The organism is Deltaproteobacteria bacterium, from assembly GCA_016875395.1.
GTDB lineage: Bacteria > Myxococcota_A > UBA9160 > UBA9160 > UBA6930 > VGRF01.
Genome location: VGRF01000028.1, coordinates 1 through 56,631, shown reverse-complemented (window position 1 = coordinate 56,631; position 56,631 = coordinate 1). Strand labels below are relative to the sequence as shown.

The window sequence follows — 56,631 nt, the reverse complement described above, 5'->3', positions numbered from 1 at the left end:
GGCGACTAGCGCAAGAAGCACTCCGACTCGATGCGCCCCCGCTGGAGGAACTCGGCAATTGCATCGGCCCCCCGCTGCGCCGCGCTGCGCTCGCGGTCGAAGGAGAACGTGTATTCGAACGCCTCGCGCTGTTCGACCGCGTATCCCGCAAACCCGTCGCGGGCGGCGCGCAGTGCCGGGCCCAGCTCACTCGCGCGCGTGATCACCGGACCGAAGTGCCAGTGGCGATAGCGGGCTGGACTGCGGCTGCGCGCGTTCTGCGCGTCGATGAAGACGCAGGGTCTCGGCTCCGCGATGAACTCGTAGACCTGACTGCTCGCGTCGCCGAGGTAGATGTCAGCGCCCCGCGTGTAGGTCATGTCGTTGCTCGCTTCGCTCCCGAGGTCGATCCGAATGTGCTCGATCTCGCGGAAACGGCGAGGAAGCCGAGCGCCGTGCCGCACCGAGCGCTCGAAGAGAAGAGTGTGAGGCGCGAGGATCAAGTTGTACTCGGTCTGCGCCGCGAACCAATCGAGCGCCGCACGGCCCTGCTTTTGCCATGACGACTCCGTCGCGTCGAAGTGTGGGTTGTAGAGCACCACCGGTTTGCGGTTCGGAAACCAAGCTTGCCGTGAGCTCGGTCCGTAAACCTCGAACTTCGGGTAGCCGACGATCGCGTAGGCGCCCTTGCGAAGCAGACCGCGCTCCTCGAAGAGGTCGACATACTTCCGCCCGGCGAAGAGGGTCAAGTCGACCTCGAGGGCGAGCTCGTCGAAGCTCCCGAGGCGATCCCCCTGGCCGTGGCGCGTGTTGATGATGATCAGGCGATCGAGGCCGAAGCGCGTCCGCAGCTGCAACACGGTGCGTTCCGGCGACACCACGGCGTCGAAAGCGCGAAAGAACTCGCGGTTGCGCGAGAGGATCCGCCGTTTCCCGAAGAACGTCAGACGCCCGACGGCGGACGCGACGTACCGCTCGAACCACGGAATCTCGAGACGCACGAACTCGACGCGGTGGCCCGCATATAGCGTCGCGATCCGCGCCGCAGCCTCGCACTGCGCATCACTCGTACACGCGACCGTGACTTCCGCGTTTTCGTGGCGCCGCGACAGTTCAAACGCAAAGGGTGCGGCGTGGGCCACTTGGTGAGTTGCGTAGTGATTGAAGAGGAAGCACACCCGCATGCAAGGTCACGATACCGGCGCAACGCGTTCGCGGGTCGATCCGTCGCGTTCTCCGGCTCCGATGGCCGGCGAATGCAGGGCAACAGGCTGTGCGATCCCATCCACCTCCAGCAACTCCCGGAGGCCGACGAGGCGCTCGGGCGCATTCGCAACCACCCACGAGAGCAACGCGTCGGCATCCTCCATCTCGCTGCCCATATACGCGCTCGACACGAATCGGACGTACTCCGAGCCGCGGCCTGCGAAGAGCGCTCGTAGCGGCCACGTGTTGTCGTGCGGAACCAACTCGCGGTAGTGATGGACGATGTACTGACTCGGCTGGAGTTCGCGGGCGCCCGCGATCCAGAGCAGAGCAATGCGGTGACAGCCTCCTCCCGCGAAGAGCTGCGCCTCTGCTCGCTTCCCGGTCTGCGTGCCGAGCACGCGGTCGGCGCTCTTCAGATTGATCGGGAAACGCTCGTCGAAGCCACGCCTGGCAAAAGACCTGCAAAGCGCAGCAGCCGCCGCCACACGCGCTTCGAACGCAGCGTCGATCCCAACATGCAATGCGTGAAGCCTTCGCGAGGAGCGGACCCAGCGAACGTCGCGGAACCAATTCCAGTACGGAGTGGTCTTTGCCCAAGCAGCCAGCTCGGGCAACGGCGCGCCGAGTCGCTCCTTTAGGCCGGAAAGGAAGTCGCGGCGCACGACGATGTCGTACCGCAACGGGCTGATGAGCGGCGCAATCCGCACGTTTCCGCTGCCGGCGAGTACGCGGTAACGACGGCGGCGAATCCGTGCGACCGCGCGCAGCCGCTGGACGCGAAGCCAGTGCCTCATCGCCGAGAGCGTCGTCGAACAGCGGCTTACCGACAACTCCCGGGTCCCCAGAGCAGTGCATGGCGTGACCGGCTACCCAAATGTGCGCCACTCGGAGACGCTGTTCCTCGAGATGGACCGAACGCGGCGGGAGAATCCCTGTGACGACCGTACCTGCTTGGACCAGAGGCGAGATCGAGCGCTTCCTCGAACGCGAACGGCTCGCGTACCAGCGGATCGAGCTGCCTCACGGATTGGCGACACCTGGCGAGAGTCGGGCGGGCATGTGCGACGTGATCTTCCGAGATGTCGCGGGGAAGTCGGTGCTCGATGTCGGCAGCTACCTCGGATACTTCTGCCAAGAGGCGCTCAGGCGTGGGGCTGTGTCGGCGCACGGCATCGAGGTCGACGCAAACAAAGTGCGCCAAGCACGCGCTCTCGCCGAGATGAACGGCCTCGCGGTGAGCTTCCAGCACGCCGACATCGAATCGTGCGCGCTCCCGGGCACCTACGACGTCGTGTTGTGCCTCAACGTCGTCCACCATCTGTTCGATCCGATCGGCGTCATCCGGCGCCTCGCGCGGGCTGCGCGCGAGAAGCTGGTGCTCGAAGTCGCGTCCCTCGATCCCCGGGACGCGCGCAAGCTCGGCCTGGGATTCTTTGCGCGGCGAGTCGTGACTCGTTTACCGATCCTCTACCTCGCATCGGGCGTTGGCAGCACCGCTGTCCGCACCAACGCGCAGAAGTTCTTCTTCACGCCCCACGCGGTGCTGCACTTGCTGCGCGATCACACGAAGTTGTTTTCGGCGGTCGAAGTGATGCCGTCGGGCTTCAAAGGCCGCTTCATCGCAATTGCGAAGCGACGCGAGATCTCACGCCTGCTGGTCGTCAGCGGTCCCACGGCCGCCGGAAAGACGACGTTCCTCGAACAGCTGAGCGCGGGAACGCTTCCTGCGGCGATTCGATCCCAGCTCCCCCCCGACTGCGAGCGCTGGCCGCTGCTTCGGGCAGCGAGTATCGGTAGCGAGGCACTGCATGCGATCGACGGCACACGTCTCGACGTGCCTCGGCTCGACGGGCTCGTGCTCGAGTACGACACGATGCGCCCGATCGAGACGGCGACCCACACGTTCGAGCGCGATTCTGCCCTGGACTTCATGGAGTGCGCACACGAGACGACCGTCGTCTCCCTGCAGCCATCCCCCGAACGGCTCTTGCGCCAACACCGAGCCAGCGAGGAGGCCGCGGCACGTTCTGGCGCGAAGCGGAGGCCCGCGCTGCGCCGGCATCGCGAGCAGCTCCTGGAGGACTACGCGAACACCGCGTTCGTTGAGGCAGAACAGGCGAAGTGGGCGAGCTACCTCTCCGCACGACATCCGGGCGCACGCGTCATCGCGCCTCGCTGGCCGGCGTAGTCTTTTCGGTCGTCGGCGCCGACGAAGCGGATCCGAGCGCCCGCGCAACCGCTTCCGCCGCTACGGCGTGACCGGTCGGAGTGAAGTGGACGTTGATGGGGAAGTAGAGCAGCCGCGCAGCGCGCTCGCGCCGGGCCGCCTCGTGAAACGCTGGTGTGAGATCGACGAACTCGACGCCGAGCGCCTCCGCACGCTGACGGATGTGCGTGCGCTGCGCTTGCGAAAACTGCGGCATTAGACGTGCCAGCGTTGGATCCTCGAACTCCACGAACTCCGCGTAAGCCGTGTGCGCGGAGGGCGCGTATGAGATCACGGCGCGGAACCCGCGGCGCCGCCCCGCGGCGGCGAAGGCCTCGAGGGCACCATCCAGCGCGTCTAGCGAGACCCGGCCGGCGGCGAGCTCACGCGCGCTTCGCACCTCGTCTTGGTCCGTGTTACGCACGTTCATCGCGACGACCGCGTCCGGAAAGCGCAGCCGGTACCGGAAGTTCACGCGCTCGCGCGCGTCCCCGATCGCAGCCTCTGCCAGCGAAGAGGACCCGCGCGCGATCGCGACGACCGCGAGGTTATAGGCGTAGCTGCGGCGGCCCAGTGCGTTCCCGAGAAACGGAGCAGGCTCGAAGCGATAACGCCGAAAGCTCGCGCGCTCCGAGTATCGCTCCCGCTCCTCGATGTCGGCACGCAGGTAGCGGTGATGGCGCACCGCATCCCGCAGGTCGTTTCCCTCGTAGATCTGCATGATCACCAGCGACGGCTCGAGCGCGACGCCGAAGGTCTCGAGCAGCTGGACATACTCGTACGGGCCGTACCCGCCCCGCCCGAGGTTGTGTGCCCGCGTTCCGAGGCGGCGCGCGAGGACGGAGGGCCACGTCGCGGCGGGCTCGGGTGGATGGCACGCGGTGAACGAGTCACCGATCGCAACGAGCGCAGGGGATCGCGCGCGGGCGTTGTCGCCCGAGGCGTTACAGAAGCCGCTGGCGTCCATGACCAGCTCACAGCGCTCGCCGGTGTCCTCGAACTCAAAGCGGATGCGGGAGTTCGGCTTGAACACCCGCAGTGGCGGACCGCCGTCGCTCCGCTCCACGAGATAAGTCTGACCCTCGTGAGGCAATCCCCGACGCTGGGCGATGCCGCTGCGGATCCCAGGCTCGAAGCGCTTGAGCAGGCTCGTGGGGATCGCCGCGGGGACGATTCGCAGCGCGGCTTCGAGGAAGGCGAGCGTGATCAGGGTGAAGACTGCGCCCGCACCAAGAGAACGGACCCATCCCATTGCAACGCGACGGATTCTGCTAGCCAAGCGCTCCTCTTGCACACCAAGAACGTCACGATGCCGCGACGACCTTGTTCACGTCAGCTTGTAGTGCCAACCCGCGGGCCGTGCGGATCGGCGTCGCGAGCCCGCGGCCGCACCGACAGACGCGAAGTCCCCGCTCGCTCCTGAGCCACCACGTCGCCTGCAGACAGGCTAGGCGCGTACTCAGGAACGGCCTTCGAGAGCAGCTCGAGTGCGCGGCGCACGTTAGACACTCGCAACGCCTCGTCGATTTCCAAGAGAATTCGGCGTAGCTGGTCCCAAGGTGTAAAGGCTTCGACGGCCCGCATGATCATCGGATGCTGCGTGCGCACGGAGTTCGGCGAGACGAGGAGCTCCTCCTTGAGTTTCTCCGCGGGCCGGAGCCCCGTGTACTGGATCTCGATGTCGCCATCCGGATTGTCCGCGTCGCGGACACTGAGCCCGGAGAGGTGAATCATCCGGCGAGCGAGGCCGCGGATTCGAACGGGTTCTCCCATGTCGAGCAAAAACACCTCTCCGCCCGTCGCGAGCGCACTCGCCTGAATCACGACCGAGGCCGCTTCCTCGATCGTCATGAAGTAACGGATGATGTCCGGATGCGTGACCGTAACGGGCCCGCCTGCGGCGATCTGCTCGCGGAACAACGGCACGACGGACCCCGAGGACTCCAGCACATTCCCGAATCGCACGATGCAGCACCGCATCGCGCATTTCTCGGCGTGGAGCGCTTGAACGATCAGCTCCGCGAGGCGCTTCGTCGCGCCCATCACGCTCGTCGGGTTCACGGCCTTGTCGGTCGATATCAAGACGAACGTCTCCACCTCAGCCTCACGCGCGGCGTCCGCGATACGCCAAGTCGCCATCGCGTTGTTTGCGATCCCCGCGATTGCATTCTCCTCGACGATCGGCACGTGCTTGTACGCCGCTGCGTGGTAGACGGTCTGCACAGCGAAGGTCTCGAACACCTCGCGCATCCGGAATCTGTCCGCGGCGTTTCCTAGAAGTGCCGTGATCTCGAGCGGGGACCCGGATTCCTGGGCGCCCTTCTGGAGCTCCCGCTCGACCTGATACAGCGCTGGCTCCGACTGATCAACGAGCACTAGTCGCCGCGGTTGCAGCTTGACGACCTGTCGACACAGCTCGGAACCAATGGAGCCGCCGGCGCCCGTCACGAGAACGGCTTTTCCATCCACACGCGCGCGGAGGAGCCCCTCGTGGGGCACCACGGCGTCTCGCCCCAATAAATCACTCGCCTCTACTTCGCGCAGCTCACCGACCTGCGCTCGGCCCGCAGCGATCTCCGAGAGGTCTGGGATCGTGCGAACACGCAGTCCGAGGCCCTCGAGGCCGGCGAGGATCTCGCGTCGACGCTGGCGGGATGCGGACGGAATCGCGAGCAGCACCTCGGAGACGCCGAGTTGCTCCGCCAAGCGCGGAAGCTCCGTCACCGCGGAGACCTCGAGACCGCCGATAAAGCTGCCGACGAGCCCCTCATCGTCATCGACGAATGCCACCGGGGTGAACTCAGGCGCGTTGCGAAGCGCCGACGCAAGCAATGCCCCCGCCTTGCCCGCGCCATACACGGCAACGCGCGCGCCGTTGCGCTGCTCGCGATTCAGCGCGACTCGCGCGATGAAGCGGCTGCCTGCCACGTAGATCAACGCGAAGGACCAGTACATCGCGAACACCGCGACAGGCAGGCGAATCGCATCGCTTAATGCGTCGATCACGCCCAACAGCACGACAGAGATCGAGACGCCAGCGACGACGGCCGCCAGCGCCTTCGTTCCGATGTACCGAATCACCGCCCGATACAATCCGAACTTCACGAATGCGGGGATCGCGGTGAGTGGCGCGATCGCCAAGTAGGCGAGCGGAAGCTGGTCGCGTGCTCGATCGCCCAACACGAGGGCACCCGAGAGAGCCAGTGCCAGGGCAGTCGCAGCGAGGTCTGCGCCCAACGCAATCGCCCGCTTCGTGGTTCTGGGCAGTTGGGTTAAGCGCGCCTGAAGCGGAACGAGGTTGATTCTCACCACGCGAAATCCCCTTGTCGGCACCGCGGAGAAGTTAACCGGGCGATCTTCAAGTTGATTGAGTGTTCAACACGTTTCGTGTCCAACGGTTGCACATGAGACACGTACGATCCACGCAAGGTCGATTGCGGTTGAGGCGGGTCGCGGACTTCCCGACGCTCTGAGGTGCCTCGCGCCCTGGGCTTTGAGTTCGCTCCGCGGCGATCGCGCTCTGCCCGTTCTCAAACCCCGATCGGCCGCGTGCCGATCACTCGTTCCGCTTCGAGCTCCGCCACCTGCGCGTCGCCGTAGCCGAGCTCCCCCAACAACTCGTGGTTGTGCTGCCCGAGCGTCGGCTCCGCGCGCTGAAGCCAGCGCGAAACAGATGCGTAGCGGAACGGCACAGTCATGATCGGCAGGTCGCCCACGACGGGATGCGGTACGCGCTCACAGAAGCCGCGCGACGCGATCTGCGGGTGCTCGCTGAGGAAGCGCGCGTCCTGCACCTCCGCCGCGGGCACACCCGCCGCGAGGAGCTGCGCGACGCTCGCGCCCAGCTCGCGCGCCGCGAAGTGCGCACGCAGGGCCTCGTCGAGCTTGGCGTGCGCCGCGCGTCGCTCGGCGAGCGAGGCGTCATGGAAGCCGGTCGCCCACGCGGGCGCAGCGAGCGCGCCCAACAACGCGCGCCACTGCGCGTCGGTCTCGATCGAGAGCGCGAGATGCTCGAGCACGGTCTCGCCGCTGCACACGGGCGAGACGGGAATCCGTAACAACGCGGCCTGCTCGATGATCTCCGCCGTCGTGTGCCGCCGCGTGAAGGCGTGCACGATCGCTTCCCACTCGGCGAGGCGCGTGAGGCGCTGCACGACCGTGTCGAACTCGTGCGACTCGCGCAGGTCGGGCCGCTCGATCATGAGCAGGATGTCGCTGAACTGCTGCGCCGTGTTCGTGTTGAAGCCGACGAAGCCGTCCGCCGTCGGCTCGATCGATGGCGTCTCGATGCTATGCCCCGCGAACGGCGGCTTCGCGCGCCCCATCAGCCACGACGAGAGATCGGCGTACGTGGTCGTCGCGAGCGCCATCGCTTCCTGCAGCGAGACATCGACGTGCTCGCCGTGTCCCGTCGTGCGGGCGCGATGCACCGCGCCCGCCGCAGCGACCGCCGCCATCACGCCGCCGAACCAGTACGTGACGCGCCCGCCCGCCTGATACGGCTCCAGCCCCGGCCGCCCGCGCACCGCGATCGATCCGCACTCGGCCTGAATCGTGAACTCGGTCGCGGGCCGCGAGGCGTACGGACCTGTCAGGCCGTACGGCGAGATCGAGCAGAGCACGAGGCTCGGGTGGCGCGCGAGCAGCGCGGCGCGATCGAGCGGCGCGCTCGCGGCGAAGTCTTCGACGACGAGATCGGCGCTCGCGACGAGATCGGCGACGTGCGCGCCGCCCGGCGCGCCGGTGACGGCGCGCTTGCTCGCGTGGAGGAAGCGAAACAGCGGCGTGCGCTCGCTCGCCGCGCCGCGCGGCTCCACCAGCACGACCTCGGCGCCGGCGTCGGCGAAGAGCTTCGTGCAGTACGGGCCTGCGATGCCCGTGGTGAAGTCGACGACGCGAACCCCGCGCAGACCGTGCATGCTCGACTCCGCGCGGAGTTGCTAGTGAAGCCCGTACAACTTCTGCGCCGTCGTCTGCAGCACCTTCGCGAGCGAGCTCTCCGGCACTCCCGCGAGCGCCTTCTCGGCATAGATGCGCGGATGCGTGCCCGCGCTCGCCGGGCCGGGCGCCTGACAGGTCGGATGCGGGTAGTCCGTCTCGAACATGATGTTGTCGGGGTACAGCTCGATCGCCTTCTCGAGGCCCGCCTCTTCGAACCAGAAGCTCGTGTAGATCTGGCGGCGGAAGTAATCGCTCGGCAGCAGGTCGTACTCGGGGTGCTCGCCGCGGACGCCGTTGTTCTGCCACTGCCAGTCGAGCGACTCGAGCAGGTACGGCACCCAGCCGACGCCGCTCTCGACCGACACGAGCGGAAGGCGCGGGAAGCGGTGCGGAATGCCGGAGAGAATGAGGTCCGAGATGCACCTCGCGTTGTCGAGCGTCGCCATCGTCGAGACGCGAGCGAAGTTCGCCTTCTGGCCGATGTTCGCCGGGTCGTTGAACTGCTCGGCGAGGCTGCCGCCGCCGATGTGGAAGCTGATCGAGAGACCGGCTTCTTGCGCAGTCGCCCAGATCGGATCCCAGTGCTTGTCGCGCAGGACGGGCTGGCCGTGGTCCTTCGGGTCGTTGCAGAAGATCACGGCCTTGTAGCCCTTGCCGGCGCAGCGCTGGATCTCGCGCACCGACTCGGCGACGTCCCAGAACGGCGTCGCCATCACCGGCACGAGGCGGCGCGGGTCCGCGCTGCACCACTCGAGCAAGAAGTCGTTGTAGGCCTGCACGCACTCGAGCATGAGCGCGCGGTCGCCGAGCCGCAGGAAGCCGCCCGCGCCGAAGCCGCCGACGTTGGGATAGATCACGTTCGCCCAGAGCTTCTCTTCGTCGAGCCACGCGAGGCGGGCCTTCGCGTCGTACATCGCGGCCGGAATGTCCTGATAACTCTTGCGCATGTCCGGAAACGTCCCGGTGTGGCCCGCCGCCGAGTACGCGCCCGGCATGCCCACGGTCTGATCGCCGATGAACCAGAGATCGACGCCGCCGACGTTCTTGATGTGCGGCACGCGATCGCCCCACTTCTTGGAGACGCGATCGGTCCACACGCCGGCCGGCTCGGTGATGTGCGTGTCGATGTCGATGACGCGATAACGGTCAAAGAGCATGGAGGGACTCCTCAGTGCGTGACGCCGTGTTGGCTCGCTCGTGCGCGCAGCTGAGGGGATCGATCCCGATGATCGCGCGCGTGTTGCAGTGCGGATGCAGCCGACGGCGCTTCGCGCCGCAGCTGATCCTTCGGCGTGTGGCTTGGGTCAAGCTGAGCTGTGGCGATCGAGGTCATCGACACGCGACGCCGTGAAGGTAGATGCGGGCGAGCTGCGCCGCTTCGGCCGAGGCGTCGGCGGGGCCCGGCGCGATCGTGCGGCGCATCAGCGCGCCGTAGAGCAGCAGCGCGAGCGCTTCGAACGCGCTCGGCACCGACTCGGGAGCGAGCTCGCCGGCGGCGATCGCGTCGGCGAACACGCGCTCGAGCAGCGCGGTGAACTCGGCGCGCAGCGCCTCGAGCTCGGGTGTGGGCACGTCTCCGCTGCCGACGCCGAAGAACGGGTCGACGCCGCGCACGCCCATCAGCGCGCGGAAGAACTCACTCACGTTGCCGACGTAGCCGAGCACGGCGGTGAAGAACGCCGCGAGCCGCGCCTCGAAGCCCGTCGCGGCCTCGACCGCCGTGCGAACGCGCTCGCCGAGAACGACGCGGTGCCGCGCGAGGCACTGGTTCAGCAGCAGGTCCTTGTTCGGGAAGTAGACGTAGACCGTGCTGCGCGCGACGCCGGCCTCTTCCGCGATGCGCTCGATCGAGGCTTCCGCGTAGCCGAGCTTTCCGAACACGACGGTCGCGGCTTCGAGGATCTGGTCGGCGCGGAAGTCGCGCAGCACGTCTGCTCGCGACTTCGCGCGTGGGCCCTTGGGCTGGCCTTTGGCATCGGACATGGTGTCTTATACCTTGAACATGCTGTCCCCCCGGCTCAACTCGGGGTCCTTGCGACCCGATCACACCGAGGGCACGCGCCCAATCTAGGAGAAACCCATGCCACTCCGCCCCGGCGATCTCGACCTCGCGGATCCCGACCTGTTCGTGGCGCACGGCGGCCCGCCGCACGAGTACCTGCGCGTGCTGCGGCGCGAGGCGCCCGTCCACTGGAGCCCGGTGCCTGCGGTGCAGAAGACGATCTCGCACGTCACGCAGGGCTTCTGGGTGCTCTCCAAGCACGCGGACGTGATTCACGTCTCGCGCAATCCGAAGCTGTTCTCTTCCGCGGAGCGCGGCCCCTACGTCTGGGAGATGAACGACGAGGATCTCGCGGGCCAGCGCATGACGATGCTCGTGATGGATCCGCCGCAGCACGTGAAGTACCGCCGCCTCGTGCAGCGCGGCTTCACGCCGCGCATGGTGGAGAAGCTCGAGCCGACGATTCGCAGTCACGCCCGCGCGGCCGTCGACGCGATCGCGGAGAAGGGCGAGTGCGAGTTCGTGGAGCACCTCGCGTGCGAGCTGCCGCTCACGCTGATCTGCGAGCTGGTCGGGATCCCCCTCGAGATGCGCAAACAGATCTTCGAATGGTCGAACCAGATGATCGGCGCCGACGACGCCGACATGCGCGCCGTCGACCCGAAGACGACCGCGATGCAGATGTGGCTCTACTGCAACCAGCTCGTGGCGCAGAAGAAGGCGAAGCCCGACGACACGCTGCTGAGCGCGCTCGCGAACGGCTCGGTCGAAGGCGAGGCGCTGACGGAGCTCGAGCTCAACAACTTCTTCGTGTTGCTTTGCGTCGCGGGCAACGAGACGACTCGCAACGCGACTTCGCAGTTCATGCGCCTCATGTTCGAGCACCCGGAGCAGTGGAAGCTGCTCACGAGCGACGTCGACCGCTACCTCGAAGGCGCGATCGAGGAGGTGCTGCGCTTCTCGCCGCCCGTGATGATGTTCCGGCGCACCGCGATGGCAGACACCGAGATTCGCGGCCAGCGCATCGCGAAGGGCGACAAGCTCTACCTCTCCTACCCCTCCGCGAATCGCGACGAGGAGGTGTTCGGCGAGAGCGCGATGCGCTTCGACATCACGCGCAAGGACAACGACCACATCGCGTTCGGCATCGGCGAGCACTACTGCCTCGGCGCGAACCTCGCCCGCATGCAGCTGCGCTCCATCCTGCGAGAGATCGCAACGCGCCTGCCGGACATGCGGCCGATCGGTCGCCCCGAGTTCCAGCGCAGCAACTTCATCGCGGGCATCAAGCGCATGCCGGTGAAGTACACACCCGAGGCGTGAAGCAGAAACCCGAGCTACGGCAGCGAGTTACGTGGCTTCTCCGGCCTGCGAGCGACTCTGCGAACGCGCCTTCGAAATTCGCGCCAGGCCGTTGACAGGAGTCCGAGGACCTCGATAGCGTGCCATTGAAATTGAAATCGGTTTTCAATTTCAATCAATCGCACCGGAGGTCCCCGCTCTATGACGCTCGCTCGTTTCGTTCCTTGCCTCGCTCTGACCGCGTTCGTCGCGACCGCAGCGTTCGCCCAGGACGCCGCCCGCGACGACCGCATCGCTGCACTCGAGCGCCAAGTCCAGGTGCTCACCGAGGAGATCGCGAAGCTCCGCACCGAGAGCGCGGTTCCCGACGAGCAGCCGCTCGCGAGCGAGCACGGCCTCGGCCCCGCGGCCTCGAAGGTGTACGCGCGCAATCGCGGCGCCTCGATCGGCGGCTACGGCGAGCTGAACTACACGAACCCGATCGACGACGAGGGCACGAACTTCGCGCGCGCGGACGCGCTGCGGCTCATCACTTACCTCGGATACAAGTTCAACGACCGCATCGTGTTCAACTCCGAGATCGAGTTCGAGCACGGGCGCACCGGGCCGGGCTCCATCTCCGCGGGCACCGGTGAAGTCTCGGTCGAGTTCGCGAACCTCGACTTCCACTGGAAGCCCGAGCTGAACTTCCGCGCGGGGATGCTGCTGATGCCGATGGGCTTCGTGAACGAGATCCACGAGCCGCCCTATTTCTACGGTGTGCTCCGCCCCGAGACCGAGGTGCGGCTGCTGCCGTCGACTTGGCGCGAGCTCGGCGCGGGCATCTACGGGCAGCTCGGCGAGACGTTCGAGTACCGCGCGTACGTGACGACCGGCTTCAACGCCGCGGGCTTCGGCTCCGATGGCTTTCGCAGCGGTCGGCAGAACGGAAATCGCGCGTTCGCGGAAGACGCTGCGTTCGTGGCGCGCGCGGACTGGTCGCCCGATCGGCTGCCCGGTCTCGAGCTCGGCGGCGCGTTCTACTACGGAGGCGCGGATCAGGAGCAAGCCGGCCGGCCCGACGCAAACCTGTGGATCGGCGAGTTCCACGCGCAGTACCGGCGCGGCGGCTTCAGCTCGCGCGCGCTCTTCGCCTACACCGGCCTCTCGAACGCGGGCGCGCTCTCGACCGCGCTCGGCAAGGCGCCGACCGCGGGCATCGCGCAGAACATGCTCGGCGGTTACTTCGAGCTCGGTTACGACGTGTGGCCGCTGCTGTTCGGCGAGAGCGAGGAGCAGGCGCTCGAGCCGTACGCACGCATCGAGTTCATCGACACGCAGCACGACGTTCCGAACGGCTTCGTGCGCAACCTGAACCAGGACTATTGGGTGCTCTCGACCGGGCTCTCGTACTTCCCGCACCCGAACGTGGTGCTGAAGGCCGAGTACCGGAACGAGCACGCGGAGTCCGGCCTGCGCCCGGATCAGATCGCGCTGGGGGTCGGCTTTGCTTATTAGGCTCGCGCTGCTCGTCACCGTGCTGCTCCTCGCGACCAGCGCGCTCGGCGAGGTGTTCGCATCGCAGGCCGAGGCGCTCGCGGCCGCCTTCCCCGGCGCGCGCATCGAGAAGCGCTCGGTGCTGCTCGACGACCGGGAGAAGCGCGCGGTCGAGGAGCGCTCGCGCGCGCCACTCGAGAGCCGCATCGTCACGCTGCACACCGCGTGGCGCGGCGGGCGCGTCGTCGGCTACGCGTTCGTCGATGTGCACAACGTGCGGTCGATGCCGGAGGCGCTGCTGGTGGTGATCTCGCCCGACGGCGCCGTCGCGCAGACGCGCATGCTCGCGTTCCACGAGCCGCAGGACTACCTGCCGCCGCAGCGCTGGCTGGAGCAGTTCGATCAGCGAACGCTCACGCCCGACCTGAGAGTGGGCGGCAGCGTGCACGGCATCGCGGGCGCGACGCTCTCGACGCGCGCCGTGACCAACAGCGTGCGCCGCTCGCTCGCGCTGTTCTCCCTGCTCGTGCCCGCGCCGGCGGCGAGCGTGGCGCACGCGGAAGGCGGCTGATTGCGCTTCGTCATCACGGGCGAGTGGAGCCGCAATCGTCTCCTGCAGACGATCATCGCGTGCTACGCGCTCTACGTGGCGGTGCTCTGGCTGACGAACGCGCTGCTCTACTTCGACAAGATGTCGCTCACGCCCGACTCGGTGGTCTCCTACTACCTCGGCGACGAGCGCGAGTTCCGTCCGCCGCGCACTTATCAGGGAATGCTCGAGATCGCGCACTTCCACATGTTCGCGATGGGCATGCTGCTGCTCGTGCTCACGCACCTCGTGCTGTTCGTGCCCGTGAGCGTGCGCACGAAGGTCGCGATGATCGCCTTCCCGTTCCTCAGCGCGGCGCTCGACGAAGGCGGCGGGTGGCTCGTGCGCTTCGTCCATCCTGCGTTCGCCTGGCTGAAGATCGCGGGCTTCCTCGCGCTGCAGACGAGCCTCGCCGCGCTGATTCTGCTCTCGCTGTGGGCCGTGTTCCGCGGCTCCGGGCGCAACTACACGCAGGGCGCGCAGCTCGAATGAGGTGCGCCGCGCTGCTCCTCGGCGCAGCGCTGGCGGCGTGTGCGACGCCAGAATCGCAGCGACTCGAGCCCGCGCACGTGAGCGCTGGGCGTCCCGCGATGGGCACCGTCCTCGAAATCACGCTCGTGGCGGACGATCGCGAGCGCGCGCACGCCACCATCGAGCGCTGCTTCGCAGAAGTCGAGCGCCTCGAATCGATCTTCACGACCTGGCGCGCTGACGGAGAGCTCGCGCGCCTGAATGCGAGAGCAGGCACGGGGCCGCAAGCGGCGTCGCCGGAGCTCGTGCGAATCTTGATCGACGCGCGCGGCTTCGCGCGGGAAACCGAGGGCGCCTTCGACATCACGGTGGGTCCGGTGATGCGGCTCTGGCGCTGGGCGGAGGAGCACGGCGCTGCGCCGAGCCCTGCGGAGATCGCGTCGGCGCGCGCGTCGGTCGGCATCGAGCGCGTCGAGCTCGATGCGCTGCGCGGGACGATCGCGCTGCCAGCGGGCGCCGCGCTCGATCTCGGCGGCATCGCCAAGGGCTGGGCTCTCGACCGACTCGGCGAGCTGCTCCGCGCGGAAGGCTTTGGCCGCGCACTCCTCAACTTCGGTGGCAGCAGCCTGCTCGCGCTCGGCGCACCCCTCGATGCGCCGAATTGGCGGATTCGTCTCGGTGACGGATCGGTGCTGAGCCTGCGCGATGCGAACGTCTCGATCTCGGAGAGCCTCGGCCAAACGTTCGAGATCGCGGGCGTGCGCTACGGCCACATCGTCGATCCGCGCACGTCGGAGAACATCTCGCGCGAGCAGCGCGCGATCGTGTTCGCCGAGAGCGGCGCGATCGCGGAAGCCTGGAGCACCGCGCTCATCGTGCTCGAGCCCGAAGCCGGCATCACCGCCGCTCACGCGCGCGGCGGCATCGAAGCGCGCGTCGACGCGGGCGCGCGCGTGCTCGCAGAGACTCCCGGCTTCCAGCTCGACGCCGACGGCGGCTGAGCGTGCGCGCCCTGCATCTCCTCCCGCAGCCGCTCGCACGCGTCGTCGTGCGCGCCGGCGCGAGAGCAATCGCGCTCTACAACCGCGCGTTCCATCCGCACGTGCGCGGCGTCGGCGTCTTCGTCCGCCACGCGGACCACTTGTTGTTGGTGCGCTCCACGTATCAGAGCTGGTGGGGACTTCCCGGCGGCCGCATCGATCGCGGCGAGACACCGCGCGTCGCCGCCGCGCGCGAGCTGCGCGAGGAGACGGCGCTCGCGGTCGATCCGGGTGCGCTGACGGATCTCGGCGATCTGCATCTCGAGCACAACCACATCCGCGATCACGTGACGTTCTTCGAGCTGCGCTGCGAGCTCGAGCCCATCGTGCGCTGCGACGGCGCGGAGATCGCGGAGCTGAGGTGGGTGCGTGAAGGCGAGATCGCTTCGCTGAAACTGTGGCCGCCGCTCGCTGCGTGGCGCGCGCGAAGCGGCCGCTAGGCCACCGGCACGAACCTGCCCTTCGCGAGCTCGCGCAGCCGCGCAACGTCCTCCGCGCGCGTGCGCGAGAGCGGCACGGTGCTCGCGAGCTCGTCGGCGAGCAGCGCGGTGTCGAGCGCGCGCTTCTCGTGCAGCGCGCGCAGCAGCGCCGAGATCACGGCCTGCTCGATCTCGGCGCCGCTCATGCCGTCGCTCGCCGCGACGAGCTGGGCGAGATCGAAGCGCGCTGGGTCTTGCTTCTTGCGGCGCAGATGAATCTCGAAGATGGACTTGCGCTCGGCGGGCGCGGGCAAGTCGACGAAGAACAGCTCGTCGAAGCGGCCCTTGCGCATCAGCTCGGGTGGGAGGCGGAACACGTCGTTCGCGGTCGCCACCACGAACACGGGCTTCTTCTTCTCCTGCAGCCACGTCAGCAGCGTCGCGAAGATGCGCTGCGACACGCCGCCGTCCATGCCGCCCTCGCTGAACGAGGCGAAGCTCTTCTCGAGCTCGTCGATCCACAGCACGCACGGCGACATCGCCTCCGCGAGCTGAATCGCGCGCCGGAGGTTCTTCTCGCTCTCGCCGATGTACTTGTCGTAGAGACGCCCGGCGTCGAGCTTCAGCAGCGGCATCGTCCACTCGCGAGCGATCGCCTTCGCCGCGAGCGACTTCCCGCAGCCCTGCACACCCGCCAGCAAAATGCCGCGCGGCGCGGGCAGCCCGAGCTCCGCGGCCTCGGGGCTGAAGGCGATGCGCGCACGACCGAGCCACTGCTTGAGGCGCGCGAAGCCGCCGAGCTCGTACGTGTTGTCTTCGGCCGGGTAGTACTCGAGCAGCCCGTCCTGCCCTAACAGCTTCGCCTTGCGATCGACGATGCGGCGCACGTCCTCGGCGTGCAGCTTCCCGTCTTCCATGATCACCGCGGCGACCGCCTGCTTCGCTTGGTGCGAGGTGAGGCCGCTGAGTGCGTCGAGGAGGCGTTCGAGGTCGGGCTTCGCGAGCTCGATCCTCGCGCCCGTGCGCTCCTTCAGCCCCCGCGCCACCGCGGTCACGATCTCGGCGAGCTCGCGCTTGGTCGGGAGATCGAGCGGAAAGTGCAGGACGTGGTGCTTCACGTCGCTCGGAAACTCGAGCTGGGTGCCCACGATCCACATCGTCGAGCGCGTGCCCGAGAACTGCTGGGCCGCCTCGCGGAACGAGCGGCACACCGCAGGATCGGCGAGGTGCTTCGCCACGTCCTTGAGCAGAAAGACCGCTTCGAGCGAGAGGGTCTGCATGTGCGCGAACAGCTCGTTCGGGACCGTGGTGTTGATCGTCCCGTTTGCGCCGGGCTTGCGGAACAAGCCGCTCGTCAGCGTCCACACGAACACGGGCATGCCGAGCTCGGCAGCGACCGTGTCCGCGAGCTTCTCGACGCGCTCTTCCTCCTCCGTGTCGAACGCGATCACGGGATGGAAAGACTGCACGAGCGCCTTTAGGTCGTGAACGGTGGTGGACGGCTTCACGCGGTGAGCATCGGCCGATTCGACGCCTCCCTTGACTCGCCGATTGCCGTCGAGGTGCGCGCGCAATCAAAGTGCGCGCGCTTCCGAGGCGTGAACACACGTTCGCGTTGACTCGCTCGCCGTCGCCGCGCACGCTCTCGCTTCTCGTCCCGCGGTCCCGCCCGGGATTCCCATGCGGCTCACGCCCGTGCAGTTCTTTCTGTCCCTCTTCCTGCTCGAAGTGGTTGGCGCAAAGCGAGCCTTCACTCTCTCCCTCGATGGCGACCTGCGCGTCTTGCATGACCAAGGCGAAACGATCTTCCCGCTCTGGTCGTCGAGGTCCACCGCACGGCGCGCGCGGCGGAAGTCATGGCCTCACTTGCGGCTGACCGAGATTCCGCTCGACGACTTGATGCTGCTGATGCAGCGAGCGATCGCGGAGGACGTCGTCATCGGAATCGGCGACGCGATGGAGGACCTTGGCTTGTTCTGGATTCCCGCCGACTGGCTCGAACGCGCGCTTCGCGCGGGCATCGAGAGGCGCTGGCGGCCGGAACAGCTTCACTGAGCGCCGCGCTCACTCCTCCACCCGCGCCCCTAACACCTTCGCGAGGCGCGCCGGATCTCGGCGCAGCTGGATCGTCTTGCCGCGCGTGACGTAGACGAGGCCCGGCTTCGCGCCGCTCGGCTTGCTCACGTGCTTGATGGGCGCGACGTGCACCGAGGCGCGCGTCGCGCCCTTCGCCTTCGAGAAATGCACGGACAGCTCGGCCGCTTCGAGCACCGACTCGGGCGGCGCGTCCTCGCCCTTGCCCTCGGTGCACAGGACGACGTGGCTGCCGTGGTTGCCCTCGAGGTGAAAGAAGAGATCGGTGCCGCGCGCAAGGCGTGTCGTCAGGACGTCGTTGCCCTCGTCGTTCTTGCCCACCCAGATCTCGAGGCCGTCGCCCGTCTTGTAGACCTTGGGCGCGAGGCGCGTCGGGAGCACCGTCTTCCCCACGCGCCACTCGCGCGCCTTCTTCTCAGGCTTCGTCGCGGGCGCGGGCTGCGGCGCGAAGCGCTCCAGCAAGCGCGCGAGCTCGGGCTCCTGCGCAAACGTCGCCAACGCAGCGGCGTCGTCCGCGCACCCCGTTGCGCGCGCTTCGAGCGCGCCGTGGCTTGTTAGGCGGTCCTGCGCTTCCGCCACTTCCTGCGCAGCCTTCAGTGCAGTGCGTTCCGCCTTCTTCGCGCGGCGGAAGTACTCGTCCTTGTTCTGGGCGGGCGTGAGCTTGGGATCGAGCGGAACCTCTACGGGCGCGCCGCTCGCGAAGTCGTTCGCGCGCAGCGTGACGTCCCCGAGCTTCAGCGCGGTGATGTGCGCCGCGACGAGCTCGCCCCAGCGCTTCAGCTGCTCCGCGTTGCCCGCGCGCTCCGCATCCTCCTGCGCGAGGCGCAGCTTCTTCTCGATCGCGGCGCGCTGCTTGCGAAGCGCCTGCGCGACGCGGCGAGCGAGCGAGGCCTCATCCGCGCTCGCTTCCTTTTCCGCGTAGTGCGCCTCGATCGCCCCGAGCAAGTCTTCGTCGCTTGCGCTCGCGAAGCGGTCCTCGCCCTCGCTGCGCGGGCCGCCCTCGGGCGAGCGCCACGGCTCGCCTAACACCAAGTCGCGCCGCGTCTCCGCCAGCGGGCGCGCGCTCGCGACGACGCGATCGTCCGCATCGAGCGCGTACACGTTGCTGCGCGGCCCGAGGATCGAGAACAGCAGCGACAGCTTCTCTTCGCGCGTGTCGAAGCGCAGCCGCAGCTGCCGGTCCGCGCCTTCGATCTGCACGCTGCGCAGCCGCGCGCCGTCGAGGTGCGCGCGCAGGTACTGCGCGAGCTGCGGCGGTGTCGCGGGCGCAGCGGGCAGCGCGCGCAACTTGGAGACTCGCGCGACGCCAGGCTTCGCGCACAGCGCGAGCACGAGCCGATCCTGCGGCGGCAACGAGTCCGACCCGGCGAACAGCAGCGCGAGCGAGGCATCCTCGGTCTGCACGATCTTGTCGACGCGCGCGCCGCGCCGCGTGCGATCGAGTAGCGCGGCGACACGGCGCAGCTCGGTGAGCGTCAGCACAGCGCGCAGCTCACGGCTGGCAGCTCGGGCAGTAGTGCGCGCTGCGCTGCCCGATCACGATGCGCTTGATCTTCGTGCCGCACTGCGCGCAAGCTTCGCCTTCGCGCGCGTAGACGCGGCGCTCGTCCTGATAGGCGCCGTCGCTCCCGTCGGGCGCCACGTAGTCGCTGATCGAGCTGCCGCCCGTCTCGATCGAACGCAGCAGCACGCGCTTCAACGCGTCGGCGATGCGCTCGCACTCGTCGCGCTTCACCTTTTGGGCGCGCCGCGTCGGGCGCACGCCCGCGAGGAACAGCGCTTCGTCGGCGTAGATGTTGCCCGCGCCTGCGATCACGGCTTGATCGAGCAGCAGGCTCTTGATCGCGACGACCCGCCCACGCGTCGCAGCGAACAGGGCTTCGCCCGTGAGATCGAGCGCATCCGGCCCGAGCTTTGCGAGGCGCTCGCTCGCCTCGCCGGGCGCGAGCAGCTGCACCTTTCCGAACTTGCGCACGTCGCGGAAGAAGACCTGCGGGCCGTCGTCGGCGAACGCGAGCTGAAGATGCGTGTGCGCGTCGGGCTCGAAGCGGAGCTGCGCCTCGGGTGCGAGCGAGGCGCGCACGGTCGCGGAGAGCAGGCGCACGCTGGCGACGTTGCTCGAGAAGAGCTGGCCCGTCATGCCGAGGTGTAACAACAGCTGCGAGCCGCCGTCGATCTCCGCGAGCAGATACTTCCCGCGCCGCGCGAGCGCCTTCACCGTGTGGCCTTCGAGCCCGCGCCGGAGCTTCTCGGGCGGCGTGATGAAGAAGTACGAGGGCTTCGTGGTGCGGACGCGCGCGAACGTTCGGCCCACCAACACCGGCGCGATGCGGCGCCGCGTCACCTCGACTTCGGGAAGCTCCGGCATTCGTTACTGGAGCCCGCCGCTGCGCCACGGCTCGACCAGGATCTTCACGTGGCGATCGGGCGTGCCGAGCGTCTCGAACGCGCCCGCGACGCCGTCGACGCCGACCTTGCCCGTCACGAACGCGCTCGCGTCGAGCTCGCCGTCCGCGAGCGCATGCAGCGTCGCGGTGAACTCCTCGCGCGTGTAGGCGAGCACGAACTGCAGGTTCAGCTCCTTCGAGATCGGCACGAGCGGCTGGATGCGGTCCTCTTCGAGGCAGACGCCCACGACGATGATCCGCCCGCCGCGCGGCGCCTGCTTCATCAGCTGCGCGAGCATGCCGGGAACGCCGACGCACTCGAAGATCACGGCCTGTTTCGCACCCGCGTTCGCCGTGAAGCGCTCCATCGGCGCCTCGCTGCGGGGGTCGACGACGACGTGCGCGCCCACCTTCGCCGCCTGCGCGCGGCGAATGGGCGAAAAATCCGAGGCGACGATCGGCGCGATGCGCCGGCGCGCGAGCGAGGCGATCACCGCGAGCCCGACCGGCCCGCAGCCGATCACGACCGGCGCCTCGCCGTTGCCGAGCGCGGCCTTCGCGACCGCGTGCTCCGCGACCGCGAGCGGCTCGGTCAGCGCGGCCGCCTCGGTCGGCAGCGAGTCGGGCACGCGTAACAACCACTGCTCGCCGAGCACCATGCGCTCGCCGTATCCGCCAGGAAACTCGTTCGAGTAGCCCACGCCCGCGATGCGATCGCCGACGGGCACCATCGGCATCGAGCACACGCGATCGCCGCGCTTCAGCTTGCGCTCGCAGCCGGGGCCGAAGTCGAGGACTTCGGCGCAGAACTCGTGGCCCATCACGACGTCGCGCGAGAGGTCCATCACGAACGCCCAGGCATCGACTTCGCGCGACACGCGCGCCATCTGCTCGCCGTGCTTCAGCGCGTGCAGGTCCGAGCCGCAGATGCCGCACGCGAGCGTCTTCACGAGCACCTGTCCGGGCCCAGGCGTCGGCTCCGCGACGTCGGCGGTGACGATTCGGCCCGAGCGCATGACGGCTGCGCGCATGAGAGACCTCCCGAGCGCGCGACTCTATAGCGCGAGGCGAAGCGCACCGTGGCGTTAGGCTCGGGCGATGGAAGCCGGCGAGACACGCGCAACGATCCGCGAGCTGCGCGCGACCGACTGGCGCGCGTTTCGCGAGATCCGCCTGCGCGCGCTTGCGGAGTCACCCGACGCGTTTCAGCAGACCCTCGCAGGGGCGAGCGCATGGCCGGATGCGCAGTGGGAGGAGCTCGTCGCGGGCGTCGCGGCTTCGCCGACGCACGCGCTCTTCATCGCCGAGCGGGCGGGCCGCGCGATCGGCGTCGTGTACGCGCGTCTGGAAAGCGAGCGCCCCGAGATCGCGCACCTCGGCGCGATGTGGATCGACCCGGACGCGCGACGTGCGGGCGTGGGCCGATTGGTCGTCGACGCCGTGCTTGATTGGGCGCGAGCGCGCAATGCGAAGCGAGTCGAGCTTCAGGTCACCGAAGGCAATGGGCGCGCGGAGCGGCTCTACGCGCGTGCTGGATTCGCCCGCACGGAGAAGACCGCGGCGCTGCGACCGGGCGCTGCGCCGCGTGTTCGCACGATGGGGCGAAGCTTGGGCGAGTCGGCGCCGTGAACCTCTGGCTCACGAGTGACTTTCCCGCGAGCGCGAACGAGGCGGTGTCGAACGCGATGCGAGGCAGCTCCGATCCTCGAATCGCGTGGCTTGCGCCGAGCGTGGCGTCGCTGCGCACCCACTTCGCGACTGCGCAGAGAGCCTTCGCTCAGATTGGCTTCTCGAAGCTCGAGCCGATCGCCGACGTGACGCATCCGGCGGACGCCGCGGCGCTCCTCGCTTCGTGTGACGTCCTCTATCTCTCGGGCGGCGATCCGATCGCCTTTCGCAATCGGCTCCTCCGGCCCGAGCTTCGCGCGCCCGTGGAGCGCAAGATCGCGAGTGGGGGTTGCGTCGTCGCGGCCAGTGGAGGCGCAATGCAGCTGACACCGAACATCTCACTGTTTCGATTGACCGCCGCGCCGCTCGACGACGTGCTCGCTCGGCGCGAAGAGTTCACCGCGATCGGCGCCGCGCGCAGCGAGCTGCTCCCGCATCTGAATCGCTGCGGCGCGGATTTTCTGGAGGCCGTGAGTCGCTATGCCGAGGCCGCCGCCGCGGAGGTCGTCGCGTTGGCGGATGGCGCGGCTTGGTCGCTGTCGAGCGAAGGCGAGCGCATCTTCGGCGACGCGAGACTCTTCCCGCCCGGGACGTAGAGACGCGCATGACTTCTGCAGCCGACCTCGTCGCCGCTTTCGCCGACAAGTCGCGCCGCAACGCAGCGATCGTCGCGCTCGTGGGCGCAATCAACGCGGGTGATCTGCGCCGCGTGCGCGTGTGCGACGAAGCGAAGGCTGCGTTGATCGCCGGGCTCGAGCATCCCAACGCGAAGGTGCGCTGGTGGTGCCTCCAGCTGATGGATCACCTCGCGGACGAGTCGTACCTGGAGCCGATCCTGCGCAAGCTCTCCGATCCTGTCGCGAAGGTGCGGCGCCACGCGATCCACGCGCTCACGTGCGCGCCGTGCAAGCCGACGCGCGCCCGGCTCGCGGTGCAGATCGAGGACGCGCTGCGCGGTGCGCTCGCTGACACCGATGCGCGCGTGCGTGAGGACGCGCGGAGAGCGCTCGATTCGCTCGGCGCGGGAGAAGCGGCGCGCTGACGCGCGCTGTCAGGGCGCCAGCACCGCCGCCACGATCTCGTCCGCGATCGCGCGCAGCGTGCGCTTGCTCGCGCCCGCGCGCGCGCGGATCGAGAGCGCCAGCATCCCGCTCGTGACGAGCTGGCCGAGCACGCGCGCGTCGCGACGCTTCGCGATCTCGCCCGCCAGCTGCGCGGCGTGGATGCGCGCAACCAGCGCGCTGTCGAGCTGCGCGAGCACCGCGGCGAGCTTCGCCTGCGCGGCGTTCGAGGCGCCCGCCTCCGCAGGCAGTGTGCACGCGACGATGCAGCCGCGCGGGCCGTGCTTGCCGGACACACCCTCGATCATCGCGTCGAAGAAGCCATCGAGCGCGGCGCGCAGCTTCGCGGCCGCGAGCGGCGCGAGGTACGAGGCGCCGATGTTCGCGACGTAGTGGTCGACGGCGGCCTCGTACAGCTGCTGCTTGTTCCCGAACGCGGCGTAGAGGCTCGGCTTGTTGAGATCCATCGCGGTCGTCAGGTCGTCGAGCGACGCGCCGCCGTAGCCGCGCTGCCAGAACGTCGCGAGCGCGGCATCGAGCGCGGCGCCGCGCTGGAACTCCGCGGGCCTGCCGCGCTTTCGTGGGGCCGATTTCGTGCTCGACGCTGTGCGCTTCATAATGTACCGTTAGGTACAGAATAGGTACTCACGATCCGGAGGCAACCATGAAGCTCTACTTCTCGCCCTTTGCATGTTCGCTCGCGAGCCACATCACCGCGCGCGAGGCCGGCATCCCGCTCGAGCTCACCGCCGTCACGCTCTCGACCAAGCGCACCGCGGCGGGGGAAGACTTCCTCGCCGTCTCGCCCAAGGGCCAGGTGCCGACGCTGCGCCTCGACGACGGCAGCATCCTCACCGAGAACGCCGCGGTGCTTCAGTACCTCGCCGACGCCGCGCCGAACGCGGGTCTTCTGCCTGCGCCGGGATCGCGCGATCGCTACCGCGTGCTCGAATGGCTGAACTATGTCGGCACCGAGATCCACAAGGCTTGTTACGCCACGATGTTCACGCCCGACTCGCCGCAGGAAGCGAAGGCGTGGGCGCGCGGCGCGCTCGACAAGAAGCTCGCGTACGTAGCGAAGCAGCTCGAAGGCCGCGCGTTCGCAGTGGGCGACCACTTCACGATCGCGGACGCGTACCTCGCGTGGTCGCTGATGCTCGCGCAGCGCGTCGGCGCGACGCTGGCGCCCACTGCAGCGGCGTACCTCGAAGGCATTCAGAAGCGCCCGGCAGTACAGGCCGCAATCGCAGCGGAGATGGCGGCGGTGCCGAAGAGCTGAGCAGGCCGCGACGCGGCCCCTACGGAACCGACGCGCGCGCCGATTGCCCGAGCACTCGCGTTCGCAGCGCACCTCCGGTCATTGTCAGCGGCGCCGTCGAGTCGTCGAGCGCGACCTTCGAGAGCGCGAGCCGAATCCCCTTGCCCGCTGAGCGCAGCTTGAAGCTGGACGCGCCGGATGCGACGCGGAAGCCGTGCTTGCCCGTGAGCGCGAAGCTGCGCCCGCCCTCGAGCGTCAGCAGCGCGTTTTGCACCGGCTCGCCCCCGTCGATGTCGAGCTCGAGCAGCCAACCGAGCGGCGCGAAGGGCAGCGGCCCATTCGTGGGAGTCTCCTCGTTGATCTTCGTCGCTCCGATCGCGCCCTTGGCGCGGCGCGTGCCAGTGACGGTGCCTCCGACGATCGAGAGCCTCTCCACCTGCTTCACTTTCAGCTTCGCGGACAGCGCCGCGTTCTCGAGCGCGAAGGCGATCCGCGAGCGCACATCGCCTCGCGTGCCCCGCAAGCGACCACGGAGCGCGGCGCTCGTTTCCAGCGAGCCGTCGTCGTCGAGATCCGCGGCCGCGTTTCCGGAGAGCGCGCCGCTCGCAGCAACCGCGAGCGTGTACTCGAGGTCGTGGCCTGCGACCTGCGCCGTGAACACGCCGCTCGAATCGAGCACCTGAAGCTCCGCGTTCGTGAGAATCGTGCAGCCCGCCGGAGGCGCCGTGTAGTTCGCCGCGAGGCAAACGTGCCCCTGCGGCCGCTCGAAGCCCGTCTCGAAGTCCACCTCGTCCGACTGCACGAACTCGTGCGAGAACAGCAGCGTGCCGTCGGCGTCGTTCGTGGTGACGTTCGCTTGTCGAATGGCGGTGTGCGTCACGCGCGCGACGAATTCGGCTCGCTCGGGAAGAAGCAGCGGGCCCGACGCGCCCTGTGGCGTCCAGGTCGTGCTGCTCGCCGTGAGCGTCTCGTCGTCGAGCAAAGCACCTTGGCCGTCTTCGATCTCGGCCACGACCGAGTCGCCGACCAAGTTGCAGGCGGCGCAAGCGCTGAACACGATCTGAACCGAGCCCGGCGCCACGACGGCTCCCACGCCCGGCTCGGCGATCGCGGGCGACGGCACGCTGGGGCGCGTGTACACGAGCGACGCGGTCAGCGCGCCGCCGTTGACTCTGAGCTGGTACGTGCCGTTCGGCAGAAGCGAGCTCAACTCAGCTTCGTTCGCGAAGCTGTCCGTCAGCACCAGGTCCGCTCCCGAACGGGTCAGCGCGACAGCGGCCGCATTTGGTGGCGTCAGCGTGCCGTCGACGAGACCGCTCCCCGTGACGCGAAGCTCGAAGTCGAGATCGTCCGGGCCGAGCGACGTTCGAGCGATCGTCACCTCGACCCTCACGTTCGCGATGTTTGCGCCCTGCGCGTGAGTCCACGTCGAGAGGAGGCTGCACAGCAGAGCGAGACCGAGGAGCATGAAGCGCTGAAACATGCTGCGTCTCCAGGAGTTTTCAGGCTCTCCGGGGCTTCGGCGGAGCGCGGAGGGGCCCGGAGCGTCTGAACCGAGGGCGCGCGCAATCGGGAAACCCTCGCGGCTCCCGAACGTTGCGCGCGTCCCGATGGTTCTGCATGCGACGTGCCCGCCCGGCTCGACCGATCTCACGGCAGCAAAGCCCCGGTGATATCAGTAGTTTCGGCGCCCTCATGAACGCCCGCAGCGCGTCCCCGCCGTATCCCGAAGTTCCCGCGCAGGTCTCGTTTCCCGAGATCGAGAAGCGCGTGGCCGAGCGTTGGCGCAAAGAGCGCACGTTCGAGCGCAGCGTCGAGGACCGCGCGGCGGGCGTGAACGGCGCGAACGAGTTCGTGTTCTACGACGGCCCGCCCTTCGCGAACGGTCTTCCACACTTCGGGCACCTGCTCACGAGCTACGTGAAGGACGTGATCCCGCGCTACCAGACGCTGCGCGGTCGCCGCGTCGAGCGCCGCTTCGGCTGGGACTGCCACGGCCTCCCCGCCGAGATGGAAGCGGAGAAGGAATTAGGGGTTTCGGGGCGCGCGGCGATCCTCGAGTACGGCATCGAGCGCTTCAACCGCCACTGCGAGAGCTCCGTGATGCGATACACGGAGCAGTGGGAGCACACGATCTGCCGCGCAGGCCGCTGGGTCGACTTCGCGAACGACTACAAGACGATGGACGCCTCCTACATGGAGAGCGTGATCTGGGCGTTCAAGCGACTCTGGGACAAGGGCCTGATCTACGAAGGCGTGCGCGTGCTGCCGTACTCGTGGGCCGCGCAGACGCCGGTCTCGAACTTCGAGACACGCATGGACAACGCCACGCGCGAGAAACAGGACCCGGCGATCACGGTGCGCTTCGCGCTCGAGCCCACCGCGAGCGACTCGACTCCCACTGAGCTCTGGGCGTGGACGACGACACCGTGGACGCTGCCCTCGAACCTCGCGCTCGCGGTCGGGCCCGCGCTCGACTACGCGGTGTTCGCGAAGGACGGCAAGCGCGTGGTGTTAGGCGCTGCGTGCGCGGCGAAGTACGAGAAGGAGCTCGCGGGCTACGAGCAAGTCGCGAGCGTGAAGGGCGCGGAGCTCGGTGGGCGCAAGTACACGCCGCTGTTCCCATTCTTTGCATCGCAGGCGAACGCGTTCCGCTTTCTAACAGCGGAGTTCGTGGACGTCGCAGAAGGCACCGGCGTCGTGCACATGGCGCCGGGCTTCGGCGAGGACGACCTCACGATCTGCGCGGCGAATGGCATCGGCGTGGTCGTGCCGGTGGACGACGCGGGCAAGTTCACCAGCGAAGTCGCGGACTGGGCGGGCGAGCACGTCTTCGAGGCGAACCCGAAGATCACGCGCGTGCTGCGCGAGCGCGGCGACCTGATTCGCCACGAGACGATCGTGCACAACTACCCGCACTGCTGGCGCACCGACCAGCCGCTCATCTACCGCGCGATGTCGTCGTGGTTCGTGCGCGTGTCCGAGTTCAAGGATCGGCTCGTCGCGACGAATCGCGAGATCAACTGGATCCCCGGCCACATCCGCGACGGCCTGTTCGGCAACTGGCTCGAGAACGCGCGCGACTGGTCGATCTCGCGCAACCGTTTCTGGGGCGCGCCGATCCCGGTGTGGCGCAGCGACGACCCGAAGTACCCGCGCGTCGACGTGTACGGATCGATCGCCGAGCTCGAGCGCGACTTCGGCGTGCCCGTAATCGATCTGCATCGCCCTGCGATCGATCAGCTCGTGCGCCCGAACCCGGACGATCCCACGGGCAAGTCGATGATGCGGCGCATCCCCGACGTGCTCGACTGCTGGTTCGAGTCGGGCTCGATGCCGTATGCGCAGGTGCACTACCCGTTCGAGAGGAAGGACTGGTTCGAGCATCACTTCCCGGCCGACTTCATCGTCGAGTACGTCGCGCAGACGCGCGGCTGGTTCTACACGCTGCACGTGCTCGCGACGGCGCTGTTCGATCGCCCCGCGTTCAAGAACGTGATCTGCCACGGCGTCACGGTCGACGAGCAGGGCCAGAAGCTGAGCAAGCGCCTGCGCAACTACCCCGAGCCCGAGGAAGTGTTCGACAAGCACGGCTCCGACGCGCTGCGCTGGTACCTGATGAGCTCCCCGATTCTTCGCGGCGGCGATCTGCGCGTGGAGAAGGACGGCAAGCCGATCGCCGACGCGGTGCGCGCGGTGCTGCTGCCGATGTGGAACGCGTGGCACTTCTTCGCGCTCTACGCGAACGCCGACGCCGTCACCGCGCGTGAGGTCGCGAGCGCGACGAACGTGCTCGATCGCTACGCGCTCGCGAAGACGCGCGCGCTCGTGGAAGAGATGCAGCGCGCTCTCGACGCGTACGACATCGCGGGTGCGTGCCAGAGCGTGCTCGCCTACCTCGACGCGCTCAACAACTGGTACATCCGCCGCAGTCGCCCGCGCTTCTGGGCGAGCGAGGCGAGCGCCGACAAGCAGGCCGCGTACGACACGCTCTTCACCTGCCTGTGTGCGTTGATGCGCGTCGCGAGCCCGCTCGTGCCGTTCCTCAGCGACGAGATCTACCGCGGGCTCACCGGCAAGAGCGTTCACCTCGCAGACTGGCCGGATGCGAACGCGCTCCCAGCGGACGCCGCGCTCGTCGCCGACATGGACCGCGTGCGCGACGCCTGCTCCACCGCGCTCGCGATGCGGCGCGCGCAGAACGTGCGCGTGCGCCAGCCGCTCGCCTCGCTCACGATCGCCGGCCCGAACGCCGCGCGGCTCGCGGCGTTCACCTCGCTGATCGAGGACGAGGTGAACGTGAAGCGTGTGATCGCGGAGCCCGCGATCGAGGCGTTCGCGAGCTTCCAGCTCGCGGTGAACGCGCGCGCGCTCGGGCCGCGCCTCGGCCAGGAGATGAAGACGGTGCTCGCCGCCGCGAAGGCGGGGAAGTGGGAGCGCAGCGCGGATGGCAGCGTCACGGTCGGGGGGCAGCGCCTCACAGGCGACGAGTTCACGCTGCGGCTCGTGCCGAAGCCGGGCGTCGCGTGCCAGGCGCTCGCGTCCGGCGAGATGATCGTCGTGCTCGACTTCGCGCTCACGAGAGAGCTGGAGCAAGAGGGCGTCGCGCGCGATCTCGTGCGCGCGATCCAGCAAGCGCGCCGCGACGCCGGCCTCGCGGTGTCGGACCGCATCCGCCTCGCGCTCGGGCTTCCCGACGCGCAGCGCGAAGCCGCGCGCGCGTTCTCGGCGTACATCGCGGAGAACGTGCTCGCGGTGGAGATCGACCTCGACGGCCGGCTCGACGTGACAGGGATGCACGTGAGCGAGGCCGCGCTCGACGACGGCGCGGTGCGACTCTCGCTGATCCGGGCGTAACGACTCGTGCGCCTGCGCGTCCTCGGCACGACCTGCGGCGGCGCGCTCCCGCAGTGGAACTGCGGCGGCGCGAACTCGGTGAATGCGCGCCGCGGCGACCCCGCAGTACCCGCGCGCCTCCACGCCTCGCTCGCGATCTCTGCGGGCGATGCGCGCTGGTCGCTCGTGAACGCGACGCCCGACCTGCGCGAGCAGCTCGCGCGCTTCCCCGGCCTCCACCCGAAGCCCGGCACGCGCAGCGTCCCGCTCGACACAATCGTGCTCACCGATGCGAGCCTCGCGCACACCCTCGGGCTGCTCTCGCTCACGGACTCGCTCTCGTACCGCGTGATCACGACGCCGTGGATCCGCGACGCGCTGCTCGAGCACAACGCGATGTTCCAGCTGCTCGCGCCGGCGTTCGGCACGGTGAAGATCGACGAGCCGTTCTTCCTCGATCGCGGCGAGCAACTCGAGGCGAAGCTGTTCCCGATTCCCGGGAAAGCTCCGGCTTGGACGCAGCCGATCGCGAGCGCGAGCGCCGAGTCGACGCTCGGGATGCGCGTCGTCGACAAGCGCTCGGGCAAGCGCGTCGTCTACGCGCCGTACCTCCAGCGCCTCGACAGCGCGACGCTCGCCGAGCTCGCCGAAGCCGACGTGCGCGTCGTCGACGGCACGTTCTTCAGCGCCGGCGAGCTGCGCACGCTGCGCCCGGGCGCGCCCGACGCGCACGCGCTGGGACACACGCCGGTGGGCGGCGCCGACGGCAGCCTGCGCTTGTTGGGCGGAATGCGCGGGCGAACGCTCTACACGCACCTGAACTGCACGAACCCGATGCTCGACGCCCGCTCGCCCGAAGCCGCGCACGTGCGCGCCGGCGGCGCCGAGATCGCGAGCGACGGGATGGAGCTCGCGCTCTGAGTGCGCGTCACATCCCGATGAAGAGCAGCGAGACCAAAGCGCCGATCACCGGCGAAGCGAGCTTGCCGCCGATCACGAAGAAGAACACGAGGCCCATCATCGCGACCATGGGCTGGCGGATCGTGGTTTGCAGCCGATAGGCCGTGTCTTCGTCGAGTAGCAGGCCGATCGCGCTCGAGCCGTCGAGCGGCGGGATCGGCAGCATGTTGAAGACGAACAGCACGGTGTTGAGGAAGAAGAACGACCACAGCACGTAGCCGAAGCCGAGAGCGACGCCGCTGCCATCGAAGCCGTACACGCTGCCCGGCGTGATCGTGCCGGTGCCGACGAGTACGCGGATCAAGACCGCGACGGTGATCGCGACCGCGAGGTTCGAGAGCGGACCCGCGAGCGAGACGGCCGCGGCCTTGCGCGGGTTGTTCAGGATCCACTGGACGGAAAGCGGCGCGCTCGCCCAGCCCATCATCCAGCCGTTCAGCGCGTAGGTGAGCAGCGGGATGAAGATCATGCCCATCGGCTCACGGCGAATGTGCGGAATCGGATCGAACGAGACCTGCCCGCCCAAATAAGCTGTTAGGTCGCCGTTGCGCATCGCCCACCAGGCGTGCGCCGCCTCGTGCACCGTCATCGAGAAGATCAACACGACGTACTGCACGAGCCCGTTCACGAGCCACTCTGCGTTCACGCGCACCCTCCGCGGCGCGCATCATGACGCGCGTGGGCGTCACTCGCCCGCGAGCGGCGCGGCATCCTCGGGCGGCGCGCCCATGTAGCGCGCGCGCGGGCGCAGCAGCTGCTCGGTCGCGTACTGCTCGAGCACGTGCGCGCTCCAGCCCGCGCTGCGGCCGACGGCGAAGACCCCCGATGCGGCGCCGACCGGCAGGCCGAGCGCTGCGCGCAGGGCCACGATGCCGATGTCCACGTTCGGCTTCGGCCGCTGCGCGAGCTCCATCGCGCGGATGATCGCGCTCACCGTCTTCACCTCGCGGCTGCGAGGCGCGATCTCCCACGCCTCTTCGAGCAGCACGACCGCGCGCGGGTCGCCGTGTTCGCGATAGAAGGCGTGGCCGAAGCCCGGCGTGCGCTCGCCGCGCCGCGAGCGTTCGCGCACGACGCGCTCCGCATCCTCGGGCCGCGGAATCTCGGCGACGAGCGCCTCGGCGCGATCCGATGCGGAGCCGTGCAGCGGGCCCGAGAACGCGGCGAGGCCAGCGAGCGCGGCGGCGTAGAGATCCGCGTCGGTGGACGCGGCGACGCGCGCGGCGAACGTCGACGCATTCAGCTCGTGATCCGCGCAGAGCAGGAGCCAGCGGTCGACCGCGAGCTCGGCGCGCGGCGTCTGGCGCACACCGCAGGCGCGCAGCACGGCGCGCGCGATGCTGCGCTCGCGCCACGCCTCGCCGGCGCGCGTCGCCGAAGTCGGGAGGGCGAGTGAGCACGCGAGCAGACGCGCGAGCCGGCGCGCGCGCGGCAGCACGGCCTCGAGCCGCTTGTCGTAGCGATGCCGGTCGCGAACGCCGGCGGTCGCGACGAGCGCGATCGCGGCGCTCGTGCGGCTCGCGTCCTTGGGGAGAAGTCTTGCCACCGCGCGAAAGTCCGGCGTCTCGCGCGGCACCTCCCAGCGCAGGTCGGCCGCTGGCAGCACGCCCGTCCACAACAGCTCGCTCGCCGCCTCGAACGAGACGCCCTGGCGCGCGAGATCGAGCGCGATGCGCCCGCGGTAGGCGGGACCGCGCGGCGTCATCGCGGTGATCGCGGAATCGAGCACGGGCTCGCCCCACGCCAGCGCGCGCGCAGCCGCGGCGCCGCGCTGCCGCGCGCGCAGACCCTCGACGTCGCTGCGCAGGTAGCGGCGCGCGCGGCTGCCGCTCTCGGGCGCGAGCGAGCGCAGTAGGCCACGGCTCACGTAGGCGTAGAGCGTCGGCAGCTTCACGTTCAGGTACTTCGCCGCCTCGCTCGCGCTCATCTCGTCGCGTGTGCGCCGTTCGGGACTCATCGGAGATCTCCACGTTGACTGATTGATCAAGATTTACAGACGTATTGATTAGGTCGATGCTGCGCATGTCGTCAACGGCTCGCGCCTGCGCCCGGCGGCGAGCGAAGGAGAAACGGCGATGGCGAACGCGACGGAAGTTCTGGTCGGGCTCGACGGCGTGATCGTGGCGGAGACGCGGCTCTCGCTCGTGGACGGCGAGCGCGGGCGGCTCGTCGTGCGAGGCCACGACGTGGAGGCGCTCGCGAAGACGCGGCGCTTCGAAGACGTCGCGGCGCTGCTCTGGAACGGCGCGCTGCCGAGTGCGAGCGAGAGCGAGGCGCTCGCCCGCGAGCTCGGCGCCGCGCGCGTCGCGGCGTCCGCGCGCGTCGCGGCGCTGCGCGAGGCGCTCGGCGGAGGCGACGGCATGGAGGCGCTGCGCGCTGCGGCGGCGAGCTTGCGCGAGGAACCGAGCGAGAGCGTGCATGCATTGCGCGTGCGTCTGAGCGCGGCGCTCGCGGTGTTCGCCGCGGCGTGGTCGCGGCTGCGCACGGGCAAGGAGCCGATCGCGCCGGACGCGGCGCTCGGGCACGCCGCGGACTTCTTGCGCTGCGTGCGCGGCGCGCCCGCGAGTGCGGCGGAGATCGCCGCGCTCGACGCGTATCTCGTGACGGTCGCGGAGCACGGCATGAACGCTTCGACGTTCACGGCGCGCGTCGTCGCGTCCACGGGTTCGGACGCGATCTCGGCGATCGTCGCGGCGATCGGTGCGCTCAAGGGTCCGCTGCACGGCGGCGCGCCGGGCCCAGTGCTCGACATGCTCGACGGCATCGGCGCGCCCGAGAACGCCGAGGCGTGGCTGCGCGCGGAGCTCGACGCGGGCAAGCGGCTGATGGGCCTCGGCCACCGCGTGTATCGCGTGCGCGATCCGCGCGCGGCGGTGCTGGAGCGCGCAGTCGGCGCGCTCGAAGCGAGCGTACCGCGAGCGCGTACCTCGCGCGCGCCCGCGCGGTGGAGCGTGTCGCGGTGCGCGTGCTGCGCGAGCGCTACCCGAGGCGCAGCCTCGACGTGAACGTCGAGTTCTACACCGCGGTGCTGCTCGACGCGCTCGGCTTCGCGCGCGCGGCGTTCTCGCCGATCTTCGCCGTGGGACGCGTCGCCGGCTGGCTCGCGCACGTCGACGAAGAGCGCGAGCGCGGGCGCCTGATCCGCCCCGACGTGCGTTACGTCGGCGCGATTCCGGCCGAGGCGGCGTAGTTGGGCCGCGCCGCAGCGACGCGCGGCGATCATTCTGGCCGGGCCGTTTTGATCGCCCGATCATTTCGGCCCGGCCGGAATGTTCGCCCCAGGGCCACGCGCGCGCCGTGCTGAACGCCGCGGCGCTCGACGCTGCGACGATTGCCCTGCTCGGCGTCGCCGCGTTCTTCACCGCGATCCTGTCGGCCGTCGTCGGCATGGCGGGCGGGATGACGCTGCTCGCGATCATGCTCGTGTTCCTCCCGCCGCTCGCCGCGATTCCGCTGCACGGCGCGATCCAGCTCGCTTCGAACTTCTCGCGCACCGTGATTCAGCGCGAGCACGCGCGTTACGACTTGCTGTGGCGCTACGGCTGGCCGCTGTTGCCGATGGGCGCGCTCGGCCTGCTCCTCGCGAACGAGATTCCCGAGCGCGCGCTCGAGGCCGTGATCGGCGCGTTCGTGCTGGTCGCGACGTGGCGGCCGGGCTGGCTCGCGCTCGGGGCGAAGCTCGGCACCGACACGAACGCGCGCTTCACCGCGCTCGGCTTCGCTGCGGGCTTCCTCAACGTGACGATCGGCGCGACCGGCCCGCTCGTCGCACCGTTCTTCCTGAACCTCGGTCTCTCGCGCCAAGCCGTCATCGGCACGCAGGCGGGCGTCCAGGCGCTCGGCCACGTCGCGAAGCTCGTGCTCTACGCGGGCTTCGGCTTCGCCTTCCGCGAGCATTTCGCGCTGCTCGCCCTCTGCGGCACGTGCGCGATCGCGGGGACCTGGGTCGGGAGCCGCCTGCTCGACCGCATCTCGGAGCGCGCGTTCACGCGCCTCTACAAGAGCGTGCTCACGCTGCTCGCGGCGCAGCTCGTGATCGGCGCGGCGTGGAGCTACTTCGGCGCCGCGAGCGGCCGCGACTGATACGCGACGAACCGGCACGCGCCGCCGGCGTTCAGCCACGACACGCTGAACTGGTTGCGCAGCGTCACGTCGCGCCCGCCCGCGCTCACGTCGAGCTTCTGTGTACCGCTGACTTCGCACGCACTCGCGCTGCACGCGTAGCGCTCTTCCTCCGCGAAGATGTTGCGGTAGCGAAGCTCGCCGCTCGCGATGCGCGCGATCAGCTCGGCCTTGTCGTCGACGTCGCCGTTCGAGTGGACGTACTGCGCGCCGTCCTGCATGAGCCGCGCGAGGGCCGCGCCGTCGGCGTTCACGAGCGCCGCGCGGCGCTCGATTTCGCAGGCGCGGAAGAACGCCTCGTCTGCGTGTGAAGGCGCCGCGCACGCCACGATGCCTAATAAGACTGCCTCCGACGCGCGCATCGCTCAGCCCCCGGTCGCCTGTTCCACCCGCTTCATGTACTCGACGAGCCTCGGCCGCTTCCGAATCGCTGCGCGCGTCTCGGGCGAAGCATCCGCATCCGCGAACTTCAGCTGCGAGAACACCGCGAGGTCGGCCACGCTCGGCGCATCCGCGAACAGGTACTCGCGGTCGCCGAGCATGCGCACCACGTCGTCGAGCTTCTCGCCGAACTCGCGCGCGAGCACCGAGTCCGGCAGCCGCCCCGTGCCCTGCGCCTGCACCTGCTTGCGCACGTTGCTCTGAATCACGCGCGCGATCAGCGGGTGGAGCAGCTTCGGCAGCGTGAGTCCGCGCAGAATCGCGTCGGCGCTCGCCGCCCCGTTCTTCGGCTGCCAGCGGAACGCCATCACGTACCAGTAGAGCGCCTCGTCGGCCCAATCCTCGAGCTGCCGCTGATGCGCTGCGACGACCGGATCGCCACGACCGCCTCGTCGCCCGGCTTCTTCATGAAGAGCGGGAACAGGATGCGTTGCTGGAAGAACACGGCTGCGGCCGCCACCAGCGCGCTGTCGCCGTACTCCTCGTACCACGTCGTCCGCGCGGCCTGATAAGCGTCGGCCGAAATCAGCGGCGGATTCGGCGCGATCTTCTCCAGGTAGACGACGATCGCCGACGAGTCCGGGATCACTTTGTCGCCGTCGGTCAGCGTCGGGATCCTTCCGAGGGGATGCAGCTTGCGGTACTCCGGGTTGGGGCCGAAGGGCGTGAGCGGCTCGTGCTCGTAGGCGAGGCCCTTCTCCGCGAGAACGACGCGCACCTTGCGCACGAACGGGGAGAGGCCGGCGCCGATCAGTTTGAGTGCCATGTCGAGTTTCCTTTCATGGAGTCGAGCCGAGGCTCGACGGGTTGGGCGCGGGGGACATCGAAAACAAAGCGGGCAACTCGGCGAGCGCGGCGAGATCGCCGCTCAGCGAGGCGTGCCTCGCGCTCGCGAGATCGCTCGCGCGCACGGCGCCGCTCATCAGCCCCAACAACGTCGCCGCGGGAGCGGACACGCTCGCGTCGACGCGCGCCGCGTCGTCCGCGATGCGCGTGCCGGCGGCGCCGCCCGCGACGCGGAAGCGGGCCTCCGGCGAGCTGCCCCGCGCGCGCGCGTGTAGCTCGAACACGCGAGCGGGCGTGGGCCCTTGCGCAGCGAACATCTCGGCGGCCAGCCGCACCCACTCGGGCTCGATGTGGTCGCCGCGCCTCGGCGTCGTCAGGAAGTGCAGCCCCCAGCGCGCGAGCGACATGAGTACCGGCCGCAGCTCTACGCCGAGCGCGCTGAGCGCGTAGACCTCGCGCGCCGCGGGAGGCGGGAGCTGACGCCGCTCGATCACGCCGTGCGCCTCGAGCTCGGCGAGGCGCGCCGCGAGCACCGAGGTGCTCACGCCCGCGAGGCGGCGTTTCAGGTCGGCGAAGCGCTGCGGACCGAGCAGCAGCTCGCGCAGCACGAGCAAGCTCCAGCGGTGACCGAGCACCTCGGCGGCGCGCGCGAGCGGGCAGAACTGGTCGTAGCGGAAGGCAGCCGTCACTCGGCTGTTTTAGCGTGGTTCTTTTTTAGAAGTCAACAGGTTCTTTTGAGAATCACCGACCAAACCGAGCCGAGCGGGCCGAACCGAGCAGGCGAAGATTTCGCGTCAGCTCCGAGACAGCGTGTCCGAAGAAAGGGCGGATGGAAGCCGTACGCAGAAATACGGATACGCAGAGGCTCGATCGCTGGGTGGATGGCGACGCAGCTGCCATGCCTTCGCGCTTTCTCGTTTGCCTCACGGGCCCCGAGATCGCGCGCCCGGTGCCTCTCGATCGCGGCGATGTCGTGCTCGGCCGCGCGCCCGGCTGCGACGTCACGCTCACGGCGACCGGCGTCTCGCGCCGTCACTGCGCGGTGCGGCGCCACGGCACGACCGCGCTGCTCGAGGATCTCGGCTCGACCAACGGCACCGTGCTCAACGACGAGCGGCTGCACCCCGGCGAGGTCAAGGAGCTGCAGAGCGGCGACCTGATCCGCGTCGGTGAGGCCGCGCTGAAGTACCTCGACCGGCGCGACGTCGAGGCGCAGTACCACGAGGCCGTGTTTCGCCTGATCGGAGTCGACGCGCTCACCGAGCTGCGCAACCGCCGCTTCATTCTCGAGCAGCTCGACCGAGAGATCGCTCGCGCCGGGCGTCACGAGCGTCCGCTCTCGGTCGTGCTGCTCGATGTCGACCACTTCAAGCAGCTGAACGACGGCTTCGGTCACCTCGCCGGCGACCGCGTGCTGCGTCAACTCGGCGACCTGCTCGCGCGCGCGACGCGCCGCGAAGACTGTGTCGGTCGCCTCGGCGGCGACGAGTTCCTCGTGCTGCTGCCCTAGACGCACCTCGGCGGCGCCCAGCTCTTCGCGCACCGGCTGTGCGCGCGCGTCGGGAGCGCGCCGTTCATGCACGAACACGCGCGCCTGCCCGTAACGATTTCTGCCGGCGTCTCCGCCTGGCAACCGACCGTCGCCGACTCTCCCACGCTGCTCGACGCCGCCGACCGCGCCCTCTACTCCGCCAAGCGCGGGGGCAGATCGAGGGCCGAGTCTTCGCAGTGAACCTGCTCTCTCAGGGCATCGAGGGTCCCGGGGTCGCGGACTCGCCCCATGCTGCGCGCTTCGCTTGCGGCCGTTCGCGTTAGTTGACGCTCGTCGATGCCACGAGGCTCGCGGGTTCGACGCCGATGCTCCTCACGGCAGCTTCCCAGCGCGCACCCGGCTCCGTGTCGAACACGATGCGCGGAAGCGCAGGCACCACGAGCCACGCGCCGGCGGCGATCTCGGCCTCGAGCTGCCCCGCCGCCCAGCCCGCATAGCCGAGCACCGCGCGCGCCTTCACCTCCGGGTCGTCGGCGAGCCGCTTCAGCGCAGCGCGCGAGCGCGCCCACTGCAGCCCAGGCATTAGGGAGATCGCGCCATCGACACCCTCGGCCGCCGCGTCGTCGAGCAGCACGAAGCCCTGGTCCTCGCCGACCGGGCCACCCCAGTCGACGCGCGTCGTCGGCGATCCGAGCCAGCGCATGCTCTGTGTCTTGCACAGCTGCGCGAGCGGAACGTCGCTCGGCCGGTTGATCACGACTCCGATCGCACCCTGCTCGGGATCGTGCTCGAGCATCAGCACGACCGTGCGCCGAAAGTTCGAGTCCACGAGCACGTCGAGCGCGATCAAGAACGCCGGCGCGAGCGGGGTGGCAGCCATGCGCGCAGCTTAGAACCCATCTCAGAATTCTGGACCGAGCCCGGCGCGCGGATCTGGCCGGCTGGCCAGACGGAGAAAGACGAAGCGCCCGGCGACGGTAGGAATACTGAGATGGGTTCCAGTCGCGTGAGCCTTCGGGCGTGCGAACTTCGCGGCATGCACTCGCGCCGCGTCGACCTCACGCTGCTCGCGCTGCTCGCCGCAGTGGCGGCGCCCGCGCTGCCGGTCGCGCTGCGCGCGGCGATGCGCGCCGAGCACTTCGTGCTGTGGCAGACGCTCGCGCTGCAGGTGTGCTGGTGCGGGCTCGCGGGGCTCGTCGCCCTCTCGCAGCAGCGCACGATCCGCGAAGGCCTCGGCCTCGTGCGCAGCCGGCTCGGCGCATCCTCGCTGCTCGCGTGCCTGCTCGGCACGCTCGCGCTCTCGGGCGCCCTCGGCTTCGCGGTCGAGGCACTCGGCCTGCGCGAGACGGGCTCCCTTGCGCAGCTCGACGCCGCGGCGCGCGCCGGCGCAGAGCGCGCGGCGTGGCTCGTGCTGCTCGCGTTCGGCATCGCCACGGGCATCGGCGAGGAGCTCTTGCTGCGCGGCGGGCTGCAGCGCGGACTCGCGCGCGGCATCGGCGCCTGGAGCATTCCGGCCGCCGCGGTCGTGTTCGGGGCCCTCCACGGAGATTGGGTCCACACGCCCGCCGCGTTCCTGCTCGGCTGTTACCTCGGAGCGGTCGCCTGGCTCGCCCAAAGCACGTGGGCCGCGGTGGCGTGCCACGTCGCGAACAACCTCGCCGCGACTCTCGCCGAGATCTCGCCCGCTGCCCGTGCGCTGCCGCGTCCCGATTCTGTGAGCGAGGCCGCACTCTGGTTGCTGCTCGCCCTCGCGCTGCTTTGGCTTGCCGCGAGAAAGCCGCTGCGCAGCGGTTTCGCCCCTTCAGCCTGACAATCGCGCATCCGAAACGTGCCGAGGCGAAGAGGGATGCATGCCCCAGGCACCGGCAATGCTCGTGGTCGACGACGGTGAGCTGAACGACATCGTCGCCTTGCTCGACCAGATGGGCGTCGAGTTCGCGCATCTGCGTGGCGCCGCGATCCCGCAGCAAGTCGCGCCGCCGGGGCGCGTGATCGTCACGACCGCGCGCCGCGCGATGCTCACGAAGGACTGGCCGCGCTCGAGCCCTTATCGCATCGCAGTCGTGACCGAAGACTCGAACACGCTGCGCGCGATGCTCCGGCGCGTCGGCTTCGACTTGTTATTGCGCCGCCCGATCCACGACGTCGCACTGCGGCTCGTGCTCCTCCGCGCGCTCTACGCCGGTGAGGAAAAGCGCCGCGAAGAGCGCGTGGCGATCGGGCTCGAGATCTCGTTCCGCTCGCTGTTCCGCCGCAAGACCGCTCTGCTCGCGGACATCTCGCAGCGCGGCTGCCGCCTGCTCGGCGATCCGCTGACGGCCGGCTCGCGCTTCACGCTGCCGGTGCCGAAGGAGCTCGCGCCCAACGGCCTCGCACTGCCATGCAAGGTCGTGCGCGTCTCGGCGCGGCCCGACGCCCAGGGCCGCTACGAGATGGGCCTCGCCTACGAAGACCTCTCGAAGGAAAAGCTCGCCGAAGTGCGCGAGTTGATGAAGCGCGTGAGCGAGGCCGCAGGCATGGACGACCCACGCGTGTTCGGGGCGAAGGCGCCTGCCCGCGCCGCCGCGCCGGCCGCAGCGCCCGCCGCCGCGAAGCCCGCGAGCAAACCCGCCGTCATGCCGAAGGCGAAGTCGTTGCCGAAACTTCCAGCGAAGCCGCCCGCCCCGGTGAAGGACTCCGCGACAAAGCAGGAGCGTCGCCAGCACGCGCGGGGGGCGTTCTCCAAGCAAGTGGCGCGGCTCGACGCAGAAGCGGAGTCCGTGTTGTTGGGCCGCGACCTCTCGGTCGGCGGCATGCGCGTCGAGTACAACGAGAGCCTCCAGGTCGGCGACCTCCTCGAGCTCGCCATCTACGCGTCGCCGCGCGAGGAGCCCTTCGCGGTCAAGGCGCGTGTCACGCACGACGCCGGCGACGGCCTCGGCCTCTCCTTCGAGGGCATCGATCGCAGCGATTCATCTCGCCTCGAACGCCTCGTGGCGCGTCTCCCGAGTATCGAGTCGCTGCAGGGCGGCGAAACCGCCGGGCTCGGCAGCGTCGTCTCGAAGGTGCTCTCGAACTTCCGGCACGAGTAACGCGCGCCCCGCGCTGCGAGGACCGCGCGGCGAACCTACTCCCGCGCGACGGTCCGCTGAAGCTGCTGCGGGGCGAGCCGATTGGCCGCATCCGCCGAGCACTTCCCGTTCGGGCAGAACGTCGCGCGAAACACCTCGGCAGCGAGCTGACTGCCGCTCGTCCACCAGCGCGGCCCCTGCACCGATACGGTCGCGACTGCGATTCGCGGCGCGTTCGCCGGCGCCACACCCGCAAACCACTCGTAGCGGCCGGGCGGATTCTTGCCCGTGAGGCTGCCCGTCTTCCCTGCGACCTCGATCCCCGGCAGCAGCGCTCTCCCGCGCGGGTGGAAGGCGCGCCGCGCGGTACCGCGCTCGGTGGTCTCCGTGAGCAGCTCGCGCAGCTGCCCGGCGAGGCGCTCCGAGAGGACGGCGCGGTCCGCCGACGCACCCGTGACTGCGAGCGGCTCACCGTGCGCGCCGAGCGCCGAGTCGATCCAGCGCGGCTCGACGAGGCGGCCGTGCGAGAGCGTGCCCGCGAGCTGCGCGGCGTGGAGGGGAGTGATCATCAGGCCGTCGAGCCCTGAGCCGAGCTTGCCGAGCGCGAAGCTGTTATGGCCCGGGTCCTCGACGTCGCCCGGCGGATGATCGGGCGCCGGCGGAGAGAGCAGGCCGAAGCGATCGATCGCGTCGAGCATCCCGCGCGCGCCGACGCGATGCACCGCCCACTGCGCGAAGCACTGATTGTTGGACGTGGCGAGCGCCTTCCCCATCGTGATCTCGTTGCCGCGCTTGGGCGGATTCAGACGCGCGGGCGTGAGCACGTATGGGCTGCCCGCGTAGCGGCAAGTGGCGCCGGCGAGCGACGGCGCGGCATCGAGCGCCGCCGCCGCCGTAACAACCTTCACGAGCGACGCAGCGGGGTACGCGCGGTCGGGCGGGAACGTGCTCGGGTCGGTGGACACGTACGCCGCGAGTGCGCCCGTCTCGAGGTCCATCACCACGATGTGCGCACGCTCGACGCGGCCCTGGTCGACGATGCGCCAGATCGCCCGCGTCAGCTCCGGATTCAGCGTGTAACGCAGCCGAATGTCCCCGGAGTCGAGCGCGATGTTGCGCTCGTACGCGCCCACGTTCTCTTCCAGCGCGCGGAGGGCCTTGCGGCTCGTGGGCGCCGCGAGCGCGTCCGGTGAAAGCACGGCGCGCCGCGGGCGCGGCTTCTCTTCAGCTACCGCCACCGGACTGGGCGCAGGCGACCCCGCTGGCGCAGCCGCTGCGGGCGGCGCGAGTGCGCGCGGCGGCGGCACTTCGATCGCGGGCAGGCGCGGGGCCGCGGGCGCCGGCGGCCCACTCGGCGTGAGCAGCGCGACGAGCGCGAGCGGCAGTGCCGCGCAGAGAGCTGCGATCGTGAGCTGCCCGCGCAGTCGCATGCGCCTGCGCGAGGCGTGTCGCTCCCCCATTCCGTTCGCCACTCCGTCTCTCCACCGCTGCGGCGAGTCTTCCGAGCTCGTGCTTCCGCGCTGCGCGGATGGGGGATGCGCGCAGCGAACGAACGACCGTGACGGCGCTTTCGTCCTAGACCTGAATGACCTTGATCACTTCGGGAATTTCTTCGCGAAGGCGGCCCTCGATACCGAAGCGCAAAGTGGCTGTCGAGCTGGGACAGCCCACGCACGAGCCCTGCAACACGACTTCCACGACGCCGTCGTGGAAGCCCGCGAACACGACGTCTCCGCCGTCGCGAGCAACCGCGGGCCGCACCTCGTTCTCGAGGATCTCCTTGATGCGCGCGACGACGCCGCTCTCCTCGCTGCGATCCGCCGGAGAGAACGCCGGGCCGAGCGCGCTCTCGTCGCTCGCCGCGAACGCCTTCAGCGCGTCGACGATCGGCTGCGCGAGCTCCGTCCACTCGCGCCCCTCGCGCTTCGTGACCGTGACGAAGCCGGGCGCGACGAACACGCCGGTGACATCTGCGATCGCGAACAGTCGCGCCGCGAGTGGCGACACATCGGCGCCGACGGGCGCCTGAAAGTTCGCGGTGACGCCCGGCGGCGTGAGGTCTTTCGAGACCACCCACTTCAGCGACTGCGGGTTCGGCGTGCGCTCGGCGTGAAAGCGGAAGTCGAGGAGGGAGGACATGGGCTCAGAGTAACCGCGAATCGATGCGAGACCCGCGCAAGGCGGAGGCCGCGCTCAATGCTCGGAGCCCGCGCAGCCCGCGATACCGTGTCCGCTCCTCACCTCGGAGCTGCCATGTCCCTCACGCTCTCTTGCGCCTTCGCCACCTCGAACGACAGCCACGAGCACGCGCGCATCGCGGAGCAGCTCGGCTACCGGCGCGCGTGGTTCTACGACTCGCCCGCGCTGTATCCCGACGTGTGGGTGCAGCTTTGCCGCGCGGCCGAGCGCACGCAGCGGATCGGCCTCGGACCCGCGGTGCTCGTGCCGAGCCTGCGCCACCCGATGACCAACGCGGCGGCGATCGCGACGCTCGCGCACATCGCCGGCGCGGAGCGCGTCGCCGTCGCGATCGGATCGGGCTTCACGGGCCGCCTCACGCTGGGCCAGCGCCCCCTCGCGTGGAAGTTCGTGGGCGACTACGTGCGCGCCGTGCGCGGGTTGTTACGGGGCGACACGGTCCTGTGGGAGGGCCGCGCGATCCAGATGATGCATCCCGACGGGTACGCCACCGCGCGCCCTCTCGACGTGCCGTTCGTGATCGCCGCCGCGGGCCCGAAGGGCGTCGCCGCGGCGCGCGAGCTCGGCGAGGGCGTGTTCGCATCGGCGCCGATCGGCGGCTTCGCGTGGAGCGTGCTGCTCGCGATGGGCACCGTGCTCGATCCTGGCGAGAGCGCGGGCTCCGCGCGCGCGCTCGCCGCCGCGGGCCACGCGGCCTCGGTGCAGCTCCACTGGGCGATCGAGCACGGCCAACTCGGCATGCTTCCGAACGGCGCCGAGTGGGCCGCGGTCTACGAGCGCGAGCCCGAGCGCACGCGCCATCTCGCGATCCACGACCAACACCTGATCGCGATCAACCCGCGCGACAGAGCATTTGTTACGGGCGAGCTGCTCGCGAAGACGGGCCTCGCGCTCGATCGCGCGGGCTGGCGCGCGAAGCTCGCCGCGCTCGAAGCGCAGGGCGTGACCGAGCTCGCCTACCAGCCCGCGGGCCCGAACATCGCGCGCGAGCTCGAGGCGATGGCGGAGGCGGCGCGCTCAGGCTGAAGCGAGCCGCTCCTCGATCGCGTCCCTCGGCATCGGCTTCCCGACCAGGTAGCCCTGTAACAAGTGGCAGCGTTCGGCGCGCAGGAACTCGGCCTGCGCGCTCGTCTCGACACCTTCGGCCACCACGCTGAGACCGAGCCGGTGCGCGATGCCGATCACGGCGGCGATCAGCGCGCGCGTGCTCCTCGGTCTCGATGCCGCGCACGAAGGCGCGGTCGATCTTGAGCACGTCGATCGGCAGGCGCATCAGGTTCGCGAGCGTGGAGAAGCCCGTGCCGAAATCGTCGAGCGCGATGCGCACGCCCATGCGGCGCAGCGCGCCGAGCGTCTGCGCGGCGCCGCCGAGGTCCTCGACGAATGCGCTCTCGGTGATCTCGAGCTCGAGTCGCTGAGGAGCAAGCCCACTGCTCGCGAGCGCCGCGCGCACGCTCGAAACGAAGTCGCCGTGGCGAAGCTGGTGGCTCGACACGTTGACCGCGATGCGCAGCGGCTGCGCCTGCGTGCTCCAGTGGAGCGCGGCGCGGCACGCCGCGTTCAGCACCCACTCTCCGAGCGGCAGAATCAGGCCGGTGTCTTCGGCGATCGGAATGAACTCGAGCGGCGAGATCTGCGCGCCGTCGGCGCCGCGCAGCCGCAGCAGCGCCTCGACGCCGTTCCAGCGCTCGCCGTCGATCGCGAGCTGCGGCTGGTACGCCAGCTCGAGCCCCTCACCGCTCGCGAGCGCGCGCCGCAACAGCCGCTCGAGCTCGAGGCCGCGCGCCGCCTCGTTCGAGAGCTGCGCGCTGTAGAAGCGGTACTCGCCGCGCTGCGTGCGCTTGGCTTGCTGCATCGCAGTGACCGCGTTCTGCAGCAGCGTGCCGCCGTCGCCGCCGTCGTCCGGGTAGAGCGCGACGCCAGCGGTGGTGGTGAGCTCGACGCGCTCGTCGCCGAAAGCGATCGGGCGGCTCGTCGCGCGCAGCAGGCGCGCAGCAAAGCCCTCGACCTGGCTCGCGCTGGTGATGCCTCCCACCACGACGACGAACTCGTCGCCAGCGAGGCGCGCGACCACCGGCTCGCCGGCATCGGCGAGCTCCTCCGCGCTGCGCGCGCACGACGCGATGCGCCGCGCGCTGCGTCGCAGCAGCTCGTCCGCGAACGTGCGCCCGTAGGCGTCGTTCATGCGCCGGAAGCGATCCAGACCGAGCGCAACCAACGCCACGCGCTCGCGCTTCGCGGCGGCGTCGCGGATCGACGCTTCCAGGCGATCCGCCAGGAGCGCGCGATTGGGCAGGGACGTGAGCGCGTCGAAGTTTGCGAGCTGATGGATGCGCGCCTCGCTCTCCCGGCGCTGCGTCATGTCCTGCACGGTCCCGTGCAGGAGCGCGCGGCCGGCGATGTCCCACTGCAGCTCACCTCGCAGGTGCACGATGCGCTCGCTCTCGGTCTCGGCCTGCACGCGATGTTCGACGTCGAGCGGAACGCCCTCCGCGACGGTCGTCGCGAACGCTTTCTCCAACGCGGGTGCGTCGTCGGGGTGAACGCTCGCGAGGTAGCGGGCGAACCCGCGCAGCGAGGCGTCCTCGGGCGCAAGCTTCACCACGCGTGCAGCGTGCTCGCTCCACAACAGCTCGCCCGTCTCCGGTTCCCACTGCCAGCTGCCGATCCGCGCGATGCGGTGCGCGTCCGCGAGCAGAGCGCGGTTCTGCTCCAGCTCATCGAGCGTCTCGCGCAGCTTGCGTTGCACCTCGTTCGTGCGCACCAGAAAGCGCGCGCGGTAGGCGAGAAGCTGCGCGTCGATGGGCTTGCGCACCACGTCACTCGCGCCCGCAGCGAACGCGCGCTCCACCCAGCCCGGGCGATCGAGCCAGGTCGTCATCACGATCGCTGCGCGAGCGCCGGACGGGAGATGCCGAATCGCCTCGCACAGCGAGACGCCGTCGCGGCCGGGTAGATCGCTGTCCACCAGCACGAGCATCGGACGCACGCGTGGGAGCTGAGCGAGCGCGCTGCTCGCGTCGGCCGCTTCGCTCACGTCGAAGTCGGCGTCGCGCAGGGCGCTGGCAGCGACTTCGCGGACGACGGGGTCCGAATCGACCACGAGCGCGCGCGGCGCGCCAGAGCGCTCGCGCACCTCGTGCTCCCTCGCCGCTCTCTGCGACCGCGCTCGCAAGACTCCACCGCCTCCTGGCCGACACCAGGCCAGCAGCGTTTTCGGTTCGCGCAGAGAGCAGCTGAAGGGCGATGACCTGCGCAGGCGCTCAGCTTTCGGGCATCAGCACCGCCGCGCCGCGCACTCGGTCGGCCTTCAGGTCGCGCAGCGCTTCAACCGCTGAACCGAGCGGGTAGCGCATGACTTGCGTACGAATGGGGATCTCCACCGCGAGTCGGAGAAGCGCCCGGCCGTCGGCGCGCGTGTTCGCGGTGACGCTGCGCAGCGTCTTCTCCTGAAACAGATGCGCCTGATAATCGAGCGGCGGGATCGCGCTCAGGTGAATGCCCGCGACCGCGAGAACGCCGCCGCGATCGAGCGCGGCGAGCGCGTCGGGCACGATGTCGCCGGCCGGGGCGAACAGAATCGCGGCATCGAGCAGCTCGGGCGGGCGTTCGCCGGGCCCGCCGACCCAGTGCGCGCCGAACTCGCGCGCGAGGCTCTGGTGTCGCTGGCCGCGGCTCACCACGAACACCTCGTTGCGGAAGTAGCGCGCGACCTGAATCGCGATGTGCGCGGAGCCGCCGAAGCCGTAGATGCCGAGCCGCGCGCCCGCGCGCGCGACCCCGCACTGCGCGAAGGCGCGGTAGCCGATGATGCCGGCGCACAGCAGCGGCGCGAGCTCGGCGGCATCGCGCTGCTCCGGGAGCGCGTACACGAACTCGGCCTGCGCGACGACGAAGGGCGCGTAGCCACCATCCACGTCCCAGCCGGTGAAGCTCGGCGCGAGACACAGATTCTCAGCCCCGCGCGCGCAGAAGCGGCACGCGCCGCACGCACGCTGCAGCCACGCGACGCCGACGCGGTCGCCCTCGCGCCAAGCCGTTACGCCGGCGCCGAGCGCCGCGACGCGCCCCACCACCTCGTGGCCAGGCACGACGTGCGTGCGCTTCGGCGCGAGATCGCCCTCGGCAACGTGCAGGTCCGTGCGGCACACCCCGCAGGCTTCGACCGCGACGAGCACTTCGCCCGCGCCCGGCCGCGGCGCTGGGCGCTCCGCGAGCTCGAGCACTCCGTCGAGTTCGATCGGACCGGGCCTAACAACCTGCCACGCGCGCATCGCGCCTCCCCTCGCGGAGAGGATTGCGCGCTTCAGCCGCCGTCGCGTTCGCTTTGGCGCTCTGCGCCGCGGCCGACGATCTCGGTCGGGAAAGCCTCCACGAGCAAGTCGACGACGTCGCGCACCGAGACGACACCGACCGGCCGGCGCTGCTCATCGACGAGCGGCACGTGGCGGAAGCCGCCGACGCTCATCATGCGCAGCACGTCGGCCACGGTGCCGTCTTCGCCGAGGCAGTCGGGCTCGCTCGTCATCACCTGCTCGAGCGGCAGCGTCGCGGGGTTGCGCCCGCCGTCGATGATGCGGAACAGCACGTCGCGCTCGGTGAAGATGCCGATCACCGGCGTCGCATCGGTGCCGTCTTCGGTGATCACGACGACGCCGCGATGCTCCTTCTGCATCGCTCGCACCGCGTCGGTGACCGAGTCCTCGCGCGAGAGCACGTGCGCGCGGCGCGCCTGCAGCACGCCCGCCGGCGCTTCGAGCAGCGTGGCGTCGAAGCTGCGCGGGCGCTCGGGATCGAAGTACGCCTCGTCGTGCTCGACGAGCGGATCGTATGCGTCGCGCTCGTTTTCCATCGCGAGCCTCCTCGTGCGAAGACTCCAGCCTACACCCGGAGCTCGGCTGCGATGTGTGCGGTGTTCCGTACACCGCGAAAAAGTCAGAGCGGGCCGCTGCGGCTCGTAACCGTCGGGGCGAGCGGCGCCTCGAAGAGCGCGGCGAGACGGCCGAGGAAAGCGTGCACGTCGGCATGCAGCTCGTCGTGACGCAGCGTGCGCGCGAGGCGCCCCCACGGAAAGCGCGCGCCGTTCGTCTCGAGCCGGCGCTTGGCATCGAGGGTCCGCCACGCGGCCTCGTCGCCGGGTTCGGGCAGCTCGCTGTCGAGCGCGCGCACGAGGCGCGGGTCCACGCCGCGAATGGCGCGGCGCAGCGCCGCGGGCACGAGCAGGTAGCTCTCGATGTGACGGCGGCCCCACACGAACAGCTCGAGGCCGTTCTCCTCGCCGGCCGGAAGCGCGTGCTCCTGGTCGCGATCGAGCACGCACAGGCCGCGCGCTTCGCCGAGCTCGGCGCGCACCTCGGCGAGATGCTCGTGCGCGCGCGCTGGCTGACGGCCGCCGAGGATCACCGTCGCCTCGCGCACGCGCTCCGCGAGCCGCGGGGCGCGCTGCACCCAGCCCTCGATGATCTCGCGATCGCGCGGCCCCTCGACGTAGAGGAACGCGCGCGGTGGGAAACCGGCGGGGCGCGGCGCTCTCGCACTGGCGTTGCGGCGGGACACGTTGGCACTCGAGGAGGGGCAGCGAGGACGACGCGACCCTAGCAGCGAACTGCGCGAGCCGGAGGGAAGCCGGTCACGCGCGTTCGAGCACCGCGAGCGCTTCGAGGTGGGGCGTTTGCGGGAAGAGGTCGAAGCCCGCGCACGTCGCGAGGCGGAGGCCGTTCGCGAGCAGCACGCGCAGGTCGCGTGCAAGGGTTGCGGGATCGCACGAGACGTAGGCGATGCGCGCGGCGCCGAGGCGTGCGAGCGCGCTCGCCTCACTCTCGCCGATGCCGATGCGCGGCGGATCGAGCACGACTGCCTCGGGTGCAAAGCGCGCGACGTCGCGATCGGCGAGCGCACGCGAGGCGCGCTGTGGAAGCACGCGCACGTTCGCGCGACCTGCGCGCGCGAGGTTCGCACGCAGGTCGGCGACGGCGCGCGGCTCGGACTCGACCGCGATCAGCTCCGCGAACTGCGCGGCGAGCGCGAGCGTGAAGAAGCCCGCGCCGGCGTGCAGCTCGAGCGCGCGCGCACCGCTCCCGACCGCGGCGAGCACCGCGTCCGCGAGCGCGCCGCGCAGCGTCGCGTGCGCCTGGAAGAAGCCGCCGGGCGAGATCGCGACTTCACCGCCGCGCGTGTGCAGCGAGATCGCGCGCTCGTCGAAGCCGGCGACGCGCGCGCCAGACACGCTGACTTCGCCCGCGTCGCCGCACGCGAGCGCGAGCTCGCCGCTGCCGCGCGGCGCGCTCGCCGCGAGTGTGCGCAGCGCCGCGGCGAGCGGAGGCGCGAGGATGGGGCACTCGCTCGTGGCGACGAGCTCGTGCGAACGCCCGCGCCGGTAGCCGAGCGCGCCGTCGCGCCATAACAAGCGCGCGCGGCTGCGGGTTCCGTAGGGCTCGGGTGATGGCGCGATCTCGACCGGCGCGATCGACGCGAGGTCTACGCCCGCGGTGCGCGCGAGTGCATCGCGCAGGATCGCGCGCTTCGCCGCGAGCTGCGTCTCGTACGCGACGTGCTGCCAGCCGCAGCCGCCGCACGCGCCGTGCACCGCACAGCGCGGCTGTGTGCGCTGCGCGCTCGCGCGCACCAGCTCCGCGATTTCCGCGCGCGCGAAACGCTTGTGCGGCTCGGTCACCCGCGCGCGCGCGAGGTCGCCGGGCACGGCGCCGCGGACGAACAGCACGCGACCGGACGCTTCGCGCGCAACGCCCTCGCCGCCCGCAGCGAGCGACGTGATCTCGACGAGCTCGCTCGCGCTCTCTCCGCTCACCGCCACACCTCGCGAAGTCGCGCAGCTTGACAGAACGAAAACGCGCGCGGCATATGCTGCGGCGATGCGCGCTCGGCCTTGGCTCGTCGCCCTCCTCGTCGCCGCCGTCTTTGCGCTGTGGATGGTCGCGCGCGCGGACCTCGAGCCCCGCGCTGGCGTGACGCGGGTCGATCGGGTGTGGCTCGCGCCCGCCGAGAGCGAGACGCCGCCGCTCGCGGGCTCACCCGAGTGGCGCGAGACACGCTTGCCATGGGGGTGGCGACCGCACGGAGACGGGCGCGACGTCTGGTGTCGCGCCGAGTTCCAGCTCGACGGTGCGCCGCATGCGCCGCTTCAGCTGCTGATCGCACAGGTCGCATTCGGCGCTGACGTCCGCGTCAACGGGCGCGCGCTTGGAAGCGTGGGGCGAGGACCGAACGCTCACTGGGGCAGGCGGGAGGTCGTGTGGCTCTCGATCCCCGCCGCACAGCTGAACCCCGGCATGAACGAGATCGTGTTGCGACTGCGCGTGCGCGAGAGCTTCGCGGCCTACCTCACGCCGCTCTTCGTAGGCCCCGCACCCTCACTCCAAGGCGCGCAACGGGCGCGAGCCGCGTTGAGCGGCGGAATTGCCGACGTGCTCGTCGTCGTGTCGGCCACGCTCGCGCTCGTACATCTCGGGGTGTTTCGGCGGATGCGCGGCGGCGAGTGGGCGTGGCTCGCGGCAGCCTGCGCCGTGCTCGCTCTCGGCGGGCTCCCGCTTCGCACTGCCGATTTCCTCGCCTGGCCGCTCGCGCTCTCGGCGGGCGCGATCTGCGCAATCGTGGCAGTGCATCGCGGCGCTCAGCTCGGGCGCCCGCGACTCGGACGAGCCGCACTCGCGGTACTCGCTGCGCTCGTGCTCGCAAGCCTGATGGCGCCCGCGCGCTGGCTCTTCCCGCTCGCGCTCTGCGCCTCTGCGCTCGCGCTCGGCGGGGGCTTGTATCTGTTCCACATCCTGCGCGTCCCACCCGCCATGCGATGGCTCGACGGCTCGCAGAGCCTGCAGGTGGGGCTCACCGTGTCGCTGATCTGGGGCCTCAACGACGTGCCGCTCGCCTGGGGATCGACGCCAGTCGTCGGACTCCCGCTGCTGCCGATCGCACACCTGCCGCTGCTCGTCGCGAGCTTCGTGCAGATCGTCGACTTCTTCGGCGGCGCTTTGGGGCGCACAAACGAGCTGAACCGGTCGCGCGCGGAGAGCCAAGCCCGCCTCGTCGCGCTCGAAGGCGAACGGGCCGCGCGTGCGGAGCGCGAGCGCATGCAACGCGACCTGCACGACGGCCTCGGCGCGCAGCTCGTCGCAACGCTCGCGCTCGCAGAGCGCACCCCTCACGACCACGTCGCACTCGCGCACTCCGTGCGCCTGGCGATGGCCGAGCTGCGCGCCGCCGTGGACTCGCTCGGCTCGAGCGATCGCAGCATCGACGAGGCGCTCGGCGAGCTGCGCAGTCGCCTCGACCTGCTCGCGCGCGGCGCCGGGTTCGCGCTGACTTGGCGCGTGGGGGATGTCGATGGCGCGCCTCGACTTTCGCCCGAGCAGGTGGTGCACCTGCAGCGTGTTCTCCAGGAGGCCGTCGCGAACGTGGTGAAGCATGCGAGTGCGCGCGAGCTCACGCTCAGCGCGGGCGTCGCGGAGCGAGACGGTCGCAACGCCGCGTTCGTCGAGCTTCGTGACGATGGACGCGGCATCGGGAGCTCACCACCCGGACGCGGCCTCGGGAACATGCGTACGCGCGCCGCGCAGCTCGGCGCCGAGCTCGCGATCGAGTCTTCGGCCGCGGGCACTCGCGGTCAGCTCTGGTTCACTCCGCGAGCTTGACCAGCCCGAGCTGCGTCGCCTCGTAGACCGCTTCGGCGCGCGAGTGCACCGCGAGCTTCTTGTAGATGCGCTGTACGTACGTGGAGATGGTCGTGCCCGAGACGCCGAGCAGCGCGGCGATCTCGTCGAAGCGAAAGCCCTTCACGATCAAGCTGAGCACTTCGCGCTCGCGCGCGGAGAGCTGCGGCTTGTCCGGGTCCTCCGCCGCCGGCTCGCTCGGCTTCGGCTGCGCCCCTCGAAAGCTCGCGAGCACGCGCCGCGCGATCGCGGGGCTCATGGGCGAGCCGCCAGCGAGCAGCTCGAGCGTGCCGCGCACGAGCTCGCGCGCGTCGGCGTCCTTCACGAGGTAGCCGAGCGCGCCCGCGGCGATCGCATCGAAGACGTTCTTGTCGTCGTTGAACATCGTGATCACGAGCGGCAGCGTCGTCAGCTGGTGCTCGCTGACCGCGCGTACCAGCTCGCTGCCGCTGCCGTCGGGCAAGCCGAGATCCGTGATCAGCAGCTCGGGGCGCTCGCGCAAGAGCGCCGCACATCCTCCAGCGACCGAGGCCTCGATGGCCACCACGCGCACACTCGGTTCTTCTGCGAACGCGCGCAGCATGCGTTCTACGCAATGCGCGTCGTCCTCGACGATCACGATGCGAGCCGGCGTGGCGAGCGAGTCGGTCACGCGAGCGAGTGTCGCACGCGAGGAACACCGCGAGCGCGTCGTGTGAATCCACGACTCGGCGCCCGTGGCGAGCCGAGCGGGCCCGCCGCCCGGCGTGTCGTGTGTTTCTACGACAGCTCGCATTCGTCACAGCGCCGCGAAACGCGCCACTTGTTGGGTAGGCGCGACGCGCCCGCCTTCCACCCAGGAGAACGCAATGCTCGGCTGCCGCTCGATCCGCCCGCTGCTCGCCATGCTCATCACGCTGTCGCTCGCGGGCGCGGCCGCCGCGGCGCCGATCATCACGACATTTGCGCTGTATTCGAGCGGACCCGTGACCGACAGCGATGGACCGCAAGCCGGCGGCGCGCTCAGCTCGCAGGTCACGACGAGCGACGGCGCTTCGCGCTGCAACATCGCCGGCAGCGGCTGCTCGACGGGACAGCCGAGCGACGCCTTCGCCTTCGCCGCGCAGAACGAGACGGCGCTCGGCATCTTCTCCGCGCTGCAAGCGGACGGCACCTTCTTCAACGGCGACCCGGGACCGCTCAGCTTGCTCTCGCGCACGACCTGGACCGACAGTCCGGCTACGGCCGGACCGAACTCGATCACGCTCATCATCAAGCCCGGAGAGCTCACGCTGCTCGACTACGCGAGTGTCCAGTTCGGCAACGACACGATGGCTCGCTACCGGATCGAGCTCGCGGTGAACGGCAGCGTCGTGTTCTTCTCCGCGGCCGAGCTTCGCGGCGGCGCGAGTGGCATCACGCTCACCAAGAGCGGCGTCGATCTCGGCAGCACGGGGTTCTCGGAGTCGAACAACGTCGCGGGGTACACGTTCAACTCGCTCATCACGACGATCGACCTCGGGATTCTCGCGCCCACAGACGTCGTGACCTACACGATGGAAGTCCAAGTCAGCGGGCCGGGCTTCGAGACGGGCGGCTACGCGCGCATCGGCGATCCCTTCGACCTGGCAGGCAGTGGCTCCAGCATCGCGTTCGGAACCCCGGTGCCGGAGCCGGCGGTGACCCTACTGCTCGCGCTCACTGGCGCGATCGCGCTCTGGGTGTGGCGTCGGCGCGCTCGCAGAGGCTGACGCCGCGCTTTAGTCGCGCGGCGTGCCGAAGCCCGCGGCCTCGAGGCGCGCTCGCAGCAGCGAGCCCGGCTCGAGCAGTCTTCGCAGCGCCGCGACGGCGGGGCGATCCCAGCGCGCGGCGGGAATCGCGAAGTCGTAGCTCTCGTTCGCGAGCGCGCGGAAGCGCAGCCCCTTCTCGCGCGCCACGGTCTCGATCGTGACGCCCCAGTCCGCGCGCTTCTGCGCGACCGCCGCCGCCACCGCGTAGTGCGAGCGCGGCTCGTAGGCGAAGCCCGGCGGCTTCCTCCCTGCGAGCAGCCGATCGATCAGCACGCGCGTCCCGGCGCCGCGATTGCGATTCACCATGCGCAGACTCGCGTCGGCGAGCAGCTCTTCGGTGTCGCGCAGCTCGTCGGGGCGCGTGACGACTCCTTGCATGCGCGTGTAGCCCCGTAACAACTTCAGGTCTGCGTTCAGGAACGGCGCGTTGTAGAGGTTCGTCCTCGGATCGAGCAGGTGAATCGGCGCTGCGTCGCACTCGCCGCGCTCGGCGGCGGCGAGGCCACCCTGACTACCGACCGCGAGCACCTTCACGCTGAAGCCTTCGCGCACGAGCGCGCCGGCGATCAGGTCGAGGCCCGCGCAGTGGCTGCCGACCACCACCAGGTCCGCGGGCTCGATCTCCCTCCCTAACAACGTCACGTCCACCGCGTCGTCCGCGTCGACGATCTCGACGTTGCGCTCGATGCGCACGAAGCCGTCGGCGCGCGAGAACGTCGTGACCGAGCCGCTGCCCTTGCCCATCGGGTACGCGGCGAGCTGCCCGTCGCTCCGCGTCACGAGGCCGACGAGCAAGTACTCGAGCCGCCCGCGCTCGGAGTTCGTGCGCAGCGCCATGCGCGCGCGCACCGTCTCGCGCTTTGCCGCGCTGAGCCCGCTCATCTCGCGCAGCACCGGCGCGACGAACTCGTGGAAGGTGAAGATCGCGGAGGTGGGGAAGCCCGGCAGGATCACGACGGGCAGCGCGCCGTGCGCAGCGAGACAGATCGGCTTGCCGGGCTTCAGCGCGACCCCGTGGACGACGATCCCAGGTGTCAGGTCGCCCACCACGCGCGCGTTGAGATCACCCTCGCCCTTCGAGGTGCCGCCCGAGAGCAGCACGAGGTCGGCGCCCTCGAGCGCGCTCGCGAGCGCGCGGCGCAGCGCAGGCTCGTCGTCGCGGAACGCACCGTGGAAGCGCGGCTCGGCGCCGAGCTCGCGCACGGCGTCGCTCAGGATGCGCGCGTTGCTGTCGTAGACGCCGCCCGGCATGAGCGCTTCGCCTGGCTGCACGATCTCGTCGCCGGTCGAGAGGATCGCGACGACGGGCTTCTTCACGACCGCGACGCGCGCTCGCCCGATCGCCGCGAGCACGCCGGTCTCGCGCGAGGTGAGGCGCGTGCCGGCGAAGAGCACCGTCTCGCCCTGGCCGATGTCGGTGCCCGCGAACGAGACGCTGCCGCCGGGCACCACGGCGCGCCGCACGATCAGCGCGCCGCCGTCGACATCGGTGTTCTCGACCGGCACCACCGCGTCCGCGCCGCGCGGCAGCATGCCGCCCGTCGCGATCGTCATCGCGGCGCCCGGCGCGACTTCGCCGCTCGGCGCGACGCCGGTCGGAATCGTCTCCGCGAGAAGCGTCAGGCGCCGCGGCTCCTCTTCGCTCGCGCCGTAGGTGTCGGCCGCGCGCACGGCGAAGCCGTCCATGTTGCTGCGATCGAACGCGGGCACGTCGACGTCGGCACGCACGTCTTCGGCGAGCACGCGCCCGAGCGCCTCGGCGAGCGCGACCTCTTCGATGCCCGCGTGCGCGACGTGAATCGCCGCGCGCCAGCGCGCTTCGGCTTCGTCGCGATCGAGCACTTCGAGGAACTGGCGCTGTTTCACGACAGCTCCTCGTCGTAGAGCAGCACCTCGACTTCCTCACCTTCCGCCATGCCCTCGCGCCCACGCGGCACGATCACGCAGCCCGCAGCGCGCACGGTGGAGGAGAGGATGCTCGCGCCGGAAGTCGCGAGCGGAGTCACGCGGCCGTCCTCGATCGCGACGCGCACGTAGTCCACGCGCCCGATCTGCGACGCCAGCTTGCGCGCGAGGGGCAGGCGCACGCGGCGATGCGGCCATGCGCGCGGGCGACCGCCGAGCGCGCGGATCACGGGCCCTGCGAAGAACTCGTAGGCGCACAGGCAGCTCACGGGGTTGCCAGGCAGCAAGAACACGAAGGCTTCACCCGGCGCGGGCTCGCTCGCGGCGGCGTACTCCTTCGCCCTGCGCGGGATGCGCCCGACTCCGGCTGGGCTCGAGGGCCGCATCGCGACGCCGTGGAAGTCGAGCGTGCCGAGCTCCGCAACCAGCCCGGGCGCGTGGTCCTCGATGCCGACCGAGCTGCCGCCGGAGACGAGGATCACGTCGGCGTCGCTCGCCTGCAGCGCGAGCCGAATCACGTCGCGGCGGTCGGGCAGCGGCGAGCACTCGAGCGCGGCGCCGCCGTCGCGCAGGGCGAGCGCGCGCAGCACGACCGAGTTGCTGTCGACGATGCGCGCGCCGGCCGGCTTCGCACCCGGCGGCAGCAGCTCGTCGCCCGTGATCACGAGCTGCACGCGCGGGCGGCGGTGGCACAGCACGCGCGCGACGCCGATCGATGCGAGTAGCCCCGCATCCTGGGCGCGCAGGCGCCGGCCCGCGCGCAGCACGACCTCGCCCGCGCGAATGTCCTCGCCGATCGCGCCGACGTTCTTCTGCGGCGTCACCGGCTCGCTGACGGAGACGACGTCGCCGCGCTCCTCGCACACCTCGGCCATCACGACCGCGTCCGCGCCGTCCGGAATCGGCGCGCCGGTCATGATGCGCACCGCCTCGCCCACGCCGACACGCCCTGCGAACGGGCGACCCGGCAGCGTCTGCCCGAGCACCTTCAGCGTGACTGGGTCGTAGTCCGAGGCGCCGAACGTGTCCTCGCCGCGCACCGCGAAGCCGTCCATCGCGGAGCGCGCGAAGCTCGGCACCGAGACCGCGGCGCGCACGTCCTCGGCGAGCACGCGGCCCGCGCACGCGAGCAGCGCGACCGGCTCCGCTGGCAGCGCCGCGCTCTTCGCGGCGAGGAAGCGCTCCACCTCCTCTACGTCCGCCCGCGCCGCGAAGCCGCGCAGGCGCACGTCGCGAAGGGAGCGGCGGTTCTGGTCGGGGGGCGGCGTCACGCGGGGAGGAACCGTGCCCAAGATCCCCACGCTGCGCACGCCTTCCGCAGTGCGGGTCGGAGATCGCTCGCATTCGAGCTTTCGCGTGACACTTTAGAAGCTGCCTGCCCACTTCCTGCGTGTCCGCGGGTGTCCCGTTTTCGAGCCGATCGCGCCTCTCGCTTGTGGGAAGGGGTGCACTCCAAGGAGAGGCACTGATGCTCCCGCTGGGCGCGTTCCTCCTTCCCTTGCTGCTCCTCGTCCCCGGCGCCGCCTCGGCCACGCCGATCGTGGGGCACGCCACTTCGTCAAGCGGCGACTTTCTCTACCAGGGGCTCGGCGATCTCGGTGACGGCGTCGCCGATGGACGTGGGACGGGTCTCTACAGCCTGGGCCCATGCGCGTTCGCGTCGGGCGTCACGACATGCACGCTGACCGGGAGCTACGTCGAGGACGCTGGGAGCCAAAACCCCGGGGCTACCGGCACGTTCGCGTTCCGCACGATCTATCCCGGCATGACGAATCCGATCGTGGCGCGCTCCATCGCCCCTGGCGACCACAGCCTGCAGCTCTTCAGCCTCGGCGCAGGCCGCTTCGAGCTCGAGTTGTTCCCGAGCTCGGGCGGCTCAATCCTGGGGGTTTTCCCCGCGACGCCATTCTCGAACTCGATCGGTTGGAACGCCTTCCTCGGCACGAGCGCGACCTGCACGGGAAGCCCGACCGCCTGCTCGATCGGCGCGGTCGGCCTCGCCGCGGGCTCGACGATCTCGGGACCGCTGCAGAGCTTCTTCTTCAACATTCCGCAGCCCGTCGCGGAGCCGAGTGCGGCAGCCCTCTTGCTCGCACCGCTGCTGGCCCTCGCAGTGCGTGCTGGGCGATGTCGGCGCGGGCGGTCGCTGTAGCCGCGCTCGCGATCGGGACGGGCGCGCAGGCCGCGCCCCGCGTCGCGACACCGCTCGCGGCCAGCGCCGCGCTTCTCTGCGCGCGGAGGCGACGCGCGGGGCGCCAGCAAGTGGAGCGCGCAGCGAGGCGGAGCCAAACGAAGGTCATTAG

General features: G+C 70.0%; 53 protein-coding genes and 1 pseudogene (1 of these 54 only partly in view). 24 read left to right on the top strand and 30 right to left on the bottom strand.

Going from position 1 to position 56,631, the window contains the following annotated elements; genetic code table 11:
* On the top strand, positions 1-9 hold the 3' portion of the coding sequence (locus tag FJ091_18015) for a hypothetical protein (GenBank protein ID MBM4385251.1). It extends 765 nt beyond the left edge of the window; only the last 9 of its 774 coding nucleotides appear in the window; its start codon lies off the left edge, out of view; its stop codon occupies positions 7-9.
* Here FJ091_18015 and FJ091_18010 read toward each other — a convergent pair.
* Together FJ091_18010 and FJ091_18005 are read right to left on the bottom strand one after the other, a co-directional pair.
* The gene (locus tag FJ091_18010) at positions 6-980 is read right to left on the bottom strand and encodes a hypothetical protein (GenBank protein MBM4385250.1); all 975 of its coding nucleotides are present in this window, start codon (positions 978-980) and stop codon (positions 6-8) included. The two genes, FJ091_18015 and FJ091_18010, sit on opposite strands and share 4 nt — an antisense overlap.
* 189 nt (positions 981-1,169) lie before the next feature.
* Positions 1,170-1,982: a hypothetical protein gene (locus FJ091_18005; GenBank protein MBM4385249.1), complete on the bottom strand. Its 813-nt coding sequence runs from the start codon at positions 1,980-1,982 to the stop codon at positions 1,170-1,172.
* A 140-nt stretch (positions 1,983-2,122) separates the two neighbouring features.
* Here FJ091_18005 and FJ091_18000 point away from each other — a divergent pair, with 140 nt between their 5' ends.
* Positions 2,123-3,376, top strand: a complete 1,254-nt coding sequence (locus FJ091_18000) for a class I SAM-dependent methyltransferase (protein ID MBM4385248.1) — start codon at positions 2,123-2,125, stop codon at positions 3,374-3,376.
* Here FJ091_18000 and FJ091_17995 read toward each other — a convergent pair.
* The 5 genes from FJ091_17995 to FJ091_17975 form a co-directional block, all read right to left on the bottom strand.
* A complete protein-coding gene (locus tag FJ091_17995) occupies positions 3,351-4,646 on the bottom strand; it encodes an SGNH/GDSL hydrolase family protein (protein MBM4385247.1) in 1,296 nt (431 codons plus the stop codon). The genes FJ091_18000 and FJ091_17995 overlap by 26 nt on opposite strands.
* An 80-nt stretch (positions 4,647-4,726) precedes the next feature.
* Complete coding sequence (locus FJ091_17990; GenBank protein ID MBM4385246.1) at positions 4,727-6,703, bottom strand: polysaccharide biosynthesis protein; 1,977 nt, start codon at positions 6,701-6,703, stop codon at positions 4,727-4,729.
* Between the two features lie 221 nt (positions 6,704-6,924).
* Positions 6,925-8,313 carry a CoA transferase gene (locus tag FJ091_17985; GenBank protein MBM4385245.1) on the bottom strand — a complete coding sequence of 463 codons (1,389 nt, stop codon included), beginning with the start codon at positions 8,311-8,313 and terminating at the stop codon, positions 6,925-6,927.
* 21 nt (positions 8,314-8,334) lie between these two features.
* Positions 8,335-9,492 (bottom strand): amidohydrolase, encoded by a 1,158-nt coding sequence (locus FJ091_17980; protein ID MBM4385244.1) that lies wholly within the window; start codon positions 9,490-9,492, stop codon positions 8,335-8,337.
* 172 nt (positions 9,493-9,664) lie between these two features.
* Complete coding sequence (locus tag FJ091_17975; GenBank protein ID MBM4385243.1) at positions 9,665-10,318, bottom strand: TetR/AcrR family transcriptional regulator; 654 nt, start codon at positions 10,316-10,318, stop codon at positions 9,665-9,667.
* Between the two features lie 97 nt (positions 10,319-10,415).
* Between FJ091_17975 and FJ091_17970 the strand changes: the two genes are divergently transcribed.
* The 6 genes from FJ091_17970 (at position 10,416) to FJ091_17945 (ending at position 15,655) form a co-directional block, all read left to right on the top strand.
* Positions 10,416-11,660 (top strand): cytochrome P450, encoded by a 1,245-nt coding sequence (locus FJ091_17970; GenBank protein ID MBM4385242.1) that lies wholly within the window; start codon positions 10,416-10,418, stop codon positions 11,658-11,660.
* A 180-nt stretch (positions 11,661-11,840) separates the two neighbouring features.
* Positions 11,841-13,136 (top strand): hypothetical protein, encoded by a 1,296-nt coding sequence (locus tag FJ091_17965; GenBank protein ID MBM4385241.1) that lies wholly within the window; start codon positions 11,841-11,843, stop codon positions 13,134-13,136.
* Positions 13,126-13,686 (top strand): FMN-binding protein, encoded by a 561-nt coding sequence (locus FJ091_17960; GenBank protein ID MBM4385240.1) that lies wholly within the window; start codon positions 13,126-13,128, stop codon positions 13,684-13,686. The genes FJ091_17965 and FJ091_17960 overlap by 11 nt, the downstream gene beginning before the upstream one ends.
* Complete coding sequence (locus tag FJ091_17955; GenBank protein MBM4385239.1) at positions 13,687-14,196, top strand: hypothetical protein; 510 nt, start codon at positions 13,687-13,689, stop codon at positions 14,194-14,196.
* Between the two features lie 98 nt (positions 14,197-14,294).
* Positions 14,295-15,176, top strand: coding sequence for an FAD:protein FMN transferase (locus FJ091_17950; GenBank protein ID MBM4385238.1), 882 nt, complete (start codon positions 14,295-14,297; stop codon positions 15,174-15,176).
* A 2-nt stretch (positions 15,177-15,178) separates the two neighbouring features.
* Entirely contained in the window at positions 15,179-15,655 is a 477-nt protein-coding gene (locus FJ091_17945; GenBank protein MBM4385237.1) for an NUDIX hydrolase, read from the top strand.
* Here FJ091_17945 and FJ091_17940 read toward each other — a convergent pair.
* Positions 15,652-17,142 (bottom strand): AAA family ATPase, encoded by a 1,491-nt coding sequence (locus tag FJ091_17940; protein ID MBM4385236.1) that lies wholly within the window; start codon positions 17,140-17,142, stop codon positions 15,652-15,654. The two genes, FJ091_17945 and FJ091_17940, sit on opposite strands and share 4 nt — an antisense overlap.
* Positions 17,143-17,314: 172 nt before the next feature.
* Here FJ091_17940 and FJ091_17935 point away from each other — a divergent pair, with 172 nt between their 5' ends.
* Positions 17,315-17,689, top strand: coding sequence for a DUF2750 domain-containing protein (locus FJ091_17935; GenBank protein MBM4385235.1), 375 nt, complete (start codon positions 17,315-17,317; stop codon positions 17,687-17,689).
* Between the two features lie 9 nt (positions 17,690-17,698).
* Here FJ091_17935 and FJ091_17930 read toward each other — a convergent pair whose 3' ends face one another.
* Genes FJ091_17930 through FJ091_17920 form a run of 3 tightly spaced genes read right to left on the bottom strand, consistent with a single transcriptional unit; the run spans position 17,699 to position 21,146 of the window.
* On the bottom strand, positions 17,699-19,210 hold the full coding sequence (locus tag FJ091_17930; protein ID MBM4385234.1) for a DUF814 domain-containing protein: 1,512 nt from the start codon (positions 19,208-19,210) through the stop codon (positions 17,699-17,701).
* A 10-nt stretch (positions 19,211-19,220) separates the two neighbouring features.
* The gene (gene mutM, locus FJ091_17925; GenBank protein ID MBM4385233.1) at positions 19,221-20,096 is read right to left on the bottom strand and encodes a bifunctional DNA-formamidopyrimidine glycosylase/DNA-(apurinic or apyrimidinic site) lyase; all 876 of its coding nucleotides are present in this window, start codon (positions 20,094-20,096) and stop codon (positions 19,221-19,223) included.
* Between the two features lie 3 nt (positions 20,097-20,099).
* Positions 20,100-21,146 (bottom strand): zinc-binding dehydrogenase, encoded by a 1,047-nt coding sequence (locus tag FJ091_17920; GenBank protein ID MBM4385232.1) that lies wholly within the window; start codon positions 21,144-21,146, stop codon positions 20,100-20,102.
* Between the two features lie 67 nt (positions 21,147-21,213).
* Here FJ091_17920 and FJ091_17915 point away from each other — a divergent pair, with 67 nt between their 5' ends.
* The 3 genes from FJ091_17915 to FJ091_17905 are packed head-to-tail and all read left to right on the top strand — an operon-like array spanning position 21,214 to position 22,825.
* Positions 21,214-21,744, top strand: coding sequence for a GNAT family N-acetyltransferase (locus tag FJ091_17915; GenBank protein ID MBM4385231.1), 531 nt, complete (start codon positions 21,214-21,216; stop codon positions 21,742-21,744).
* Positions 21,741-22,379 (top strand): Type 1 glutamine amidotransferase-like domain-containing protein, encoded by a 639-nt coding sequence (locus tag FJ091_17910; protein MBM4385230.1) that lies wholly within the window; start codon positions 21,741-21,743, stop codon positions 22,377-22,379. Before FJ091_17915 ends, FJ091_17910 begins: the two co-directional genes overlap by 4 nt.
* Before the next feature lie 8 nt (positions 22,380-22,387).
* Positions 22,388-22,825, top strand: coding sequence for a HEAT repeat domain-containing protein (locus FJ091_17905; GenBank protein MBM4385229.1), 438 nt, complete (start codon positions 22,388-22,390; stop codon positions 22,823-22,825).
* Positions 22,826-22,834: 9 nt separating this feature from the next.
* On the opposite strand, the gene FJ091_17900 is transcribed toward FJ091_17905, so the two are convergent.
* Complete coding sequence (locus tag FJ091_17900; protein ID MBM4385228.1) at positions 22,835-23,461, bottom strand: TetR/AcrR family transcriptional regulator; 627 nt, start codon at positions 23,459-23,461, stop codon at positions 22,835-22,837.
* A gap of 47 nt (positions 23,462-23,508) precedes the next feature.
* Here FJ091_17900 and gstA point away from each other — a divergent pair, with 47 nt between their 5' ends.
* On the top strand, positions 23,509-24,123 hold the full coding sequence (gstA, locus tag FJ091_17895; protein ID MBM4385227.1) for a glutathione transferase GstA: 615 nt from the start codon (positions 23,509-23,511) through the stop codon (positions 24,121-24,123).
* A gap of 19 nt (positions 24,124-24,142) precedes the next feature.
* Here the strand turns inward: gstA and FJ091_17890 are convergent, their stop codons facing one another.
* Positions 24,143-25,585: a hypothetical protein gene (locus FJ091_17890; protein MBM4385226.1), complete on the bottom strand. Its 1,443-nt coding sequence runs from the start codon at positions 25,583-25,585 to the stop codon at positions 24,143-24,145.
* A 212-nt stretch (positions 25,586-25,797) separates the two neighbouring features.
* Here FJ091_17890 and FJ091_17885 point away from each other — a divergent pair, with 212 nt between their 5' ends.
* The gene (locus tag FJ091_17885) at positions 25,798-28,959 is read left to right on the top strand and encodes an isoleucine--tRNA ligase (protein MBM4385225.1); all 3,162 of its coding nucleotides are present in this window, start codon (positions 25,798-25,800) and stop codon (positions 28,957-28,959) included.
* 6 nt (positions 28,960-28,965) lie between these two features.
* Entirely contained in the window at positions 28,966-29,859 is an 894-nt protein-coding gene (locus FJ091_17880; protein ID MBM4385224.1) for a pyrroloquinoline quinone biosynthesis protein PqqB, read from the top strand.
* 7 nt (positions 29,860-29,866) lie between these two features.
* Here the strand turns inward: FJ091_17880 and FJ091_17875 are convergent, their stop codons facing one another.
* The gene (locus FJ091_17875; protein ID MBM4385223.1) at positions 29,867-30,544 is read right to left on the bottom strand and encodes a site-2 protease family protein; all 678 of its coding nucleotides are present in this window, start codon (positions 30,542-30,544) and stop codon (positions 29,867-29,869) included.
* A gap of 39 nt (positions 30,545-30,583) precedes the next feature.
* Positions 30,584-31,825: a citrate synthase gene (locus tag FJ091_17870; GenBank protein MBM4385222.1), complete on the bottom strand. Its 1,242-nt coding sequence runs from the start codon at positions 31,823-31,825 to the stop codon at positions 30,584-30,586.
* Positions 31,826-31,973: 148 nt separating this feature from the next.
* Here FJ091_17870 and FJ091_17865 point away from each other — a divergent pair.
* Both FJ091_17865 and FJ091_17860 read left to right on the top strand, forming a co-directional pair.
* Positions 31,974-33,088: pseudogene (locus tag FJ091_17865) on the top strand (citrate synthase).
* Positions 33,089-33,195: 107 nt separating this feature from the next.
* Positions 33,196-33,981 (top strand): sulfite exporter TauE/SafE family protein, encoded by a 786-nt coding sequence (locus FJ091_17860; protein ID MBM4385221.1) that lies wholly within the window; start codon positions 33,196-33,198, stop codon positions 33,979-33,981.
* On the opposite strand, the gene FJ091_17855 is transcribed toward FJ091_17860, so the two are convergent.
* From FJ091_17855 to FJ091_17840, 4 genes are read right to left on the bottom strand one after another with little or no spacing between them, the layout of a single operon-like run.
* Complete coding sequence (locus FJ091_17855; GenBank protein ID MBM4385220.1) at positions 33,951-34,382, bottom strand: nuclear transport factor 2 family protein; 432 nt, start codon at positions 34,380-34,382, stop codon at positions 33,951-33,953. The genes FJ091_17860 and FJ091_17855 overlap by 31 nt on opposite strands.
* Before the next feature lie 3 nt (positions 34,383-34,385).
* Complete coding sequence (locus tag FJ091_17850) at positions 34,386-34,769, bottom strand: glutathione S-transferase C-terminal domain-containing protein (GenBank protein ID MBM4385219.1); 384 nt, start codon at positions 34,767-34,769, stop codon at positions 34,386-34,388.
* The gene (locus tag FJ091_17845) at positions 34,769-35,227 is read right to left on the bottom strand and encodes a glutathione S-transferase family protein (protein ID MBM4385218.1); all 459 of its coding nucleotides are present in this window, start codon (positions 35,225-35,227) and stop codon (positions 34,769-34,771) included. The genes FJ091_17850 and FJ091_17845 overlap by 1 nt, the downstream gene beginning before the upstream one ends.
* A gap of 13 nt (positions 35,228-35,240) precedes the next feature.
* Entirely contained in the window at positions 35,241-35,936 is a 696-nt protein-coding gene (locus FJ091_17840) for a helix-turn-helix transcriptional regulator (protein ID MBM4385217.1), read from the bottom strand.
* Positions 35,937-36,145: 209 nt separating this feature from the next.
* Between FJ091_17840 and FJ091_17835 the strand changes: the two genes are divergently transcribed.
* Complete coding sequence (locus FJ091_17835) at positions 36,146-36,757, top strand: GGDEF domain-containing protein (GenBank protein MBM4385216.1); 612 nt, start codon at positions 36,146-36,148, stop codon at positions 36,755-36,757.
* Between the two features lie 66 nt (positions 36,758-36,823).
* Positions 36,824-36,979, top strand: a complete 156-nt coding sequence (locus tag FJ091_17830) for a diguanylate cyclase (protein ID MBM4385215.1) — start codon at positions 36,824-36,826, stop codon at positions 36,977-36,979.
* 79 nt (positions 36,980-37,058) lie between these two features.
* Here FJ091_17830 and FJ091_17825 read toward each other — a convergent pair whose 3' ends face one another.
* Positions 37,059-37,619 (bottom strand): YqgE/AlgH family protein, encoded by a 561-nt coding sequence (locus tag FJ091_17825; protein ID MBM4385214.1) that lies wholly within the window; start codon positions 37,617-37,619, stop codon positions 37,059-37,061.
* 156 nt (positions 37,620-37,775) lie between these two features.
* Between FJ091_17825 and FJ091_17820 the strand changes: the two genes are divergently transcribed.
* Positions 37,776-38,549, top strand: a complete 774-nt coding sequence (locus FJ091_17820) for a CPBP family intramembrane metalloprotease (GenBank protein MBM4385213.1) — start codon at positions 37,776-37,778, stop codon at positions 38,547-38,549.
* Between the two features lie 40 nt (positions 38,550-38,589).
* Complete coding sequence (locus tag FJ091_17815) at positions 38,590-39,810, top strand: PilZ domain-containing protein (protein ID MBM4385212.1); 1,221 nt, start codon at positions 38,590-38,592, stop codon at positions 39,808-39,810.
* 35 nt (positions 39,811-39,845) lie between these two features.
* Here FJ091_17815 and FJ091_17810 read toward each other — a convergent pair whose 3' ends face one another.
* The 7 genes from FJ091_17810 to FJ091_17780 form a co-directional block, all read right to left on the bottom strand.
* Positions 39,846-41,249 (bottom strand): hypothetical protein, encoded by a 1,404-nt coding sequence (locus tag FJ091_17810; protein ID MBM4385211.1) that lies wholly within the window; start codon positions 41,247-41,249, stop codon positions 39,846-39,848.
* Positions 41,250-41,364: 115 nt separating this feature from the next.
* A complete protein-coding gene (locus FJ091_17805; GenBank protein MBM4385210.1) occupies positions 41,365-41,928 on the bottom strand; it encodes a NifU family protein in 564 nt (187 codons plus the stop codon).
* Positions 41,929-42,844: 916 nt separating this feature from the next.
* Entirely contained in the window at positions 42,845-45,124 is a 2,280-nt protein-coding gene (locus tag FJ091_17800; protein ID MBM4385209.1) for an EAL domain-containing protein, read from the bottom strand.
* Positions 45,125-45,251: 127 nt separating this feature from the next.
* Positions 45,252-46,262 (bottom strand): zinc-dependent alcohol dehydrogenase family protein, encoded by a 1,011-nt coding sequence (locus tag FJ091_17795; protein MBM4385208.1) that lies wholly within the window; start codon positions 46,260-46,262, stop codon positions 45,252-45,254.
* 32 nt (positions 46,263-46,294) lie between these two features.
* Positions 46,295-46,840, bottom strand: a complete 546-nt coding sequence (locus FJ091_17790; GenBank protein MBM4385207.1) for a CBS domain-containing protein — start codon at positions 46,838-46,840, stop codon at positions 46,295-46,297.
* Between the two features lie 83 nt (positions 46,841-46,923).
* Complete coding sequence (locus tag FJ091_17785; protein MBM4385206.1) at positions 46,924-47,544, bottom strand: hypothetical protein; 621 nt, start codon at positions 47,542-47,544, stop codon at positions 46,924-46,926.
* A gap of 73 nt (positions 47,545-47,617) precedes the next feature.
* A complete protein-coding gene (locus tag FJ091_17780; protein ID MBM4385205.1) occupies positions 47,618-48,796 on the bottom strand; it encodes a class I SAM-dependent RNA methyltransferase in 1,179 nt (392 codons plus the stop codon).
* A gap of 64 nt (positions 48,797-48,860) precedes the next feature.
* On the opposite strand from FJ091_17780, the gene FJ091_17775 reads away from it, so the two are divergent.
* Positions 48,861-50,636: a hypothetical protein gene (locus tag FJ091_17775; GenBank protein ID MBM4385204.1), complete on the top strand. Its 1,776-nt coding sequence runs from the start codon at positions 48,861-48,863 to the stop codon at positions 50,634-50,636.
* Here FJ091_17775 and FJ091_17770 read toward each other — a convergent pair.
* Positions 50,620-51,306: a response regulator transcription factor gene (locus tag FJ091_17770; GenBank protein MBM4385203.1), complete on the bottom strand. Its 687-nt coding sequence runs from the start codon at positions 51,304-51,306 to the stop codon at positions 50,620-50,622. The two genes, FJ091_17775 and FJ091_17770, sit on opposite strands and share 17 nt — an antisense overlap.
* Positions 51,307-51,502: 196 nt before the next feature.
* Here FJ091_17770 and FJ091_17765 point away from each other — a divergent pair, with 196 nt between their 5' ends.
* On the top strand, positions 51,503-52,384 hold the full coding sequence (locus FJ091_17765; GenBank protein ID MBM4385202.1) for a PEP-CTERM sorting domain-containing protein: 882 nt from the start codon (positions 51,503-51,505) through the stop codon (positions 52,382-52,384).
* Positions 52,385-52,393: 9 nt separating this feature from the next.
* Here the strand turns inward: FJ091_17765 and FJ091_17760 are convergent, their stop codons facing one another.
* Positions 52,394-54,289, bottom strand: a complete 1,896-nt coding sequence (locus tag FJ091_17760) for a molybdopterin biosynthesis protein (GenBank protein MBM4385201.1) — start codon at positions 54,287-54,289, stop codon at positions 52,394-52,396.
* Entirely contained in the window at positions 54,286-55,551 is a 1,266-nt protein-coding gene (locus tag FJ091_17755; protein ID MBM4385200.1) for a molybdopterin molybdotransferase MoeA, read from the bottom strand. The genes FJ091_17760 and FJ091_17755 overlap by 4 nt, the downstream gene beginning before the upstream one ends.
* Before the next feature lie 245 nt (positions 55,552-55,796).
* On the opposite strand from FJ091_17755, the gene FJ091_17750 reads away from it, so the two are divergent.
* Entirely contained in the window at positions 55,797-56,480 is a 684-nt protein-coding gene (locus FJ091_17750; protein MBM4385199.1) for a hypothetical protein, read from the top strand.
* Positions 56,481-56,631: the final 151 nt, after the last annotated feature.

What these genes read in the sequence shown, in the direction of transcription:
- FJ091_18005 (MBM4385249.1), bottom strand. Translation starts at nt 1,982, where the DNA reads ATGAGGCACTGGCTTCGCGTCCAGCGGCTGCGCGCGGTCGCACGGATT.
- FJ091_17995 (MBM4385247.1), bottom strand. Translation starts at nt 4,646, where the DNA reads ATGGGATGGGTCCGTTCTCTTGGTGCGGGCGCAGTCTTCACCCTGATC.
- FJ091_17985 (MBM4385245.1), bottom strand. Translation starts at nt 8,313, where the DNA reads ATGCACGGTCTGCGCGGGGTTCGCGTCGTCGACTTCACCACGGGCATC.
- FJ091_17980 (MBM4385244.1), bottom strand. Translation starts at nt 9,492, where the DNA reads ATGCTCTTTGACCGTTATCGCGTCATCGACATCGACACGCACATCACC.
- FJ091_17975 (MBM4385243.1), bottom strand. Translation starts at nt 10,318, where the DNA reads ATGTCCGATGCCAAAGGCCAGCCCAAGGGCCCACGCGCGAAGTCGCGA.
- FJ091_17970 (MBM4385242.1), top strand. Translation starts at nt 10,416, where the DNA reads ATGCCACTCCGCCCCGGCGATCTCGACCTCGCGGATCCCGACCTGTTC.
- FJ091_17965 (MBM4385241.1), top strand. Translation starts at nt 11,841, where the DNA reads ATGACGCTCGCTCGTTTCGTTCCTTGCCTCGCTCTGACCGCGTTCGTC.
- FJ091_17950 (MBM4385238.1), top strand. Translation starts at nt 14,295, where the DNA reads ATGGGCACCGTCCTCGAAATCACGCTCGTGGCGGACGATCGCGAGCGC.
- FJ091_17935 (MBM4385235.1), top strand. Translation starts at nt 17,315, where the DNA reads ATGCGGCTCACGCCCGTGCAGTTCTTTCTGTCCCTCTTCCTGCTCGAA.
- mutM (MBM4385233.1), bottom strand. Translation starts at nt 20,096, where the DNA reads ATGCCGGAGCTTCCCGAAGTCGAGGTGACGCGGCGCCGCATCGCGCCG.
- FJ091_17920 (MBM4385232.1), bottom strand. Translation starts at nt 21,146, where the DNA reads ATGCGCGCAGCCGTCATGCGCTCGGGCCGAATCGTCACCGCCGACGTC.
- FJ091_17915 (MBM4385231.1), top strand. Translation starts at nt 21,214, where the DNA reads ATGGAAGCCGGCGAGACACGCGCAACGATCCGCGAGCTGCGCGCGACC.
- FJ091_17905 (MBM4385229.1), top strand. Translation starts at nt 22,388, where the DNA reads ATGACTTCTGCAGCCGACCTCGTCGCCGCTTTCGCCGACAAGTCGCGC.
- FJ091_17900 (MBM4385228.1), bottom strand. Translation starts at nt 23,461, where the DNA reads ATGAAGCGCACAGCGTCGAGCACGAAATCGGCCCCACGAAAGCGCGGC.
- gstA (MBM4385227.1), top strand. Translation starts at nt 23,509, where the DNA reads ATGAAGCTCTACTTCTCGCCCTTTGCATGTTCGCTCGCGAGCCACATC.
- FJ091_17890 (MBM4385226.1), bottom strand. Translation starts at nt 25,585, where the DNA reads ATGTTTCAGCGCTTCATGCTCCTCGGTCTCGCTCTGCTGTGCAGCCTC.
- FJ091_17885 (MBM4385225.1), top strand. Translation starts at nt 25,798, where the DNA reads ATGAACGCCCGCAGCGCGTCCCCGCCGTATCCCGAAGTTCCCGCGCAG.
- FJ091_17870 (MBM4385222.1), bottom strand. Translation starts at nt 31,825, where the DNA reads ATGAGCGCGAGCGAGGCGGCGAAGTACCTGAACGTGAAGCTGCCGACG.
- FJ091_17855 (MBM4385220.1), bottom strand. Translation starts at nt 34,382, where the DNA reads ATGCGCGCGTCGGAGGCAGTCTTATTAGGCATCGTGGCGTGCGCGGCG.
- FJ091_17850 (MBM4385219.1), bottom strand. Translation starts at nt 34,769, where the DNA reads ATGGCGTTCCGCTGGCAGCCGAAGAACGGGGCGGCGAGCGCCGACGCG.
- FJ091_17845 (MBM4385218.1), bottom strand. Translation starts at nt 35,227, where the DNA reads ATGGCACTCAAACTGATCGGCGCCGGCCTCTCCCCGTTCGTGCGCAAG.
- FJ091_17835 (MBM4385216.1), top strand. Translation starts at nt 36,146, where the DNA reads ATGCCTTCGCGCTTTCTCGTTTGCCTCACGGGCCCCGAGATCGCGCGC.
- FJ091_17830 (MBM4385215.1), top strand. Translation starts at nt 36,824, where the DNA reads ATGCACGAACACGCGCGCCTGCCCGTAACGATTTCTGCCGGCGTCTCC.
- FJ091_17825 (MBM4385214.1), bottom strand. Translation starts at nt 37,619, where the DNA reads ATGGCTGCCACCCCGCTCGCGCCGGCGTTCTTGATCGCGCTCGACGTG.
- FJ091_17820 (MBM4385213.1), top strand. Translation starts at nt 37,776, where the DNA reads ATGCACTCGCGCCGCGTCGACCTCACGCTGCTCGCGCTGCTCGCCGCA.
- FJ091_17815 (MBM4385212.1), top strand. Translation starts at nt 38,590, where the DNA reads ATGCCCCAGGCACCGGCAATGCTCGTGGTCGACGACGGTGAGCTGAAC.
- FJ091_17810 (MBM4385211.1), bottom strand. Translation starts at nt 41,249, where the DNA reads ATGGGGGAGCGACACGCCTCGCGCAGGCGCATGCGACTGCGCGGGCAG.
- FJ091_17805 (MBM4385210.1), bottom strand. Translation starts at nt 41,928, where the DNA reads ATGTCCTCCCTCCTCGACTTCCGCTTTCACGCCGAGCGCACGCCGAAC.
- FJ091_17795 (MBM4385208.1), bottom strand. Translation starts at nt 46,262, where the DNA reads ATGCGCGCGTGGCAGGTTGTTAGGCCCGGTCCGATCGAACTCGACGGA.
- FJ091_17790 (MBM4385207.1), bottom strand. Translation starts at nt 46,840, where the DNA reads ATGGAAAACGAGCGCGACGCATACGATCCGCTCGTCGAGCACGACGAG.
- FJ091_17775 (MBM4385204.1), top strand. Translation starts at nt 48,861, where the DNA reads ATGCGCGCTCGGCCTTGGCTCGTCGCCCTCCTCGTCGCCGCCGTCTTT.
- FJ091_17765 (MBM4385202.1), top strand. Translation starts at nt 51,503, where the DNA reads ATGCTCGGCTGCCGCTCGATCCGCCCGCTGCTCGCCATGCTCATCACG.
- FJ091_17750 (MBM4385199.1), top strand. Translation starts at nt 55,797, where the DNA reads ATGCTCCCGCTGGGCGCGTTCCTCCTTCCCTTGCTGCTCCTCGTCCCC.